We start from the raw sequence: 55,225 nt of genomic DNA on the forward strand, positions 1-55,225 counted from the left end.
CCTCGACCGTGCGGCCCGCCTCAACCTGCTTCAGCGCAGTGATCATCTGCGCCTCCGTGTGCTTGCTTCGGCTCATCCGTCCTTCCCCTTCCTTCGTCCAAATCGTATTCCGAAATGGGCGGATTCAGGGGGTCAGGTCAACTCCGCGACATATGGCGACAAAAACCGGCATCAGCACCAGAAATTCCTCGATGTTGTGGAAGGAAGGCCACTGCATGAAGAGTTGGTGACTTGGTTCTTGACTCTGCCGCTGTTTCTCGATCTGCCAGGACTTCGCGTGGTCCACGCCTGCTGGCAGCCATCAGCTCTTTCGTATTTGAGACCATTCCTGACTGCGCACAACGGCCTGACGCCTGAGACGATGGTTCAGGCCAGCCAAGAACCCGACGATGAGGCGGAAAAGGACACGCCGGAGCTTACGGTCTTCAAGGCTGTCGAATCCGTTCTCAAGGGGATCGAAGTTCCGCTTCCTTTGCCTCACAAGTTCTACGACAAGGATGGGCATGAGCGTGACCGTGTTCGTGTCCGCTGGTGGGACAACGAGGCAACCGACTATCGGCGAGCCGCGATGTTGCCAGCAGAGGAGCGGTCTGAATTCCCCCTAGCCGCGGTTCCGCCTCATGTAGTGATCGGACATGACGGCGGCAAGCCGGTCATCGTCGGTCACTACTGGCTGACTGGCGCGCCGGAACTGCTCTCGAATAAGGTGGGTTGCGTTGACTACAGTGTGGCAAAGGGCGGAAAACTGGTTGCCTATCGTTGGGATGGTGAGTCGGAGTTGGACAACAGGAAACTGGAATGGGTGAGGTTATGAGTCGATTGCCAGTATTGAAGGATCGTGCCTCTTCGCCTCTGCACATCGCTGAGCGCCTGCTCGGGGAAGACGAGGATTGTCTTGGGGTCGTAAACCAGAGGGCCGGGCGTGGTCGACAATCGATTCTAACGGATATGGAGGTATTGAACGATGAAACCTGCCGGGCGGACAGCTAGCGAAAAGTCGGACGGACATAATGGTGGAATCAGCCGCCGCGAGCTATGTTGGGACGGAGTGACAAGAGCAGACACTACGGACTCTGAAGGTTTACAGTTGCGGAATCACATAGCTTCTTTGGCGAAGGGCTTCCAGTGGACAGAGTTGCTGGACATTCTTTCGGAAAACGTGAGGCTCGTGAATGCATCTCGTCCGGGCGGTAAGTCGCGTTATGCGCCACTTCACCAAGCCGCCTACGGAGGCGCACCATCTGAAGTTGTAGCGCGCCTCTTGGAACTCGGAGCATTTCGCTCACTCAGAGATGAGAGCGGCCATCGCCCCGTTGATATCGCGCTAAGCAGGTCGCATGTTCACCTTCTTTCACTCCTCCATCCCATTCAAAAGCATGACATTCCTGGACAGGTTCTATGTGACATACAGCGGCATTTCCATAAAGTGATCCGTGGGCGTGTAGACGAATTGGTTCAGAAGCAGGCGTTGCGCCTGCCCGAATTGGAGATTCTCCTGGAATTCGACCGCGGAAACTTCTGGTTCCCCGTTCCGGGCATGATGGGCGGGTTCTCGTTCTGGCTTGATGCGGACGGGCCTAACGCGAAGTTGATCGCTGAAAGCTGGTCTCGGATGGTAGGTGGTTCCGGAGAACGGCATGAGATCACTCGGGATGGATCCACTCTAACCGAAGAAGGATTTGTTTAATGGCAATCGATCGCAAGTTTGAACGTGATATAGACATCCTTTTGGCCGAAGAGTTTTCGGTGTCGCCATGCTTTTCCGACTGGTTCCTGACGCGGACGTCAAAGTTCAAAACAGCAAAAGCTCAGGTGGCTGGAGTGTACGTTTCCAAGAGCGGCAGCCTAGGAGAATCTGATCTGGTCGTGCTTTTCGACGAGGCCGGCGAAAATGGCTCACGCTTCGCGCTGCTAATCGAAGACAAGGTCAATGCGCCTTTCATGCCGGATCAGGCGGCTCGGTATAGGCTTCGTGGTGAACACGAAGTACAAAATGGACAATACACCGACTACGAAATTGTTCTGTGTTCGCCAGCAGCATATTGTGTCGACAACGCCAAGGCGCAGTTGTTCGACTCGCGTGTCTCTTACGAAGACATCGGAAACTTCTTAATGAGCTGCAACCGTGACGACCCTCGCACTGCGTATCGGAGTCAGTTCATTAGCAGCGCTGCAAAGCCTGGCGGAAGCAAGTGGGAGCAACTTCAAGATGATGTGACGGATCGGTTCTGGGAAGCTGCATATCAAATCGCGACCGACGAATTTCCTGAGCTTGAAATGAAAAAACTCAGGCTCACAAAGGGGTCAACTTTGATCAATTTCCGACCCAGAGAAATGCCAATGTACCCGAGGCGGTACTACATCTTCCTCAAGGGCAACATCGGCCTCGTTGATCTGACGTTCTCTGAAGTTCTTCCACGGCTATTCCTGCCGCTTGTAAAGCCAATCCTTAAGGACGGCATGAAGGTGGTCCGAACTGGGCGATCAACCGCGATTCGCCTGGAAGTAAGCCCGTTCATTGTCGCCGAACCGGACGAGGCCGTGATGGACAAGGTTCGCTTGGCGCTTAGCGCGAGCGCGCGGTTGATTCGCTTCTACTATGAAAATCGCTCGATGCTTGATCAAGCTGCTGCACAGTCGTTGGCTGATCCTGCTCAAAACTATGGAGCAAAGACAGATGGCTATTCTTAAACCCTGCGTCCGAAGCACTTACACCAGCGGGAAACCCTCGCGCGCACGTGCTTCTTGCTCCGAAGCCCTAACGGGTAGCAACCAAAATCCAAGGGCTTCCCGCTAACCGGGCTAACACAGAGGGCTTCGTGCAAAAGACGCGCGGCTCCGAATAGGTACCTGCAAACGCCGATTGCACACGGTTTGTCGCGTTCGTGATTTGCATCACACCGGGCGACATTTGAGCATTCAACCGTCATCAGCGAGCGCATTGGACATGGATTGAACTGAGACGGAAGGCTGGTTTGCTTCCGATCTTGGCTAGCTACAACTCGCCAAGACGTGGACTGGATCGCGATGCATGGGTTCCGTGGTTGCCCATTCATGACGATGAGACTGTTATGAATGGTCCACCCGCCGGAAAAGCTCAAAATGATACGACTTGAAATGGGAGACAGCCATGGAGTTCTTTGCAAGGATTGCAACGGTAATCAGGATCCTGCCACCTCGAACCGCCTTGCTATGGTGGGATGGTAAACCGAATCAGGAGCTGCTGACCTTTGATGATGCTGGATACAAGCTTATCTTCAACTCACTCGGCGGATCGGAGGGAATGGTGGAGGACGTTGTCAGGAACAACATCAAATTGTTCCTGAATGATTTGCTTGCTACAACGAAATACGATTTTGATAAAGATGGCCCGATTCTTCTGGACGAACCTAAGGCGAAGAGGATTCTGCAGATTCGCTGAAGGGCACCGATACCGATACGAAAGATTCGCTCGGCTCAGTTGGACCCCGTCGTGCGAAATGAACCTCGCCCTTCGTGAAACAAGGGCTCCTAATGGACTGTCCGAGAGTCATCAACCTTGACAGCATCTCCTGCTCAATAGAATCTCGTTCCGCGCTGAAATGGGCCTTACGGTGATCGTTGGGACAAAGGGCGATCACGTTTGTCACTTTGTCGACGCCTTGATTTGCTAGCGCGATTACATGATGTGTTTCAAGGTAGCGGCTGCCGTCTACCTTAAGGAAGCTTTTCTCTCCACAGTATTCGCATTTTCCTGCGGCTCTTTGCAACACTGCGGATCGGACCTGCGGGTCGCGGAGATAAGAGTAACCGGTGTACAGGACTCTGGCTGGATCGTCCGTCCCTAGATCATTCAAGGCATCGTAAAGAGGATCGGAATAGTCGCCGATGAGACGACGATATTGGAGATCGCCATACGTGCGGTCAACTAGCTTCCATGCTGCTTGATCGCCAAGCGGTTTCAGGTCAGAGAGGGCTCGACCAATTGCATCGAAGTCCGCGTCGCTGAAGCTATGGCTACGGGAGCGGTCTAGTATCGCAAGTCGGGCAGCGCCATACTCCTTTTCCCAGGCCGTAGGATTTATCTCACCGTTAATATCCCGAACGGCCACCATGGCAAGGAGAGGAACACCCGCGAGGCAGGCAGCGGCATCCAGAAGGTTACATATATGCGCCACGGGGCGGGACTGTTTCTCATAGTCGCTCATCCCCATCGTCTCTGCCGCACTTCTGTAGGTTAGCTTTCCGCTATGCGCTCCAACTCGCGCGATGATGGCAAGTAGCTCTTTTGCACGTGTATGTTGAGTCTCTGACATTCTCGCCCCCTATGCAATAGTAAGGCTATAAACACGATAGGTTCTGCGCATAGTGTCAGATGTGCTTCAAGAGGCTGGCTCTGGATCTCGCGGCATATGAGCAACGAGCGACATCAATGTGCAATCAGTAAATCCGTTTCTGATAGGTATTTACAGCTTGGCGCTCGTCTCATCTGGAAGCGGCAATCGGGGCGAGATGGGCTCATAATCCAAACCTCGCGGCGGTGTAGAACCTTCGCCTTCGGTGGTTCTGGCCATGTGGTAAGGTTTATCCGAGATCTCGGCGCAAAGCCAACCGAGCGAAGCTCCACGATATTCTCTCCTGCTCGAGACGAACGTGCTGCCCCCATACATTATGTTTCAGCCCTCTGTATACAGCCTGCTCCGGGTCAGTCAACAGGGGAAGCACATCGGCAGCAGCTGGCTCCCCCTCTTCAACCCATAAATCCCTGTGGTTCAAGAGCGTCTCCTCGTTCATGAGGGTGGATTGCAACTGTGGCAGGTAGGTCCGTGCACGATTCAAGATCGCGAATCCGTGCGTATCCAAGTCACCCCAGTAGAAGCACCTTGCGCTATGCAGCCAAGGCAGCCTCTGGAACAAATCCACGGAATAGCCCAACCCAAGAATTACGACTGTTCCGGGCAAATCGTCGAAAGCCAAGCCGGTCTGCACGTTTTCGACGATGATCACAACATCTGGGAGAAGTTTCCAGCAGCCAATCTGGTCTACGGGGGCGGTGAGATCCGCGAGTCCTCCGACCTCCTGCCTCAATCGTGGATCTAGAATCCTAATGTGAAGATACTGGGGGAGGGGCCGCAAGCCACAGGCAGCGTAGAAATCCGCCAGATCGCCCGTGTTCCCGCGTATCTCATGGAGCAGGCCGGCGATGATCCCGGTTCTCTGTTCGATCCACTTGGTGTGCATGCCCGCAATAGGAAGCTGACGCACATACAGATCCGATTCAGGGTGGCTTTCGATCCATCGAAGCATCGAAATCAAGCGCGCTAAATCTTGGTCCGCAATGTTCGCGAGCACATGGGCCCAGCGTGCGATGCCGCTTTTCAGTTGTGGCCATTGGGCGAGAAGCTCTTGGCTCACTCCCAGCATTCCGCCCCAGTGCGTCTGTTCGCCGGCAAAGTCCGCAAGCTCCGCGGGTGTCCGAATTACCAGGCGCTCCGGAACACTCTGGGTCCCCAGGTTCCGCCATTTGCGCTCTACCCACCTAACTTCTCCGGGACCGGCCCAGGCTCGCCATTCCACCGTCCACGCACGAACATCGTCCAGCCGGCTATTTGCCTCCTGCTCGGTGGGCGCGCCGAGACTGAACTCAGCGGGCCAGTGCGATTCCTGAGGTTCGCAGCATCGCAGGTCGTGGGTAAGCCAGTCACTGTATCGATTCGCAAACCTCCGTTTCGCCTCGCTACGCACCTCTTCAGGTGATTTCACGCTTTGACCTCTTGTCGAGCATGTTCGGGCAGCTTCAGCCGTTGACGGTCTAGCTCATATTCGATGAGCATTACGCCCGAGGTGCGTCTTTCCGAGATGTCCACGAAGCAGGCGCCGCCGATGAAAGGCTCCAAGGTCATTACCGACTTGAGCGGCGTGGCGACAATCATCTGAAATCCGAAACTTGCGAAGATGTTCATGGCAAGCGCGGTGAACTCGTTGTCGGCTTTGTCGAAAGCCTCATCGAGAACGACCGTCGCATATCTGGGAATACCGTGATCCACTCCGCCTAGTTGGTATCTCAACGCTGCTGCCAAGCAGGTGGTGGCGAGCTTTTGTCGCTGTCCTCCAGACTTCCCGGCCCCGCTACGATAGACCTCGACCTCCGCCTGTTCCTCGTCGAATTCGCGTCCGATAAACTCAACATGCTGCCGGACGTCCAATACAAGCTCGCGCCAGTGCTTGTCTTCAATAGCCTGGCTTGAGAGCCGGTCGACGATGCGCCGCAATACCAGGAACCGTCGCTCGGCATCGTCCCTGTCATCCGTCCACGCATGGCTCAGAGCCTGCTGCACCTCCTGTTTGAATTCGCGGACCACCGCCAATTGCTTATCGCTGGCTTCGATCTGCAAATAGGTAGTCTGTTCGGCGGTACGGTTGAATGGCACGTTCCGGAGGCTGGCGTTCACAACATCCATGCGGCCCAGGATCTCTTTCCGCGCATTGTTCAGGTGGGTAGACAGGGATGCAAGATTCTGCAGGCTCTGGTTGCGAAGCAAGTCGAAGAACCGGTGTTCGTGCGCCGGAAGACCGTCCAACTCCAACCTATTGAGCTTGGCAAAGAAGTCTCCCGAGCTGGCCATGTTCGGCTGCAAATCTCCAGACTCCGCCGGCCATCGCGTTACAAACTGCTGAAAACGGGATTCGATTGCTCTTTCAATCGCAGAGATCTCGCGGGATACTTCCGCGCTTTCACGGTGCATACCCTGCAGCACCGTGAAGGAAACGGTATCAAGCTCTGCGAGGCGGATTCGCTGAGCGACGCGCGAGAACCTGCGGTCGAACTCGTCCGCCAAAGCGCGATCCAATGGGACGGGAGGGTGTGCGGCAATCTTTGCGATCTTGCCACGGGTCTCGCCTATTGCCTCCAGGTTCTGCTGTTGGCGCAAAAGGTTCTTCCGCAACTCCTGATCGGCCTGCTCCACCAGCGCCCGGTGGCGCTCCAGCTGCTCACCAATGCGGCGAAGTTCGCCGTTGCCCTCCTTCAGGCTGCGCAAGTTCTGGTCGATTTCCGCGATTCTCTGAACAATGCTTTGAGCGTCGATCTCCTGCCATTGCAGATTCACGAGGGTTTGGCACTGCATTCTCCGCTCGGCGCGCGCCTGCTCGTCCGCTTCCAGCTTCCTGATCTTTTCCATCACCTCGGCGAGTTGTTGGCCCAGCTCGCCCGCGTGCTTCTCGAACTCTTCGCGTTTCTCGCGATTGTCGAAGCCGAGCATCCGTTGCAGAGTGCCGGAGCGGCGGTCATCCTTTTCATGTCGAGTCTTGCTGTGCTTGATCTGCCCTTCGCGGGTAACGGCGCGATCGACACGCCGGAACTCAGCCAGCGTGTTTACACAGGCATAGTCGAAACGGGAGCGCAACTCTGCAACTAGCCACTCCCGCTGACTACATTGCTTTACTTCTAACTTTAGGGCAAGGCAGTTGGCGGGGACAGGTTTCAGACTGGGGTTCTCCGCCATTAGAGTTCGGTAGTAGAAGAGTCGCTGGCCCAAATCTGTGCCATTGATGTACGCCGCTACTGCTGGGTAGTTCCGTTCGTCGACCAGGAGAGAAACAGCGAAGTTGCGTAGAACGCGCTCCGAAGTTTGCAGCCATTCTCGCTGGTCCTGTTTCACTTGTATTAACTCGCCGGCAAAGGGGAGAGCGGCTTCCGGCACGCCCGCGCCTTCCGCAACGCGTCTGCGAAGCTCAAGCATTGCGGCTGGTATGTTGGAGGGCTGCCGACGCAATGCTTCGACCTCTCGGCGTGCTTCGACAAACGCGGATTCGGCCTCTCTCTTCCGAACTTCGAGTTCAACCTGATCCTTCCGCGATTGCGCGGTGGTATCGGCCCACGATTCAATTTCCTCCCGCGCCTTGGCAAGCAGGCCTGCGAACTCCTGGGGTGAGTCGGGAAGGATCCAGCCGAGCGACCGACATGCATTCCGCGCCTGGTCGTTCTTGCGCAGGCGATGCGCTCGCTGAGACTCGAGTTCCTTCTTCTCGGACTCCCAGCGCTCCACCATGTCGCCGCCGGCTTCGCGGTGCTGCTGTTCCAGATCGTGCTGTACGGCTTTTCGCGCATCTAGGCTTGCCTGATTTCTCTCGAGTTCTCCTTCAATCCCTGCCGCTTGCGTGTCCAGCTCGTCGAGTTGCTCGCGGAGCAGCTTGAGCCTGGATATTTCGACATAATCGCGCAGGCGAGCTTGTAGTTCCGCCAGTGCGTCTCGCACCTCGATGCGTCGTTGCATCCGGTCGAAGTCCTCCCGGGCCGGTTTCAGCGTTTGCACTTGCTCTCGTGCGGTGACAACCGCCGTGTGAGCGGCATTCAACTCCCCGAATTCACTCACCAATTGCTCGGCAACGTCGAATGTCTGCGGCCTGTCGAGCATGAAGTCGCGCAAAAACGTATTAAGGTCGCCCAGATTTTTGGCCGACTGAGTCTTATGTAGCAGGCGTAATGCCGCCTCATTCTCGATGCCGAGTAGACGGCAAAACCTCTCCTGATACGGTTGGAAGTCCTCACGCACAAACGCGTCGGCATGTCTCTGCTTCAACTTCCTGACGTCCAGGTTCGCACCAAAGTCCTCAAGCTCGCGCAGATCGACCTCGCGCTCGAAGATGAGGAAATACCTCCGCACATCTTGAACTGAGCTCGACGTTCCGCGAATCCAGAACAGTCGAACCAACGTGACGATCTCGGCCGCCGTGCTCTTGAATGTGAGCGCGAGAGCAGACCAAGTGGTCCCGGTGCGGAGATAACGCGTGGCAATCTGGCCAGAGTCGCCATCCTTCTGTTCGGCCCACGCGCCTCGCATGTAGCTCAGAAGATTTCGATCTCTTCCGCTCCTTTCGGTCTCCCGGGCGGCAGCATTGAAGTCGACCCACCGCGGCGGAACCAGAAGTGCCGAAAAGGCGTCCAGGAGAGTGGATTTCCCGGTACCGGATTTGCCTACAATCAGAAAGCCTCGATCCGACAGAGGGATGTCGTGCAGGCCAGAGAAGGTGCCCCAGTTGAACACCTGGAGCCGCGAGGCACGAAACTGCGGGGGCGCAAATAGCTCCGGGGCATCTACTGCCATGGTGCGTCCTCCGGCAGGAGTTGTATGTCCATATCGGATCCAGTCCTTTTTTTCTCAGTCATTTCCTTGTACAGATTCAGCAAAATTTCGATCCGATCGGCTGAGAAAAGTAGCTTTAACGTCGGAGACACCTCATATCGATCCTCCTCCGCCCGGATTTTCTGGAGGATGCTGCGATCCTTGTACTTTTCGATTGAGGCCCGCACTTTCTTTGCGAATCCTGCATGATCGGTGCCACCAGCCGGTTCGAAAACCGCGAGTTCGTCCACCAACTCCGGGACCGCGACAACGGCGCGTTCGCCATGGGCTTCAGCATGCGCGAGGCGCTCTCGGAGCTTCAGCAGAACGATCGAGTCGATGAATGTCAATTGCGACCTGCGGAGGAGCAACGGAACTTCCAGGTCACCGGTGTCGGCCTGCCGAGTGAATGCCACACCGGCCTCTCTGTCGATCACCAAATCCAGGAAGAGTTCGGATAGCCGGCGCCGGATGATGTCTTCGTCCTGAAGCAGTATCGGCCAGAGACGGCCATGGCGGCGCATCTCCAGCGACGGTCCCGAGAGCAACTGAACAAGCGCGCGCCGTGTTTCGAGCGGCAGCTCGCCCCGATCACCGAGGAACAGAAGTCCCTTGGAATCCGCCTGGTCAGCGCGCTCTTCCTTAGACATGTCGCTAGTGGCGTTTGGGACTGGATCCACCGGATTGCTAGACAAGTTCACGCGCGCGCTCCTTCACGAAGTAAATTGTGGGGATTCTGGCGCGCCGCTGGTGCTCGTCTCGCCCCATCCAATGAACCAGCTCGTGGCCCTCGCCCTTGATACCGTGCCGGCTCCCCAATGCGAGCAGCCCAACGACGCTTCCCAGCCCCTGGTTTGCCGGGTAGCTGTCTAGGATGTCTCGGATGGAAGCCTGTGACCTGAGGCTGAGTATGGCGCGAATGTTCTCCTTCAGACGGCGGAAATCAATCTCAGAGTCTGCCACCAACTCGGCAATCGCCGCCAAGTCAACTTCGGGGCGATCCCCCGATTCCATACCTTCTGACATGAGTTCGAGCGATGGATCGAACAACTGCCATTGCGCGTATGAGCGAAGGCGGCTGCTCGTGAGTTCCAGGATGTAATCCAGCGACTCTGTCGCTTTGACCTGGTCCTTCAGACCAAGGGCCGCCTTTTGCGCATCTCTCAAAAGCTGATTCAAACGCTTCTGTTCAAGGAATTCCCGGCTCTGGACGAACTGTTTGAGACTCCTGGCCAGGGTCTGGAGGACCTCGTGAACGAATCCTCCCCGTTCCAGCAAGGTGCTCGGCAGCCGCCGAAGAAAACTCCTTCGGCGAAGATCGATCTCGTTCAGAAATTCACGCGACAGCACCGTGTCCAATGCGTCTTCCAAAGCCGCGGACCTTTCGGGATCCGTTAGCAGGCGCCAAAATGCGGAGAAGGTTCGTCCAGCATCGCTCTCCGAAATGAGATCGATACCCGCGAATAGGGCATCCAAGACGTCCCCACGCCGGCCATCGCTTTCCACGAGTTGCTCTCTGAGATTGCGATTCAACCGGTCGAACTGGTCGCGCACACGACGGAAATCTCCCAGCAAATTCTCGGCCAGCGAAATGATCTCTCGGGCTCGCTCCAAAGCGGAGCTGTCGGCTAGAACCCGGATATTACCTCTTTGCGCGTGTTCAAGCTGAAGATCGATTCGAGCGCGTTCCGCAAGGAGCCTTTCGATTCTTCGCTTCTGATCGGAGTCAGTTTCCTCGGCCAGTTGCACCAGCGCGGAAATCACCAAGGCGAGGCGGCTCTCCGTTGCCGTGGAGTGGGGCTGCTCGATGTTGGAGATGAAACGAATTGCCTCGACCGCTTGCGCCGAGAGCTCGAACTGCTCCTCCGCGGAGCCGGCTGGAAACCGTCGCTCAACATAGCCATCCGCCAGCCAATTCGATACATAGTCCTTTGCGGTCTGCGGCAGGTCCTGACCGGCAGCCCTCAACTCCTCCAGGTCGCGCACGATCCGGTCGTAGAAGACGGACGCCGGGAGGCTCTTCTGGTCCTCATACAATTCGGCTTGCAAGAGCGCGATGAATGCCGGCGCCTTAGGGGACGCCAGTAGCCTCCAGAGTGGCTGATCTCTGAGGCGTTCATACGCTAATAGCGCTCTCTCAGTTTTCATCGGTGTAAAAGCTCGCGTTCTGGCGATTGGTCACCGGCCTAAAAACACGGTGATCGCGCCACTTCGCAGACCGGTGCGATTGCCACCCACGCGGAGCCGGCCAAGCTGCTTGGAAGACTACAAAGAAGGCGGTATTCGGTTACGCGCTGCTTATGTCGGTGCAATTTTACCGCACATAGCTGAGCTCTGGCACGTCCTTCTGGACCACATTCGAGGATGGGCGCTAAACTGCCGCCCACCGCAAGCTGCGCGATCCGACGCCGAGACCCAAACACTTTACTTTGAACCCGCAATGCAGAACGAGAAATCGGTTTCGATGAGTGTCTCGGCCTGCGCGATCCGAACAACTCCCGCAATCATCTGGGGCCCGGACCCGCTGGCAAGCGTTCGTCCCTTAATCTAAGTAGCCTTTTCCACAGATATTTTCAGGGAACTGTAAATTTCTCGCCTGTGATTTTGAATACAGAGTAGGGCAATCAACGCATCTACAATGATCGGCGCAGCGTAAAGAGGCTGAACGGCGTGCGGTGCTCATCTACCAAAGCGAGAAAGGGTTCGCCCAAATTGGGCGCCAATGAAAGTCACCATCCTTAAGGGCAGCCACGAAATTGGCGGAAACTGTATTCAGCTCTCATCCGGAAAAACCAGCCTCCTTCTCGATGCCGGACTTCCCCTCAGCGCCGACAGTCAGCCCGTAGACCTCTCGCGCCTTTTCGTGGACGCCCTCCTGGTCAGCCATCCTCACCAAGACCACTTCGGCTTGATGAATTCATTGCCGGCCGGCACTCCGGTCTACATCGGCAAACTGGCCCGCAGCCTGATCGATGCCACTCAGGTGTTCCTCGGCAGAGAGAGATCCGCGCTCGACTTCCACGACTTCAAAGCCTGGCAGCCGTTTACCATTGGTGCGTTCACCATCACTCCGTATCTCGTCGACCACTCCGCCGTCGATGCCTACGCATTCCTCATCGAAGCCGAAGGCAAGCGCCTCTTCTACAGCGGCGATCTTCGCTCGCATGGCCGGAAGGGAATACTCTTTGAGAACCTGGTGAAGCGCCCGATCCGCGACATTGATCTCCTCCTTCTCGAAGGCACTATGCTGCATCGCAACAACGACCAATTCCCTGACGAGACGGCAGTCGAAAACGCGATCTTCGAGATAATCCACCGGCAAAGGAACATCTCGTTCCTGCTGTCCTCCTCGCAAAATATCGACCGCATCGTCTCCGCCTATCGGGCCTGCAAACGTGCCGGCAAGCTCTTCGTCATCGACATCTACACCGCATGGGTGCTCGAACAGCTCCGGCAAATCACTCAAAATACGCCCGCCATGGATTGGCCCGAGTTAAGAGTTTTCGCCGCTCACAGCCAGGACGAAAGGCTCAAGGCCAACCCAGACTACTTTGGAGACTTCAGAAAGCGACTCTATCGCCACAGGGTCAAGCGTGAGGAACTACACGCCACTCCCGAATCGTTTCTCTACTTAGGCAAGATGTCCAGCTTTCGTCTCATCGATGAATTTGAAAACGCCGCAGCCCCCGTCAATGTCATCTACTCGCAGTGGCTCGGATATCTCGACGGAACCCACGACGGCTACTTCGGCAGTGACAAAATCTCCCGCTACCGCAGCGACCCGGCAGTCAACTTCGTCTACGCCCATACGAGCGGACATGCGACTGTTGCCGACTTGCAGCGGCTGGCTGCCGCGCTGAAGCCGCGCAAGCTCGTTCCCATTCACACCGACCACGGGGAGCGGTTTCAGGATCTATTCGATAACGTAACGACCATTCGGGATGGAGATCCCTTCGTTCTGAGCTAGAGAGGAAAGAAATGATTGAGTTCGATAATCGGCGATGGGAAGCGGAACTGCGACAGGTATCTTGCCTGAAGCAGTGCCGATTTCCTGCGAACAGCGAGATCGAGATTGGCGGTACGCTGGAACAAGCTAAGATCACGATGAAAGAAAAGGGGCTGAACGGAAACATGCAGTCCGATGCCGCCGCCTTTGAGTCGTGGGCATTGGCACTGTTGCTCCACTGTGGTGTGCAAACTGTCCAGATCGGTATGGATCCAAGAGCAGATCGCAAAGGGCCGCACTATGAGCGATTCTTGTATCGCCTCAAGTGCTTCTCTGAACTGTATCCCGATTGGGTGATCGCAGAGGAGCCTGATCCTCCATCGAAGGCGCTGAATTCTCCGAATGAACGACTGTTGAACCAACCAAACAAGCGGGCCAAGCCGCCAGAGGTCGATTCTAACGAGCGGATGAAAGCAGCATCAGGGCCGACCCCCTCAGAAGCCGACCTTGAGTTGGCTCTGGAGATCTCAAGTTCCTTCCGGAGTCATTTTCAGCTCGAGAAGGTGATGCGCCAATGGCCGGTAGGATTGTTTGATGGTTGGGTCGCAGATGGGCGCCAAATATTTACCGGAGGAAAGAGTGGGATTGATCTGATCGGCATCCGAAACGGCACTCTGGTGCTGTTCGAATTGAAGAAATCCGACAATCGAAAAGCGGGGGCTATCTCGGAGTTGCTCTTCTATGCAAGCGTCATGCGTGATGCCATCGGCCCTTCTGCCATCTTTGAGTTTGAATCCAAGGAGGCGCGAAAGAACTGTGCAATTGGGCCTGAGGACATTATTCGCTGTTCTAACATCCACGCCGTGTTGCTGGCGCCCAACTTTCACCCGCTGATTTCAGAGCCGCGCATATTTCAAGAGCTGAATAAGGCGGCGATGAAAAGGTTCGGCTCAGATAGACAGATTTGTTTCCAAACAGCGACGATCAGCAGTTATCCGCAGGATGGATACGGCGACTTTAAATTCAGCACTCGGCAAATCAAATCGGCGTGAAGCATCGCAATTCAACAGGTCACGGCGCGTGCACAAAGCCGACTTCATCCGAATAGGTAAACGGGGATTCTATGAGCAGCGACGAAGATTTAACACCCAAGACCGAAACGCAGTTGATCGCCGCCATATACGAAAGAGCACAGGCACGGAAACGGGAGAGGGTCGCCGGTGCGCCAGAGGTTGGCATATTCTGGGTAGTCGACGGAAAAGCCGTGATCCTTGGAGAACCGCTCGGCGAAGCCGAATCGTGGGGAGAATTCAAGAACTACTCACAAGGTCACGACCGCGAGTGGTCCCGCTTTCTTCAACGCAACGGCATTGTTCCACGGGACTCGGAATACGACGACTACCCGCGCGGCCGCGTTGTCTACAACACAATAACCGGTTCGTTTAACCTTATTGCAGACAAATGCATCTTGAAAGACAAGTCAATGGCCCAGAAGGTGCTGGCCGAACTTCATTTGCCATCTCAAACCACGACGGAAAGCGATCCGCACTATAAGTGCCAAAAGTGTGGAGGCTGACGATAGAGCGATAAGCCCATCCAAAAGCCCCGGACAGCCTTGTCCAGATGCCGTCCAGGCTATTCCGCGGGGGAGCTGATTGAATTATCCTTAAACAAACCAAGGAGTACATCTTCATTCAGCGCTGCTTCTAGCAAGTTTGCATCTCTGCGTGCGGGTCGGGAGAAAGATGAGCGGTTATAGCGGTAATAATCAGGTGGATTTGAAGGGGGGCGGCGATGAAGTCCTCGGTCTATTTGAATGCGGCTACAGATTGTCGGCTTCTGATGAGCCCCAACCCGCGTTAGATTACTTTGCTCAAGCGGTTGCACTTATTCCTGACAGTTCGGATATGTGGGAGCGCCTAGGTACCTGTTTTCGCGATACTGGCAACTTCGAACGTGCGGACCTCTGTTACCAGCGCGCCACCCAACTGGATGAGTCGAATTTCTTCGTGGCCTTTCATTGGGGGCTTTCGTGGATGGACAGAAGAAATGTGCAGGAAGCGCTACCTCTGTTTCGAAAGGCAGCGGACCTGAAACCAGAGAATGTGTTCGCGCACAAGCATCTTGCCGAGTGCTACAGGGTACTGAAAATGAGCCGCGAGTGGCAGGCAGAGATGAAGAAGGTCCTCGCGCTAGAGCCGTCGTTGTGGCACAAGTTGCCGGAGAGCTTCAAGCGCGCTCTTCAGGGAGCGATCTGAATGGCGGACCAGAATCTACGATTCGACATCGGCGAGTTCAGGCTTGATCTTCATGGAACCAGTATCGTAACGGCCGAGCAAGTTATCCTTCGGCGCATCGAAGAATGTTATAGATATGGTCTTCGGACCCTGAAAATCGTCTACGGCACGCCGGACGACTATGAGCACAGCATCGCCAGGGCCGCCCATGCTGTAGTCCGAAGCCACGATCTGGTAGCCCAGGAGATGCTTCCTCCGTACGTATTTCGAGATAAACCTCCGAAGAAGCTCGAAGGTGCGCTGATCGTCTACCTGCGGGAGAATCCCAACGCGCTGCGCGTTAACGGCGACACTACATTCGAGCCGTTCACGCCGAAGTACGAAGATGATGTGGCACGCCTGCTCCGCTGCCGCACTCCCTATACACCGTTGCGCCGCTCCTATCCCTTTGCTTGGGCGGCGACGGCTATCGGCCATCAGTGTACGCCGACGCACCTTAGCGAAATCGTTAAGCAGAAGCGAGTGGCGCCTGAGCTGATTCCTCCTGATTCGCTGAGTTGGGATGGCGTCTGCCTTGCTGCCCGCGCATACGCAGAGCTACGGAAGGCGCAGAAATCGAAGCATAGACATCTTGCGAGGGTTTCCGCGTTAACCGAATCCGGCCCGCCGGAGCCATCGGAGCCAGTGCAGCCCGCGCCCGCAGACCCGGCAGCCGAGCTTGCACGAGCGCGCCTCCTTATTCACGAAAGCCGTTACGAAGAGGCTGTGGAACTGCTCCAGCAACTCGAGGTTTCCGATCCGGGGCCCGAGATCCTGGCGGACATTCTCTACGAAGTAGGCAGGGCCTACATGGCTCTCCAACAGGACAAAGCTGAAACTGCGCTTCTGCGCGCCCTCGATCTCGCGGAGAGATTGGCAGTGAGGGGGCCGCGTCTGATCGCGATCCTGCAACGGCTCTGCGAATTCTACATCGCCTCAGGCGACATGGACGCACTTCACAATCTGTTGAAAAGGTACGAGTCGCTTGACACCGGTGAAAGCGGGGAAGAGACGCGCATGCATGGGGTTATCGCCATGGCGATGCTTGACTATAAGTCTGGCCAATACGCCTCTTCCCTTACGAACCTACGTCGATTCAGCTATGTCAAAGGGAAGGGCCCAATCAGCGCCTCGTTGAATGGCGTTCGATTCAACCTGATTGGACGCAATTACACTGCACTGGGCGATTTTTTAGCAGCTACAATAGCGTTCGAATGTGCGCTGAGACATGTCCGGTCCAACATGCGCGATTGCCGGATGCAGCTTCCGCCCGTTCTGCTTCAGCTAGGAATCTTGCAACGACAGATGGGCTTGCATGATCAGGCTCTCATCTCTTATCAAGAAGCGCGCAAAATCCTCGCTGAACAACAGGCATGCGACTCCCTGCTGTACGCTGACCTCGCCTCCAGTATTGGTGTAATTTTCCGCCATCAGGGGAAGCTGTCCTATGCAGAGTCCTCACTGGAGGAGGCGAGGCAAATCTACATCGATCAAGGCGCCGGTTCCACGCCTGATTACGCGAAGATTCTGGTGAACCTCGCCCGGCTGCGCGCAGACCAGTCACGTTACGATGTGGCGCTAGAGCTCCTCGACCAGGCGCGACAGATCATGTTGCTGAAGAATAGCGCCAATTTCGACGGTCTGGTTAGGCTGCTGCTCAGCGAGGCGGGCATCCATCTGGCGGCCGGGGAGAGTGATTTAGCTCAGATAGCCCTTGAGGAGGCACGCAATCTGGCCGCCCGCTCAGTCGGCATCGAATCATTGAGTTACGCCAAGGCGACGGATGATCTGGCGAAATTTTACGTCCTTCATGGCGAGCCATCGAAGGCTCAGCCGTTGTTGGAAGAGAGCGCGCAAATTTTTAAGGTGGTCAGGCAATTGGATTTGAGCGAGCTGATCAAGAAACAGTTCGCAGTTGAAGATTCACAGACCTGACGATCTGGCATAATCGTGCGATATGTCAGCTTGATTTCCGCCTGAGGAATCACAGCAAGCCTCGCTTGCGCGCCAACTTCCACCAGCTTGGCCGGTTTGCGCGTCGGATACTTGACCAGATCATCGCCCAACTCGGACGGCACACGCAATTCGCTGAAAATAAATCTGATACAAATCCCAGAGTGAGTTTTCCGCTATTGAAAGGCGCCAAGATTTAGAAGGAAACTCCGTGTGATCCTCGAGGTGTTTGTCACGCTGAATGGCGCCTTGGGTGATTCGCCGGAAATGTCCAGTCTTTGTAGGCCGAATCTTTGGCGCGGTAGAGACGGATGAGCTTCTCAATGTTGTTTGCATAACCGTAAGCAACGATGAATCTGTGCATGACGATTTCGCTCTCAATCTTTGAGACCCAATATCCAACATCCTCGATATCTGCGACCTGAAAAAGCCTCCTGTCGAGAGCACTGGCCACCAGAGAAAGCCATGATAGAAAGCCGTCGATAGACACTCGGTATATCTGGATACGCGGGTCCTCATCCATTTGGTCAATCTGCAACGAGGGGCTGAGGGCCTTCTCGAAGATCTGCCGATCATGAACGATTGTGGCTGCGTTGTCTGTGTTGTAGGGCCGCAGACTCTCTGGGACGATCAGTCTTCCACCATTCCAATCCAGACATCTCGTAGCAAAGAGCAATTCTGGGCTATTGTTGAAATCCTTCATGTAGCTGTTCGCAAGTTCAGCTCGCTTCCAGGAGACCGCCTTCTTCGAATTAAAGAGACCCACGCCTCCTCCCACGAGTCCAACAAAGGCACCGACGTAGGCTATCGCAGTTGCGGCATCGGTTGGCATGATGATGAACTATACAGCATCAGTCCTGCATTGGTTTCCACTTTTCTCTAGTCCGAATGTGTCAAGGAACTCGCGAAGCTTCATGCCTTCCTCGCGGATGCGGACATCCCTCGTGATAAGCGGATTGAAATACCGATTAGTCGGGTGTCTAAGTTTCGTATGAGCTATTTCCAAACGACGAACGTAAAGATACGCATCGTCGCCGAGAGCAACAATAGTGGAAGGGTCAACGATCTCGACCTGGCGCGCGAGGAATGCCCTGCATTCATCCTTGTAACCAGCAACGGATGGCATTGGTCCCAGCGCGCTCCCAGGCTTCAATCCCATCAAAGCATTGGTAAAAAAGCACCGCTCCGAGCAAAGTCCTGCCGCCTTCAACATGCCGCGTAGTCGTGACCAGAAGTGTCCGCTGACTTCTCCGCCATTGCTGAGCGAACGCTCGTAAGCGAGCTGGCTGTCGAAATTGTGCCCCACGAACATTATGGGGGATTCGGGAAACCCTTCAGGCATTTCGCCGAAGTTCTGCGAACCTCTCCAGAGACCTGCTCCTCCAGGAAAGAAGGCCGTGCCTTGAATGAGGCCTTCGACGGTCGAGTTTGTTCGTACGACCGTAGGATGGTAGCTGAGAACCGTGTCGTCCATCGCCTTAAGCAACTGGACGATTACCGCTTCCGCTTTTCTCTTGGGTTCCATCTGGTATCCGTTCCGGTTGGTTGCAAGCGAATCAATCGCAGCGTTCCGTAGGCGCTCTTTCGACACATTCCCACCCTACGTCTGGCTTCTATGAACCTGGTGGTCTGAATGGCTGTACAGCACGCTTTCGATGTGGTGGACTTCGACCGATGATAAATCGATTTGGAGCGTCGGCATCACCCCGTTGCCCTGATTACTTTTATGAGGAACTTCGGGCGCATGCGAATCGACTACCTCTGTCGCCTCTTCTTCAGGAGCCGTTCGCTCGAACACCCAGTATTCGGGCTCAAATCCATCTGATGTGTGGATTACCGTTTCGACAAAGATCTCAGTATCCTCCAACATTTTAAGTCTTTCAACCAGCGACGATTCATGAAACAACACGACATTGCTTTTCCCGTTCTTAGCTTGCGCTGACGGATACAAAATGCCATCCAATTCGGGATTCACTTGAGAGGCGAGATATTCGGCGATCACTTGCGTCGGCAGATATTCGAAGATCTCTGCGTCTGGCATCACAGGAGCGGTCATCTTCTGGCTCAAGCTTTGAAGAAAGTTAGCCTTTGCCATGTCGTATCGATGGTTTTCATCGAACAGGCTTCCGCTCGCGCTGACCTCGCTTAATGCCTCTAAGTCTAGGAGCGATATTGACCGAAGCAATTCGAACCTTGCAGTGACAACCCGGCTCCCAACGAAGGGCCTTACCTCGGCGAGGGCGACTTCTCGATCTGTGGCACCGCAGAAAGTCGATATCCCGCGCGCGTTCATTCGTCCTGCAGCCGCGAGAGCGGGAGGGGGTGGCCCAATTTCAAGGTCGGGGCGCTCCAGAGCACGGACGAGCTTTTTGTCGTCTTGAAAAACACGGGCTCTGAAGAGCGATGAAATGCTTGTCCCGGGGCCGGCACGCACGATGACGGGACGATTTCCGGCAGTAGTGGAGCGATGGATACCATTGAATAGTGTTAAAAGTGTCAAGGATGCGCGTTTACTGAAGTACCTAGATTTGGTCTTGAGGCTTTCCTCGAAAGAACGCCATTCTGAATGAAACTGCTCAGACTCCACCTTCTTGTGCGTGTAGCGGGATTCTGGAGAGAAATCTGACTCCTCGCCCATTTTCTCTTCTTCAAAATCGAAGTGCTTGTCCTCCAGCAGTTGTCTGACACCTTCGGCGACCTCCGGCTCGATCTGCCCAACTTCCTGCAAGAGCTCAACAATATCCTCTCCGGATCGCTCCCATTCATAGTCGCTTTCGCGGCTCATCGTGTATTCCATGTCTGTCGGTTGGTCATCTGTACGGACGAAATTCCGTTCGAACACCACGTCGAAGATGTCCGCAGCCTGATCAAGCGAAATCGTCTTTAGGTATTTGCGGCAAAATGAGCAGTTTGCCATGCTTTCCGCTTCTCTTTATCTTGGCTTTGAAAGTGTTCTCGCCTACACACCGATGACAGAGCCGCGAATCGCCGTTGGTGGCTTCATTCATTTCTCACCTTCGTTCCTTCGTGAGGGGGCTCAACAACCGTCGGCCCGTCAACAGATCAAATAGAGCATAGGCGTGTGCTGATCCTCCGGGTTGACGGCTTTGATAGAGCGCAGACGACGACGCATGTATAACCGCTCACACTCCACAACTTCTTCACATTATGGCAAAGGGGGGCGGATGAATTTGGAGAGAGAAGTTTCGGGTGGCCGAACGCCAAATCGATACCCCGACTTGGTTTGCGCAGAGGACGTACGATGGGCGACCGCAAATGCCCTATGGGCTAAGAACTTGGTTGGCCTGGTGGGTGGAAGTGCAATTGCACCTTCCCCGCTTAGACCGCTTTGACCTTGCACTTACCGCTTTTGGCGGCCAAGAATTCCGCTCGAATCTGAAAACCTGGCCAATTTATGCTATCAATCCATTTTTTTGGATATTTTGCAGGTGCTTAAATATAGGGCATTTAGCGTTGGCCACTTTTTGCTGAAGACGGCCAGGATTTGATCGTTTCGACAGTCTTGCGATTGGACGTTTGGCTTTGCAGCAAAGATGCAGAAGGTCCCGACCATGTTCCAAGCCGGGAAAAAGAGAAGTTGAATCAGAGATTCGCCGACGCCACCAGGCTGGCGAACGAAATCAGCTTCATGTTCGGCGCCATTCTCACGCCCAACAGGGCCTCCCGTTCGGTTTCGCGCGAAGTCAGCAGCCGCGTATGAGCGGCCGCCAGCTCGGCGTCATTGTAGCCGGGGTGAGTCACTAATTCGTAAATTCCATCGGGCGGCAGCGCGGAGAGCAGGGAAGCAACGGCCCGCTGGTCGAGTGTCCCCGTCGCCACCACTCCCACCGCCCCGTCCGTTGTGGTGAACCCCTCTTCGGCGACGATCCGGCAGAAGCGCGATTCCAGCGTTCGCAGCAGGCGCACCTGCAGGCGCCGCGCTACCGGAGCGCCGGGCGTCGCAGCGACGCTCCAAGCCCGCTCGAAGGGGTTGCGTACGGCACGAATGCCGCAAGACTTGGCCGCGCGCAGGACCGGCCGAAGCACGCGCGGAAACATGTGTGTGTGCTTGTGTGTGTCGACGTGTGTCAGCTCGAGTCCGGATTTCTGAAGCGACTGAATCTGCGCGCGCGCCTCCGCCTCAATCTCGGCATCGACAATCTTGCCGGACAGCAGCCGCCTCAGGAACGCCCCGAGCTTCGGATGGAATCGGCCGCTGCGTGAATCAGCCAGAGTAAGAAGCTGGGCCGCCGCTTGCATCGGCTCGCCGTCCACCAGCACCACATGACATCCCACGCCGAGCGTCGGCGTCGCCCTGGCAATCTCAATCGCCTCATCCGTCGCCGCGGCTCGCGCCATGAGCGTGGCGCTGGTCAGCACACCGGCTTTGTGCAGTTCGAGTACGGCGCGGTTCACGCCGGAGGTGAGGCCGAAGTCGTCTGCATTTACGATGAGGCGGATCACCCCCGAGTGTATCAAGGCAGCAAGCACGCAAACGCGTGTGCGTGGACCCGTGGACGCTCCTCCAGCGCCTTGCGCCGATGAATTTGACTATTCGTTTCGATCATGTTTGTGGCAGCATTGCAGAATTGGAATAACAACCATGGCCAACGAACCCTTCGACACGGGGAAGTTCCTCAAGACCTACTGGTGGGTGATTCTGCTGCTGGTGTTGCTCGCCGGGCTTACGGTGGTGTTTCGCACGCCGCTCGGTATTCAGCTGGATCAGAAGACGATTCTCGTGCTTTCTGGCGCAGCAGTGGCCATCGCACGAGAATATGCACTGCTATTATGGATTGAGGCCTGATCAGGCCCTTCCCACAATGTGGGCGGATAGCTCAGTTGGTTAGAGCGCCTGCCTTACAAGCAGGATGTCGGGGGTTCGAGTCCCTCTCTGCCCACCAGCACCTGCACTGCAGCTAGCTGCGGATTCGGCGCGGTTCATCAGCCCTTCCCGCCGCGTTTGCTGCCACTTGCATCTTATTCTTTTATGGCAAGTGAAAGATGCGGGGGCGTGTTCTACCGCATAATCTGTGTTTTCGTCCTGTTGGCTGCTTCGACTACCGGATTTGCGTACTCTCTGCTCACCCACGAACAGCTCATCGACCTCACCTGGGACGACTCCATCGTTCCGCTATTGCTCAGCCGCTTTCCCGATCTCACACCGGCCCAGCTCGATGAGGCACGTTCCTATGCTTATGGCGGATGCGTCATTCAGGACATCGGTTATTACCCGCTCGGCGAGGCTTCTCTCTCCAATCTCACCCACTACGTTCGATCCGGCGACTTCGTGATGGCCTTGTTCCGCAACGCCCACACTGCCGACGAACTGGCGTTTGCCATAGGTGCCCTCTCGCACTACGTTGGCGACTCGATCGGCCACCCGCTCGCGACCAACCTCGGCGTTCCTATTGCTTTTCCCAAACTGCGCACAGAATACGGGAAGAGCGTGAATTACTCTCAGGGCAAGGTTCAGCATGTCGAGGTCGAATTCGCCTTTGACGTGGACGAGAACACGCACAATCGTACAGCTCCGCTCAAATATCTCCAGCACATCGGGATGAACGTCTCCATGCACCAACTGGGGTTGGCCTACTACCAGACCTATGGCGTGTCAGAAGACTTCGACGGCACCCGCAAGCGTCGCGTCAATGAGGACGCCTACCGCTTCGCGGTGCGGTCCTTCGTGCCGCACATCGCCACTGCCGTAGGCATCCTGCACAGGAAGCACATGACCCCCGACGTCGACACGCCTGAGGCTCATGCCCTGCGCAGCGAAATCACAGCCATGGGCGTCGCCAATAACTGGGCGACATACCGCCGGCCGCCGAATTTCGGAGAGCACCTGCTCGCCGGAATCATCTTCATCATGCCGCGCTTCGGTCCCTTCCGGCTTTGCGCGATCAAGGGCCCAAGCCCCCGGGCCGAAGCCGATTACGTGCACAGCGTTGCTTTGTCTGTTGCCGCCATGCGCCGCATGCTCGCCCGGTTTACACCACCGGACAAGCGCAAGGCCCTGCCTCCGCTTCCGCCCGATGCCCGCGACGCGCAAAGGCCCTCCGCGGAACTGGGAACGAGCGCCCGTGCCCGCGCAGTAAGCCAGACACGCTCCGATCCCCGCCATCCGTTGCCCAACCGTGACCTCGACACCGGCGACGTAGTCAAGCCCGGCGGCTACCCACTCACCGACAATACTTACGCGTACCTGCTGCATACCCTCACCAGCCAGCCCACGGTGCCCATCCCCCAGGGGATCAAAGAGGATATCCTCGCTTACTATTCCGACCTCGACGCTCCCATCGCGACCAAGAAGCATCCCGACCAGTGGAAGCGCGTGCTCGCCGATCTCGGAACTCTCAAGGGCATGCCGACGAGCCCATTCCCTGAGCCATATCAAACCTACGAAGAAGGTGTCACGGGTCAGGAGTAAGTTGCCTGAATGCTTCTGCCCTGCGGCGCGGAGGGCGTCTGTCACCCCCGCGCCATTCGAAACCGCGCCCTCCCTCGAACCTATATACTGAAAGTCGCGCATGACGGAACGCATTCTCGCCTTATTAGTCCAGTTTGTCACCCATGTCATTGAAGCCGGCGGTTACGCCGGTATTGTTGCGCTCATGGGCATTGAGTCGGCCTGCATTCCGCTGCCGTCTGAAATCATCATGCCCTTCGCAGGCTATCTGGTTTGGAAGGGCACCTTCACACTCCTGGCAGTTGCCACGGCCGGCGCCATCGGCTGCAATCTGGGCTCGCTGGTGGCTTATTGGATCGGCGCCCTCGGTGGGCGGCCCCTCGTGGAGCGCTACGGTCGCTGGGTCCTCATGAGTCAACACGATCTCGATCGGATGACTCATTATTTCGATAAATACGGCTCGATTACCGTGCTCGTCGGACGGCTGCTGCCGGTGGTTCGCACCTTCGTCGCGTTTCCCGCCGGGATCGCCCGCATGGGACAGCTTCGTTTTCACATCTACACCTTCATGGGTTCGTGGCCTTGGTGTCTCGGCCTGGCCTATGCGGGCATGAAGCTCGGGGAAAAATGGAATGATCCGAATTCCAGCTTCCATGAGCAGTTTCATCGTTTTCACACCGTGATCGAGATCCTGGTGGCGCTCGGCATTGTGTGGTTCGTGTGGTCGCACCTGCGTCGCCGCAGCCAGGCGGACACAATCTAGCCGCTGAATCAAGCCTGTTGCGCGGCGTACACTTGAATTTCGCGTTCAGTTTGCCGGGGCTGTTCTGCCTGTCCCGCAGGAAGCAAAGGAAGGATTGGGAGAATCATGTCGACAGAAGCACAAGGCGGCTCTAAGACCGCCTCGAAGGTAGCGCCTGCCAAAGGCAAGCTGGGAGTGATGGTCGTCGGCCTCGGCGCCGTCGCCACCACCATGATCGCCGGTGTTGAAGCCGTCCGCCGCGGACTCGCCAAGCCCATCGGTTCGCTCACGCAGATGGGCACCATCCGTCTGGGCAAGCGGACAGACAACAAATCCCCGCTCATCAAGGATTTTGTTCCCCTCGCCGACATCAATGATGTCGTCTTTACCGGCTGGGATATTTTCGAGGACAACGTCTACGAGAGCGCCGCGCACGCCAAGGTGCTCGACAAGGAGACGATCGAGCAGCTCAAGCCTTATCTCGAGGCCATCAAGCCTCTGCCTGCGGTCTTCGATCAGTACTATGTAAAGCGCCTGCACGGCACGCACGTCAAGAAGGGCAAGAACAAGATGGATCTGGCCAACCAGGTCCGTGAAGACATTCGCAACTTCCGCAAGACCGTCGACCGCGTCGTCATGATTTGGTGCGGATCGACCGAGATCTTCCTCGAGCCTACCGCCGTTCACGCCACCGTCGAGGCCTTCGAGACGGGCCTGGAGAACGACGACATCGGCATCGCGCCCTCGCAGATCTACGCTTATGCCGCGCTGACGGAGGGTGTGCCCTTTGCCAACGGCGCGCCCAATCTCACCGTCGACGTGCCGGCAATGATCGAGCTCTCCAAGGCGAACAAGGCCCCCATCTGTGGAAAGGACTTCAAGACCGGGCAGACTTTCATGAAGACCGTCCTCGCGCCGGCCTTCAAGGCTCGCCTGCTCGGCGTCTCCGGCTGGTACTCCACCAATATCCTCGGTAACCGCGACGGCGAAGTTCTCGACGATCCCGAGTCGTTCAAGACCAAGGAAGAGTCGAAGCTCGGCTCCCTCGAATACATCTTCCAGCCCGAGCTCTACCCGGACCTCTACAAAAACATCTTCCACAAGGTCCGCATCAACTACTACCCGCCCCGCGGCGATAACAAGGAAGGCTGGGACAACATTGACATCTTCGGATGGCTCGGTTATCCCATGCAGATCAAGGTGGACTTCCTCTGCCGCGACTCCATCCTTGCGGCGCCTATCGCGCTTGACCTGGTCATGTTCCTCGATCTCGCCCAGCGCACGCCGGAGCTGCGCAACATCGGTATCCAGGAGTGGCTGAGCTTCTACCTCAAGAGCCCCCAGACGCGCGAGGGCCTGTACCCCGAGCACGATCTCTTCATTCAGCTCATGAAGCTCAAGAACACCCTGCGCCACATCCAGGGCGCCGAGCTCATCACTCACCTGGGCTTGGAATACTACGACTGATTCTCATGGGTGCCCCCGGTCTCGATTCTGAGACTTGGGAACTCACTTACAGTTCCCACGAGTCAAGCCCCATCCTCAGGATGGGGCTTCGCTCTTCTTGCCTGCTTCCAGGTCAGGGGCTCACATACCCGTGACCGAACGGTCGCTCAACAGCTTCAGGGCCCTCCCCCCCACGATCAGCTTGTCCTCAACCTCCAGAACATCCACGAACGGGTCTTCAATATTCTCTGTGTCGATAATCTGGTGCCATGCATTGCCGCTCGGCGACTCCGGCAGCGTGAACTCCACGCCCTGATCCGCCGCGTTCACCAGCAAAAGGAAGCTGTCATCGATCAACCAGTCGCCGTCTTCGTTCGTCACCTGAAGCGTCCTGCCGTTCAGCATCAATGAAATCGCGCGCGCCCAGCACGAGTTCCAGTCCTCGTCACTGACCTCGTTGCCATCGGGGTTAAACCAGGCCACATCCTTGATGACCCGTACCAGAGCGCCGTTGCCGCGCTTGCGGATCTCGCGGTCCTGGAAAAACTTCCTCCTGTGCAGGTTAGGGTGGTCCAGCCGCAGCCGGATCAGCTTGCGGGTGAATTCGCGCAGCCGCTTGCGGGGCTCATCCAGATCCCAGTCGAACCAGCTCAGCTCGGTGTCCTGGCAGAAGCCGTTGTTGTTGCCCATCTGCGAGCGCGCAACCTCGTCGCCGCCGGTCAGCATGGGAACTCCCTGGCTCAACATCAAAGTGGTCAGAAAGTTCCGCATCTGCCGCTCTCGCAGCCGGTTGATCTGCTCATCCTCAGTCGGACCTTCCGCTCCCATATTCCATGAGTCGTTACTGTCCGAGCCGTCCCGGTTGTTCTCGCCGTTGGCCTCGTTGTGTTTGTTGTTGTAACTCACCAGATCGGCCAGCGTGAACCCGTCATGCGCCGTGATGAAGTTGATGCTCGCGTACGGCTTGCGCCCGTCAAACTGGTACAGGTCGCTCGATCCTGTCAGACGGTAAGCAAAGTCGCTCAGCATGCTGCCGTCGCCTTTCCAGAAGCGCCGCACCGTGTCGCGATACTTGCCGTTCCACTCTGCCCACAGCACCGGGAAATTGCCCACCTGGTAGCCGCCGTCGCCCACGTCCCACGGCTCGGCAATCAGCTTCACCTGCTCCAGCACCGGATCCTGATGAATGGTGTCGAAGAACGAGCTCAGGCGGCTCACCGCATGCAGCTCACGCGCCAGCGTGGAGGCGAGATCGAATCGGAACCCGTCCACGTGCATCTCCGTGCGCCAGTACCGCAGCGAATCCATAATCATCTTCAGCACCTGAGGATTGCGCACGTTCAGCGTGTTGCCGGTGCCGGTGTAATCCATGTAGAACTGCGGGTCGTTTTCAACCAGCCGGTAGTAGGTGGTGTTGCACACGCCCTTCCAGCTCAGCATTGGCCCCTGGTGATTGCCCTCGCAGGTGTGGTTGTACACCACGTCCAGAATCACTTCGATTCCTGCCGCGTGCAGCGCTTTCACCATCTCTTTGAACTCGCGTACCTGTCCGCCCTGATCCCCTGACGAGCTGTATCGCGACATCGGCGCGAAGAATCCCAGCGTGTTGTAGCCCCAGTAATTGCGCATCCCCTTGTCAACCAGAAATCCGTCATCGACAAAGTGATGAATGGGTAGCAGCTCTACCGCCGTCACTCCCAGCCGCTGCAGATAGTCGACGCTGGACTCGTGCGCCAGTCCCGCGTATGTCCCCCGCAGTTCCTCGGGAACGCTCGGGTTTCTCATGGAAAACCCGCGCACGTGCATCTCGTAAATCACTGAATCCGCCAGCGGAATGTCCAGCGGCTGGTCGCCATCCCAGTCGAAAGTCCCATCCACCACCACCGACTTGGGCACAGAGTCGGCGTCGTTCTCCTCGCTCATGCGGTTCGTGTCGCCCGACTTCACGTCGTAACCGAACACCGGCCCCTTCCAGTTCACGTCGCCGCAGATGGCCTTGGCGTATGGATCCACCATCAGCTTATGGAAGTTGAAGCGCAGCCCCTGGTGCGGGTCCCACGGCCCGTCCACCCGAAAGCCATAGATCTGCCCCGGCTTGATGCCGTTCACAAATCCGTGAAATACGTGCGCGGTCTTTTCTCGAAGTGTGATGCAGTCGGTCTGGGTCCCGTCGGGATCAAAGAAGCAGACGTCCACCCGCGTCGCGGCGTCGGAATAGAGTGCAAAGTTGGTCCCTCTTCTGGATGGGGTCGCACCGAGAGGGTATGGCTTACCAGGCAGCAACGTTCGGCTCATACTGAACTACGATGCAAGGTTTGAAGAAGCTCGTTGTTTTGCTTGCTTTTCAATAAATTGCACTCATGTACGTGCAATTTCACTTCAGCTCAAAAGCCGTCTGCTGAATCCGCCAGCACCACGGAGGTTTCCACCTGCCGCTCCGGAATCTTCCAGTACTTCCGCAGCAGGCGCTCCTTCTCTTCGTGGCTCACGATGTGGAACCCATGACGCTCATAAAACCGGATTGCCCAGGTCGCGTCCGCCCACGTTCCGATAAGAAGTGGGCCCCTCGCCAGCGCGCGCAGTTCCCGCAGCATCCTGCTTCCAATGCCTTCCCGCTGCCGCTCGCTCCGCACGTAAGCATGCCGGACCAGGGTCACGTCCTGCACATCCTGCAATCCCATTACCGCCGCGACGCCGCGCGCATCTTCGTATGCCCAGAACCGCACTCCATCGGAGATCTCAGACTGCAGTTCCTCGCGCGTCATATAAGGGTCGTGAAGTCGATCAGGTGGGATTGAGCCGCGATACGCTACCGCACCATCGTTGACCACGCTCCAGATGGACTCAAACTCGCCCTCGGTGCATGGACGAATCGCGTTGCTATCAACCACACCCATGGCCGTCTGACCCTCTTTCCCCGCCTCTCACGCCGCCACGGCCGCCGCCAGTCTCCGCACCGTCAGAACCGTAATATCGTCCTCCTGCCCAAAAGCCTTTGCCGCATCGGCGATATAAAACGCCGACTGGTTGCTCAGATTGTGCACGCGATCGAAGCCAAACAACTCGCCGCCCGACCTGCGCGCTTCCACCACGCCATCGGACATCAGCAGCAGCCGGTCTCCGGGATGCAGATACAGCCGCACCTCGTCGTAGTTCACCGTCTCCAATACGCCCAGCGGCAATCCACCCGGAAGGTTTACTTCCTGCGTGTTCAGGTAAGGCGGCAGGTGACCCGCATTGGCGATCACCACTTCACCATTGGGAGCAAACCATATCGCCTGGCAGGTCGTGATGCCGTCGCTGCCCACCAGCACCCGGTTCAGCGAATCCAGAATCCGTGCCGGGCTGCGTTCCTGGCTGCGCCGCAGCGCGCCCATCACCATTGACACATTCATCGCGGCCCTGAGCCCCTTGCCCGCCACATCGCCAATCACCACCACCAGGCCGCCATCCATGGTCGGTTCGACATGGTAGAAATCGCCGCCAACCTCGGCCGCGGGGTTGTAAATCGAGTCCACCTGGAATCCCGGCGTCTTCAGCATCTGCGGGATCAGCAGCTCCTGCACGCTACGCGCCGCGGCCAGTTCGCTCGACGCCCTTTCCCGGTCGCGCTGAATGCGAAGGAAACGGAAGAAGATGATCACCACAATCGCCAGCAGCCCGATGAAATCCGCTACTGTCGCGAAGTGAATCGGCACTGGCCCCAGTTGCATGGTCAGCGGCGACTGATAGCTGTGCCCCGTCCAGTCCGCCATGCTGGTCGAGAACACCGGCTCCAGGATGCCCACAAACTCCAGCACCAGAGGAAACAGCAGCAGTCCTGCTTCAAAATTCCGCCGCGCCGTTGCCGCAATCAGCGTGATCACGCTGAACAACAGCCACGCGCCAATCCAGAACACACTCCCAATGCCGCTGGCTATAAAGATGACCACGAACGCCGTGCTTCGCTCCACCAGCAGCAGCGAGGGCCCCACCACCACCAGGATCGGGGCGGTGTAGCGCATCAGCCGGATAATCCAGCGCTTCCGCTTGTTCTCCCACCTGTGTTTCAGGTCCAGGAACGAAATCAAAAACTCAAAATAGAGATACGCCGAGAGCAGCACCGCCTGCAGCGTAATCGCCCCGTAGCGGATCAGGTCGATATGCGCGGAACTGCCGCCCAATTCGAAAAAGGCAATCGGCGCCTGGGTCAGCTCATGCATTCCGAGCCAGAGATACTCGGTGTGCCCCTTCTGCGTGAAATAAAGCGCCAGCAGAAACAGGCCCAGCACCACCAGCAGAATGGAAGTGACCAGCCGCGGAAGCCTCTCGAACAAGCTGTGGTTCGTCCACAGCTCAAGCTGCTCCGTTAAATCATTGGGAGCCCCCAGGTGGAAGGTACGGTTGGCGAAGAACGCCGTGTACGTCCCATACCCCACCGGAACATAGAGAGTCCGTACCACCAGCACCAGGGACGTCTGAGAGGGCGGCACATCCAGGTTGTAGACGCGTGAGATGGACTGATAGCGCTCCGGATGGTCGTTGTGCGGACCGTCGGGCTTGATCAGCTTGCCATTCGCATAGATGTCCGGCGTCAGGCTCTCCGCCCCGATGCTCACATTGGTGGTGTGCGAGACCGGCAGCTCGACCAGTAACGCCAGCGGGCCGTGATTGGGCTGAAGCTTGATGTGTATCCGGAACCAGACCCACGGCCGCTGGTGGTCGGGGCCGCGCCCCTTTTGATTGAAATCCGGGTCCGCCGTATCGTCGCGCGGTTTGCCATCGCCCGGCCTGCCGTCTCCGGGTTTGCTTTCCTCCGTCTTGGTGCTGCCCGGCGGGGGCGGCGGAGGGATTGGCGGCCGGTCCTCATCGGGAACATCCGCGATCGCATCCTTGGCGTCACGCACCACCCAGGTCGAGTCATCAAAGTCCGGATTGGCAGCATTTGGGCTGGAAGTGATCCCGACCCGCCAGGCCTTGTCCAACACGACTGGCGAACCCACCGAGGTCGCGTCGATGAGCACTTCCGGCGTAGCCGCCATTTTCGCGGGAGCCGGCTCGGAGTGACCGTGCGGCCTTAGAAGTCCTGCCAGGGGATGAGGCGGACGCGGTCCGGGCGGCTGTGCCGGGCCCATCAGGCCTCCGCACACGGCTACCACGGCCAATATTGCTAATCCTCGGCGCACGCATCCCCCCGTCTTTGCCCGTGGTCTCCACTTTAATGCACAAGCATGCCAGCTCCAAGCCGCCATCTATAGGAAAACTCTTGCAGTTGCGACACACCACTCCCTGCTCCCTATTCCCTGCACCCTCGTCTCTGTTCCGAATAATTCTTCCTTGTGGCTGCCAAACAGGCACATACTAGCGTCTAACGTTTCGAGCGAAGCGGGATAATAGATCCGTATACGGAGGTGAGGTTATGTCGACTGGTCATGGTACGCTGAGGTCCGCAACTTGGGCGGGTACGGTTGCAGGCCTCGCGCTTGCGTTGACCACTGCCACGTGGTCCCAGTCCACCACCCCGTCCTCGACCCCGGCTCCCTCGGATCCGCAGGCGACCACCCAGCAACAGCCCGCCAGCACGCAACAGCCTGCAAATACTCAGCAGCAGCCAGCTGACACCCAGCCTGCGAGCACGCAGCAGCCTGCGAGCACGCAGCAGCAGCCCACCGCCGACAAGCCCGCTCCCGGCACCCAACCCGTTGCCGGCGACGTCGCCGCACCGCCGCCCGATACCAAGGCCGACAAGAAGGATAAGCACGGCAAAAAGGGCAAGCACGACAAAGACGATGCCGCCAACGACAAGACCTCCGACGAAAACGTCAAGGTAGATCCTGAAAAGGTAGTCGAAGTCGGCAGCCAGAAGCAGAACGTCAAGACCGGCAGCAAAGAAGACGTGAACGCCGTGGGAAACCGCGACATCGGCGGCCGCGGCATGGGCAACTGGTACTCCACTGACTCTGAAATCAAGATGGGCAAGGGCTACGCCTCGGAGATCGAAAAGAGCACCAAGTTCATCACCGACCCCGAGATCACCGAATACGTCAACCGCGTGGGCCAGAACATCGTCAAAAACTCCGACTGCAAGGTCCCGTTCACCATCAAGATCATCGACTCCGACGAGATCAACGCCATGGCGTTGCCCGGCGGCTTCTTCTACGTCAATTCCGGCCTCATCCTGAACGCCGATGAGGAAGCGGAGATGGCGGGCGTGATGGCCCACGAGGTGGCTCACGTCTGCGCCCATCATGCGGCGCGCGAGATGACCCGCATGAACTACACCCAGCTCGGCATGATCCCGCTCATCATGATGACCGGCTACAGCTGGACCGGCTACGGCATCTATGAGGCCGCCCAGCTCGCCATCCCGATCACCTTCCTCAAGTTCAGCCGCGACTTCGAGTCCGAAGCCGACTACCTCGGCGTGCAGTACATGTACCGCGCCGGCTACGATCCCCAGGCCTTCATCAGCTTCTTTGAAAAAGTGCAGGCTCTCGAGAAACGTAAGCCTGGCCTGGTCGCCAAGGCATTCTCTGACCATCCGCAGACGCCCGACCGCATCCTTCACTCCCAGGAGGAGATCGCCCGAATCCTGCCTGCCAAGGATGAGTACACCGTCACGACCTCCGAGTTCGAGGACGTCAAGGCTCGCCTGGCCCGCATCGAGAACAAGCGTCGCCTGACCGATACCAAGGACAAGAACAAGCCATCCCTCCGCCGCGCCAGCACCGGGAACGATCCCAACGCGCAGGGCGGCGACAATGGCGACGACCGTCCCACCCTGCACCGCCGCGACGACCAGCAGCAACAGTAGCTATCGGTCCTCCCACAACAGGCGGGCGAGCCCATCCGGGCTCGCCCGTTTTGCATGCCCGCATGTCTCATCCACCCAGAACCTCCCGTGGCCATCTCCGCGACTCTTTTCTGCCGCCAAGGTGCGAACCACGAGCCCCCACCCGCCGGACCGTCCCCACGGCCAAACTTTCGCCTTGTGCCCGATTTTCCCACAGGGTACTCTGTTTCCAGAGACCTCCTGAAAACTCCGTGTGGCCGCCTCACCAGGCCGTCACCGTCCTTCCTCCCGAGCAGCTTTCGGCAGGGGTCGAGGACTGGGAATAGCTATGAAAAAAATTGCGATGTTTGCAGCTGTCTTCGTTTTCATCCTGCTGCTTACCAAAATTGCCAACCAGGTTCCGCCGGAACCTCCACCCGGCACTGCCTTCTCTCTGAAAGCGCAGAAAGTGATCCAGTGCAATGCCACGGAAATTACCCTGGTAGACGGCCGCGAGAAGGCCACCCACCTGGTCAAAGACGATAGCTGGCCCGACTGTGCCGCCTTCCAGAAAGACATGGTCCTCGACTTCTATCTGTCCCGCGGCGACAGGACCCGGTTCCTCTCCAGTGAGCAGACCGTCTGGTGGCGTAAAGCCCTGTAGAAATACTCCCATCGCTGCGGCGATGATCGACATAGATGAGGCTGACCGCCCCGCCCTACGCGTTACTCTGATCGAACCGGGACGCAGTTCTATCGGCCAGCCGGCTGTCGCTCCGCGGCATGCATGCGATCATCGATTTAGAAGGCGGGCGCGTAATCGGAAGGAGCACTGGATGGCGGCACTCACAGGAAAATCGGCATTGGTGACTGGCGGATCCCGGGGAATCGGCGCGGCTATTGCAAAACGGCTTGCGCAAGATGGTGCGGACGTCGCAATTACCTACAGTGCCTCACCGGAACGGGCGCAGCAACTGGTGGATGAAATTGCAAAGGCGGGTGGCAAGGCTCTCGCAATCAAGGCCGATGCCGCGGACCAGGCCGCGGTCCGCGCTGCCGTGCAGCAGGCCGCCACGGAGTTCGGCAAGCTCGACATCCTGGTGAACAACGCGGGAGTGCTCGCCTTGGGCTCGATCACCGACTTCCTGCCAGACGATTTTGAGAAAGCGCTCTCGGTCAATGTGCGAAGTGTCTTCACCGCAATTCATGAGGTCGTGAAGCACATGCCGGACGGCGGACGCATCATCACCATCGGCTCCGTGAACAGCGAAAGAATGCCGTTCCAGGGCGGATCTGTCTACGCGCTCACCAAGGGAGCTGTGGCCAGCTTTACCAAAGGCTTGGCACGCGACTTGGGCACCCGAAACATTACCGTCAACAACATTCAGCCCGGACCGGTAGATACCGAGGCCAATCCGGCCAGCGGACCGTTCGCAGACACCATGCTCGGCCTCATGGCTCTGAAGCGTTATGGGCACGCCGACGAAATTGCCGCCATGGCCGCATACCTCGCCGGCCCTGAGGCTGGATACATCACGGGCGCTTCTCTCCTGATCGACGGCGGATTCGCAGCCTGATTCTGCCATGACCGGTCTGCCACGGATACCGGTCCTTCCCCGCAGCATGTTCAGTCCCACCGATAAGCTGCTTGAACTATGAAGGCTTTCGCACCGCGGCCCTCAAGCCCCGGCCCTGCACGGGCGCCCAGCGCCTGCAGGCGCCGGGTGCCCGTGCCGTGTCAGTAATTGAACCGCACTGCCGGAAGGCTCGGGGTGCCCCTCCCACCGAACTCCATCCAGCTTCCACGGGTCCAGTCCCAGCGCCTCCAGGTCGTGGGCGCCACCTGCAGCGTTCCCACTTCGCTATACACCGCCTTCGCCTTGAATGCGGGATTCGACAGCAGCAGCATGACGTCGCGCGCAAAGGCGGCAACCCCGGCCAGTTGGGGGGCCGCATTCTGCCCGCACCATAAGCGGTAACCACCCTAAGTCTTGCGTCTGCAGCACATCACCAACCCAACCAGTTGCGCCCGGCCAAGGTACCGTCACCATCGTCACCCCGCCCGTTTGCCGAAATACCGGAAAACCCTTGAACTCCCGGTAAAACCGCGATATATACAAGAACACCGGCAAATCCGCCGGAACATCCTGCTCACTTCGGAGGCTCTCATGCGCTCAGTCCGGTCAAACCTTCTCGTCCCCGAGGTGAGGGAAGTCATGGATATCCGCCAGGCTTCGGATTACCTGGGCATCTCGCCCGACACCCTCTACAAATACGCCTCGGAGGGTTTCGTGCCCGCCTTCAAGCTGGGTAACCGCTGGCGCTTCAAGCGCAGCCGTCTCGACGAGTGGATGGACCGCCAGTCTGAAATCCAGTCCGGCAACGTCGAAGTCCACCCCGAAGACAAAAAGCCCCCCAAAGCGGCGATGTAGGGCCTCGCCCCGCGCATCGAGGTAACGGACCCCAACCGGGGCCTTGTCGGGGGCCTGCGGAAGGCCTCGAAAATTGAAGAGCTCTCGGTCAGAGTACGGCTTCTATTGCCGCTCGGATTGGCGTCAAAGACGAGCTTTGCAACAAGGGCACGACTTCAGTCGGGCCGCTAACTCGCTCATTTTTTGCGGTGTATGGGCTTTAGCCCCTGCCGCATTCCGCATGTCCGAAAAGCATCGTCCGCAGTTCCCCGGTCTATTGGCCGTGCCGATAAGCTGCTCAAATATTAAGGGCTTCCGCCCCCGAGGGCACCTTTCCAGGCACTTTTCACTTCTCCCATGGCCTTGTCCGACGCCCGATTGACGCTCTTTTCTCCGCGCGATAACCTGCCCAGCCCGTCAATCGGCTAGGCTCTATAGAGAATGCGGCAAGCATGCACGCGCTGCAATTCACCGGTCCATACACCAATGACACTCGCCTCCATGCAAGATTTCGAATCCGGCCTGTTCACGCAAATCGGCGATGACATCATCGCTGACCTCGCCCGCGCCGGCTATTTCGCGCGCCTTGATGACCAACTCTGTCCAGCCGACACCGCCCCGCCGCTCGCCCCCTGCGAACATTCCTTTGCCGCCTCCATCCAGGTGCTCCGCGAACTCCCTGTCGATCTCTACGACATTGAGCGAATTCTTAATTTCTTCCGCACCCACGGCGCCGCTTGTGACTGCGAGGTGCTCACCCTCTTCGCCCCGGCGAGCCGCTTCCGCACCACCCGCCGTTCCACCTGGCCGCAAACCGCCGGCGACTGACAAAAACCGCTCTTCCGGGCACCCCGCATCCAAGTGCTTGAAGGAGGGCCATCCATTGCCAATTCAAACCGACGGATCGGCAGCCGATCACATGGTCGTTCGCGCCACCGGCAAACTCACCAAAGAGGACATCATCCAGTTCAGCAAAGACTTCGACCTCTTCGTGACGGATCGCGGCAGGCTCCGCGTCCTCTTCGATGTCACCGAACTCGAGGGCTGGGGTTCCGGTGCCGCACTCTGGCAGGAAGTCAAATTCGACTTCAAGCACCTCTCCAACATCGATCGCCTCGCCACCGTGGGAGCGAAGAAATGGCAGCTGGCCTTGGAGACCGCCATAAAGCCCTTCGCACACCCCACCATGCGCGACTTTGGGGCAAGCGATATGCAGGCCGCACACGACTGGCTCGTCAGTAAGTGAGTTCGCCCCGCGCCGCAATCACAGCGTTCCGTTCATCCAGCTGCGGTCCGGACTCGAACTGATCTCTTCGAACTCCTCTTTGCAGTCCAGACACAATAGCCGGCGCCGCACATGCCCGATTCCCGTCACATCCAGAACGCGGTGCCCGTTATGCGGTTCCGGCCCGATGTCTTCGACATGCATCTCGACATTCGTCATTCAGCACCTCCCAATCGCTGCTCCTTCCATCTAAACCGCCGCGACGTAAAAACGGCATGAGCCCCGTCCCACTTCGCGAATGCCCCCTGATCACCTCACCCCCTGCCCACCTCACCCCCTGCCCACTTGTCCACCCGCCCACAGGTGGACTCCCTCGCCCCCCATCCCTGCCTTCTGATAAAACTATCCAAGTGGACCACTTACGTCGCATCGGCGCCCTACGCCGCAAGCTGACTCGGGCCGGACTCTCGGGCCTGCTGGTTACGCATCTCCCTGACCTTCGCTATCTCTGCGGATTCACGGGCTCCAGCGCCGCACTGGCCGTCACCCGCCGCGCCGCGCGCATGTTCACTGACGGTCGCTACATCGCCCAAGCCAGTGAGGAAGTCCAGGGAGCCGGCGTCGAAATCGTTTCCCGCTCGCCCGCCGTCGCCGCCGTGGAATGGCTCGGCTCGCAACTCGGCCCACCCACCGAAGATCAGTTCGCCGGCTTCGATCCCGTGCACACCACCCTCGCCGATCTACAGCGTTGGAAAGGCGCGCTGCCCGCCAAACTGCGCCGCAATCTCCTCACCCCCATCGCCGCGCCGCTCGTCGAACCGCTCCGCCTCGTCAAAGATGAAGACGAGCTCAACATCCTGCGCGAGGCCGCTCTGCGCGGCTGCCGCCTTTTCGATCACATCCTCGGCTACCTGCGCCCCGGCCTGCGCGAAATCGAAGTCGCGGCCGAACTCGAACACCAGGCCCGTCTCATGGGCGCCCAAGGCATGTCGTTTGACACCATCGTCGCCTCCGGCAAGCGCTCCGCCCTGCCCCACGGCCATGCCACTGAGTCGCGCCTGCCCAAACGCGGATTCCTGACCCTCGACTTCGGTATAATCCACGATGGCTACTGCTCGGATATGACGCGTACCGTGTACTTTGGCAGCCCACGCCCCGAGGAGCGCAGCGCCTATCAGGCAGTGTTGGAGGCACAGGAGGCGGCCGTTGCGGCCGTTACCGCCGGCGCGGCCTGCGGCGATGTAGATGAAGCCGCGCGCAGCGTCCTCCGCAACGCGGAACTCGCCGACGCTTTTACCCACTCCACCGGCCATGGCGTGGGACTTGAGATTCACGAGGCGCCGAGGGTCGGCGCCAATCAGACCACCCGCCTGCAAGCCGGTATGGTGGTCACCATCGAACCGGGCATTTATCTGGAGGGCCGGTTCGGCGTACGCATTGAGGATATGGTGGCCGTAACGCGCAACGGAGGCGAAGTCCTCACCCCCGCGCCCAAAGCCCTCATCGAACTTTGATTGCGTCTTCTCCTTCCGCCCTGGGCGGGAAAGCTAAGGAACGAATGAAACCTGAAGATATCGATGACCTCAAGCAACTGGTCGAGTTTCTCAAAGAGAACCAGGTAGCCGAATTCGAACTGGACCAGGGCGACCAGAAGATTCGCCTCAAGTTCAAGCAGCCCGAGGCCCCCGCCGTCGCCCACGTCCTCGCTGCCGGCGCTCCCGCCATGATGGCCGCCGCACCGCCTGTTCAGGTTGCGGCCCCGGCACCGCCTCCCCCGCCCCCTGCCGATCCTGACGCTGGCCTGCACATGATCAAATCGCCCATCGTCGGCACCTACTACGGCTCACCCTCGCCCGGCGCTTCTGCCTTCGTCGCGCCCGGCGATCGCGTCGAAAAGGGTCAGGTCGTCTGCATCGTCGAAGCCATGAAGCTCATGAATGAGATCGAGTCTGACGCTTCCGGCGAAATCGTCAAAGTCTTCGTGTCCAACGGCCAACCCATCGAATTCGGCCAACCGCTCTTCGCGGTGAGAACGACATAACAGCGAAACGGCAAGTTAGCGAGTTCGCCGGTTGGCAGATGCCAGGATGATTTGATCCGCGTAGCGAAGCTGGATTGCGAACCCGCTAACTCGCTAGCCCGCTAATTGCTGACTCGCTAACTTGCTGACCCGCCGCCGGCTAAAGGAATCGAATGTTTCGAAAGGTACTCATCGCCAATCGCGGCGAAATCGCACTTCGCGTCATCAACGCCTGCAAGGAAATCGGCGTTCGCACCGTTGCCATCTACTCTGAAGCCGATCGCAACTCGCTGCACGTCCGCTTTGCCGACGAAGCCATCTGCATCGGACCGCCGCGCCCCGCCGATAGCTACCTCAACGTGCCGGCTGTCATCTCCGCCGCCGAAATCGCCGACGTCGACGCCATCCATCCCGGCTACGGCCTGCTCAGCGAGAACGCCAACTTCGCCGAGGTCTGCCGCGCGTCCAACATCAAGTTCATCGGCCCCCCGCCTGAGGTCACCCGCCTCATGGGAGAAAAAGAAAAGGCGCGTCAGGCCATGAAGAAGGCGCGCGTGCCCATCCTGCCCGGCTCTGACGGCATCGTCGCCGATGAGGACGACGCGCTGCACTGGGCAAGAAAAGTCGGCTTCCCCGTCATTCTCAAAGCCAAGGCCGGCGGCGGCGGACGCGGCATGCGCATCGTGCGCACGCCCGAAGAGCTGCCCAACCTCTATCACTCCGCATCGACGGAAGCCGCCAACGCTTTCGGCAACGGCGAGCTCTATATGGAAAAATTCATCGAGCGCCCCCGCCACATCGAGTTCCAGGTGCTCGCCGACGAACACGGCAACGTCGCCACTCTCTTTGAGCGCGAGTGCTCCATCCAGCGCCGCCACCAAAAGCTCATTGAAGAAGCGCCCTCCCTCAAAGTCACACCCAAAATTCGCGAAGAGATCGACAAGACCCTGCGCCGCTGCCTCACCGAGATCGGGTATCAAAACGCAGGCACAGTCGAGTTCCTCATGGACGAAGACGGCCAGATCTACTTCATTGAGATGAACACCCGCATCCAGGTCGAGCACCCCGTCACTGAAGCCATCACCGGCATCGATCTGGTCAAGGCGCAGTTGCTCATCGCCAGCGGCGAAAAGCTCTCCAACATCCTGCCTACGAAACTCGAAATGCGCGGCCACGCCATCGAGTGCCGCATCAACGCCGAGAACCCGGTCAAGTTCACCCCATCGGCCGGCAAGATCACCGCGTTCAATGTGCCCGGCTTCAACGGCGTCCGCGTTGACACCGCGCAATACAGCGAAGGCGTCGTGCCGCCCTACTATGACTCGCTCATCGCCAAGCTCATAGTGCACGCCAATACGCGCGCTGAAGCCATCGCCAAAATGGAGCGCGCCCTAAGCCAGTTCGTGGTGCAGGGTATCGAAACCAGCATCCCGCTCCACCAGGAGATCTTCCAGAACGAAGACTTCCGCAACGGCGACTTCGACACCAAATTCATGGAGCGCTTTTTAGCCGCTCGCAACAGCTAACGCAACCGCGAACCACCCAGGAACTGTTTGCTCAACCCACAACCGTGTCATCCTGACCCTGAGGAACACCAAAGGGGAAAGACCCGCTGTTCCTTTCACAGCCGAGCCATGGCTCACCGCGTCTCATGTTCGCGAATGCGTCCACACCCCTACATCTTTCGTGTACTTCAAACAGCCCGCGCGACGTGTCATTCTCTAGCTCAACTTACAAATGCATCTTAGGGGAAGGTTGGAACGATTATGCCCTTTGAACCAGAGCAACTCGAACTTCTTAAACGTCGCGCAGAAGAAGATTACCGCCTCGACATCGCCGCTATCGAGCGCCTGCAGCGCCGCTTCCGCGCGCTGACGGCCAGCCCCGCCACGACAAGCCATGCCTCCACCTCATCGGTCTCCGCCACCGAAACCACGGACACGCAGTCCACGCATGCATCCGCCTCGCGGGAAGACGAAACCACGGGCTTCCGGCGGCCGATGTTCAGCTCGCAAGTCAGGTAATCAGAGTCTCGCCGGCCCATCCTGAACGCCGTCGCCGCGTTTCAGGGTGGCCCGCCCATCATCCCTCCAGCGCGTCCTCCGCTACCGCCTCCAGCGCGCCCAGATACGCCTCCGCCACAGCATTCTTATCGAGCCCGTAGCGCAGGCTGATCGCTTCGCACTCAGCGATGTCATTGGTCTCCAGCGCCTCCAGCCACGACAGCAGGCAGCGCTCCCGCACCGCTCCTCCAGCCAGCGCCTCGCGAACCGCCTTGCGCAGCGGCAGCCCCGGAAGAATCGTGTCCATCGGCACCTGCAGCATGGCCGGCAACAAACTCAGCATCCCCAGCAGGTACATCTCTTCCGCATCCAGGCCCGCCAGCCCTGCGGTGTCCGAGCAGAACCGCGCGCGTATCTGCGCCATCCGCAGCAGCTCCGGCGACTGGTCCTGCATCAGCGTGCACTGGATCGCCAGCATGGCAACGCGCCGGAAAATCCTATCCCCCAGAATCCTCATCGCCCTTTCCAGCGACGTGACCGGGTTGCGCACCGCGCAGATGGGCGAATTCACAAACCGCAACACCCGGAACACCAGTGAGGGATCCCTGCTCACCAGCGGAAGCAGCGTCTTCATTTCCAGCGGATCCTTGAACAGCTCGCGCAGAAGGTCCATGTGATGCGCCCTGTCCGCCGGCACCGTGCCGTTCGGAAACAGCTCCGGATGGCAGAAGTAGAACCCCTGAAAATACTGCACTCCCGCCGCCCGCGCCTTACGGTACGCCTCGTGGGTGTGAATGTTTTCCGCCACAACCGTAGCTGGGGTGCGATAAAGCTCATTGCAGAGCTGCTGCCAGTCGGGCGAATCCAGACTGGCGACATCCACCTTCACATGATGCGCCACGCTCAGCAGCGCATGCCGCGGATCGTCCAGCCCATAGTCGTTCAGCGCCAGCCGGAACCCCATTTCCCGCAGCCGAAAACACTCCCGCACCAGCGCCGGCTGCACCTCCTCGCACCACGGAACCTCCAACACCGTCATCGGCGGCGGCAGCCCCTCGAACAGTTGTTCCGCCAGCATGTCAGCCCCGCACTGCACAAACCCCCACGCGCCCGCCGTAAACCTCTCCACTCCGAAAAACGCCAGCACGTCGAGCAGGCCGCTCGAGTCCCGCGACAGGCCGACCTCCGCGGGCCTTTGCCCAACCAGCCCGTGAAACAGCAGCTCGTAGCCAAACACCGTGCCCCGCCGGTCAAGGATAGGCTGCCGCGCCAGGTAGCCCACACGCCGCAGCGCCTCCGCCGGCCTCACCGCCGCTGAAGCACTCCCCACCAAATTTGCCATGTCCCCTTCATCGACGAATCCAGACGAGAGTTCACCGGCCGGCTCGCTTTTGTAATGCACACCACTGACCCGACCGTCGCCTGCTGCCTGATCCCAAATCCCTGACTGACCCCTCCCCCCGACCCCTGATCTCCCCGCACCACCTTCCCACCCCTCCCCCGCGTCTGTAACAATCGCCTCCTGAGAATCTGTCCCCCGGGAGATCGTCGTACAGAATGCCTGTTCACCGCGTCCGCGTACTTGTCCTGTTGCTTCTTGTTGCCTCCAGCCTTTCCTCTCACCGCACGTGCGCCCAGAAAAGCCCAAAAAACGCGGACTGGTCCGCCTACAACGGCGGCCTCAACGGACAGCATTACGCCCGCCTCACCCAAATTACCCGCACCAATGTGAAGCAGCTCCGCCAGGCCTGGGTCTACGACATCGGCGAACCCGGCGGCATTCAGACCAACCCCCTCATCATCGCCGGCACCCTCTACGGCTACACTCCCTCCCAGAAGGTCATCGCCCTCGACGCCGCCACGGGCAAACTCAAGTGGAAATTCGATTCCGGCATCAACGGCACCCAGCCCATCCGCGGCCTCAGCTACTGGACTGACGGCCATCACTCCCGCCTCTTTGCCGGAGTCATGAACTTCCTCTACTGCCTCGATCCCGCCACCGGCCAACCCGTCTCCAGCTTCGGAGAGAGCGGCCGCGTCGACCTGCGCAAGGGCCTCCGTGAGCCGTATCAGGACCAGTCCATCGCCCTCACCTCGCCCGGCGTCCTCTTCAAGGACCTCATCGTCGTCGGTGGCCGCGATCCCGAAACCCACCCCGCGCCCCCCGGTGACATACGCGCCTTCGATGTCCACACCGGAGCGGTCCGCTGGGTCTTCCACACCATCCCGCGCCCCGGCGAGCCCGGCTACGACACCTGGCCCAAAGATGCCTACCAATCCGCCGGCGCCGCTAACAACTGGTCCGGCATGACGCTCGATGAGAAGACGGGCATCCTGTACGTCCCCACCGGCTCCGCCGTCATGGATTTCTACGGAGGCGATCGTCTCGGCAACGACCTCTACGCCAACTGCCTCCTCGCCCTCGACGCCGCCACCGGCAAGCTTCTCTGGCACTACCAGGGCGTGCACCACGACATGTGGGACCGTGACTTCCCCACGCCGCCCGCGCTCTTCACCATGAAGAAGGACGGCCGTACCATTGAAGCCATTGCTCAGCCCACCAAGCAGGGCTGGCTCTACGTCCTCGATCGCGCTACCGGCAAGCCGCTCTTCCCGGTCAGCGAAAAGCCTTACCCGCCCAGCATCGTCCCCGGCGAAGTCGCCTCCAAAACCCAGCCCCTCCCCGAGTGGCCCCTCCCCTACGCCCGCCAGAACCTCACCGAAGACATGATGACCGCGCGCACGCCGGAAGCGCACGCCTGGGCCGTCCAGCAGTTTCATGGCATGCAGGCCGGCGGCCAGTTCCTGCCGTTCCTCCTCGGCGGCAAACAAACCGGCGTCCTCCCCGGCTTTGACGGCGGTGCCGAGTGGGGCGGGCCCGCGATCGACCCCGTCCACAACATCATCTACATCAACTCCAATGAAATGGTCTGGCTCGGCGGCCTCCTTGCGCCTGAAAAGACCACCAACGCCGGCGAAAAGATCTATCGCGAACAATGCGCCGTCTGTCACGGCATCGACCGCGCCGGCTCGCCGCCATCGTTCCCGTCACTCAACGACATCAGCAAGCGCCTGCCTGAGGACAAAATCACCGGCGTCATCCACGGCGGAACCGGCCGCATGCCCTCGTTCCCCAACCTCAGCGGCAATCGCCTCTCTGACCTCCTCGGCTACCTGCGCACCTCTCCCCAGCCCGGCGCAACCAAAGAACTGCGGTCGGACGCCGCCCAGCCCACGCCTAAAGCGCATGAAGAAGATCCCGTCGGTGCCAAGGTTTACGCGCGCCGCTGCGCCATGTGCCACGGCAGCCAGCGCGAGGGCAACGCTCCCGGCTTCCCCTCGTTGGTGGGAGTAGGAACCCGCCTCACCACCCGGCAGATCACCGATCTGGTCCACAACGGCAAAGGCCGCATGCCCGGTCAGCCCGCGGTGCAGGGAACTGATCTCGGCGCGCTGCTTCGCTACCTGGGCGTCAGCCAGAGGACCTCCGCCGACGAGTCCGCCCCCAACAATGCCGCCAGTCTCGGCGATTCCCACGCATCTGAGACTCCAGCTTCACCGGAGTTTGTCTTCAGCGGCTACCGCAAGTTCCTCGACCCCGAAGGCTACCCCGCCATCACCCCGCCCTGGGGCACTCTCAATGCCATCGATCTCAACACCGGCAACTATCTCTGGAAGATCAATCTCGGCGAATTCCCTGAACTCGCCGCCAAAGGCATCGCCAACACCGGCACCGAGAACTACGGCGGCCCCGTCCTCACATCCACTGGTGTGCTGTTCATCGGCGCCACCACCCACGACCGCAAGTTCCGCGCCTTCGACTCCTCCAACGGCCACCTCCTCTGGGAGACCACGCTGCCGTACCTTGGCAACGCCACCCCAGCCACCTACATGATCAACGGCAAGCAATACGTCGTCATCGGCGCCAGCGGCGTACGCGATCCCAAAACGCCGCAAGGCAGCGCCTACATTGCATTCAGCCTGCCTTAGATAGCCGTGAAGACAGGCGCGAGAACCCGCGCAGGAATAGCCAGACCCTCTCCGCACCTGCGCGGGCCGGTCGCGCCGCAATGAAAAAGCCCCCGAGCCTTCCGGTCCAGGGGCGTTCTCAAAGGATCTAATTCGCCGGCGCAACCGCCTTGCTCACCAGCAAACCGGCCGCACTGGATTGGCTGCATCCCGCTCAGGCATGCACTGCCAGAGCGGGCTCCTCTGTCACGGCGGCCTCGGCTGCAGGCGCGGAGCTGGGCGGCAGTTCGTTGAGAATGCCTACAAGGCCGCTCGCAACCGCTTGGCCCACTTTCTGAACCTGATCCGCTGTCGGGTTATTCACCCCCAGCGACTTCAACAACGCAGAGATGTTCGGGGCAAGAGCCGCAGTCACTGCTGCTGCTTTTTGCGTCCCGGTGCCTTCCTGCTTGCCGGCCTGCGCCGCGATGGACTCGATCGAGACCACTTCGCGCAGACCCTGGTTGATGAGAGCGGAAACGTTCTGCAACTCGCTGCCCGCGGCCGGGTTCACCACGGTCGCAACTCCGGCGGCCGCGCCTTCAACTGTTGCGATCGTGGTCTGCCCCTGCGGGCTGCCGAGGAAGGTGAAGACTTTGCCGGCATCATGCACAACGCCGGAGAGAAACGATTTGAATCCCATGGGGACGCTCCTTTACGCGTAATGGTTTCGGGTGGAAAGTTCGGCGCTGCACGCGCCGCGAACAAACCAAGGGCGTCAGTCAACAGGTCCTCTGCGAGCCGCTCCAGATGACCTCCAACCGCCTTGTCATAATGCCGGAGGATGTTACTACTCCGCCAAGGCAAGAACGACGGCGAGCCCGACAGCAAACAGAAACGCTCACGATACATCGTGGGAGTCCCTCATCATACACCTCAGGCGATTGCGTGATCCCGGGATCGTTATCTCGAGATTCTGTGCTCTAGTGGTCCGCACCCCGGCAATTGTGACCACGAGCATCCGCTGCATTCGGCTCTGGGGGCGGGCTCATCGCCCGCCCCCTTTTCCCTTTGTCTTTTTCTCCGTCTTACTGCGGGCACGGCAACGCCGAGTGTGGCAGGGCCGTTTCATCCGGGAAACTGAACGCTCCATCAATGGCGTTGGACGTGGCGCCCATTTCGAACCACTGGTAAAGCGCCTCGGTCTGCGGGTGATAGATGAAGTCAAACTTCTTGCCCTCCTTCACCTCGATCGGAACCGTGGCGTTGGCAAGAACCTCCACCGGATCGCCCTCCTCCAGGTTGCCCTGGCACACCTTCGCCGTCGGTGCCACTCCCGGGAACTGCCAGACCGGCGTGGGGTTATTTACAAACGGATCGGCGACCGCCTCCGTGGTCTCGTGCGACACCGCCGTTACGTCTTGAAATCCCGCGCCAAACAGCCCCGGCGAGATCCAGCTCGCATACTCCGTCACCCACCGTGACTCGGGAAACGCTCCGTCAAGAAAATACGTGTGGAAACCAAGTACGCAGCAGCCGCCGGGCACGTTCGGGTTCGCTGTGTTCAGGTTGTAAAGGAACGTGTTTGGAAATAGCGTCGCGTTCAGGCCGTTGGTGGTGAAATTACCCAGGTTGATCTCGTTGATCACTTCGTTCGAGAACAATACATTGAACAGCGGGCTCAGCATCAGAACATACGTGTTGCCGTCCGCCGCCGTACCGCTAAAGTAGGCTCGCGCCGCCACCACCGAGCCGTCGCTCAGTCGGACATTCACCTGGTATGGCACCTGGACCGTCACCTTGTTCACCACCGAAGGAATCAGCAGCGTGTGCCAGTTCGCCTTCATCCCGTTGTAGAACTCTGCGCGATGAACCGCATCCGCATACTCGATGTTGTGCCCCGATCGATAATCCAGCGGCTCGAAGTTTGGCGACTCCAGCGTCAGCTTCTCGAATGGGTCGAAGGCCACCGTCTTGAACACACTCCCGTCCGCATTCAGCAACTGCAGCGATACCTCGGCGAGATTTGCCGGATACTCCGTTGTGCTTCCCAGCAGCGGATCGTTGCCAATCATCGTGAATCTGAAATCCTGTCGGGCGCTTGGTCCCCCCTGCGCCGTGAAGGCGCGGCTGAACGTGGCCAGCGTGTTCAGTCCATCAATGGTGGACTGATTGGCTCGCCTGTCGTCCACCTTGAACTGATCGTCATTGCCCAGCAAACCGGCAGTGTGGACGTTCGCCGTGATCGACGCGTTGCCAAACCCGCCACTGATGAGCTCACCCGTGGCCGCATCAAAGGTGAGAGCGTTGGGCGCGTACCCTCCAGCCACGGAGCTAACAGCAATCGGAGCTCTATCGGCGTACCCCGGTGCTGCTGCTGGAATCTGTGCTGAAACCAGACCGGTAGCCTGACCAAAGCAGGTACCGGCCCACAAAAACGACATTGCGCACAGCATGGCGATACGAGTCGCTGCATGCATAAAGCAACCTCCTCAAGGTTTTTGATTGAAATCTGGAACCGCTCCTGGGGGAAAAGGGAAGTTGGCGTCCTGTCGTGTCAGCACGCGTGCGTGCCATCAGGACGAACGTCATGGAAACGACTGCGGCACAGCTTTGTCAAGTGAATTTGCGAGCCCGGCAAGCAGGCACTCGGAACTGGGCTAAATGAGATGCACGCTGACCGGCGAGCACTGCGACAATCCCGGCGGCGACGCCGGACAAGCGTTCTGTATGGACCGTTCCGCCGTCACGCCTGTACTCTTGTCCTCCACCATGCCCGACGTGCTTTCAGCAGCCGGTCACACCACCCGAGCCGTCGAGCGGGCCCTTCGCCGCCTCGTCCCGTTCCTCATGCTCATGTTCGTGGTCTCGTTCCTTGACCGCGCCAATGTGTCCTTTGCCCGCCAGGCCCTCGCTGCAACCCGCGGCATCTCCGACCAGGTCTACGCCCTCGGCGCCGGGCTGTTTTTCCTCACCTACTCCACCTGCGGATTCCCCTCCAACCTCATCCTTCATCGCATCGGCGCGCGCCGCTGGATCGGCGCCCTGCTCATCGCGTGGGGAATCGTCTCAACCTGCACGATGTTTGTCACCGGGCCGGTCTCTTTCTATTCCCTCCGTCTTCTGCTCGGCGTCACAGAAGCCGGTTTCTTCCCCGGCATCATCCTCTATCTCACTTACTGGTTTCCGAACGCGGTGCGCTGCCGCATCATGGGGCTCTTCTATCTCGGCGTGCCTCTTGCGCTCGTCCTCGGCGGCCCGCTCTCCGGCTACCTGCTCGACCTCCACGGAAGCGCGGGCCTCGCCGGCTGGCAATGGATGTTTCTCGTCGAAGGCCTCATGGCCGTTGCGGTTGGCTTCGCCGCATTGACGCTGCTCGACAACAGCCCCGCCACAGCCCGCTGGCTTTCGCCCGATGAAAAGCAGTCACTCCTGGCCTGCCTCACCCGCGAAGAGCACGCCCGCCGCAGCGGCGGACCTGCCGGGCTCCTCCCCATGCTGCGCGATCCGCGCGTTCTGCGCTGCCTGCTGATCTACACGCTCATCCAGGTCAGCACCTACGGAGTCGTTTTCTACCTGCCATCCGAGCTCGCCGCACTCCTCCACCGCCCCGCCGGACTGGTCGTCGGCCTCGTCTCCGCAATCCCGTGGATCTGCGCCCTCGTCGCCGTCTACACGCTCCCCCGCGCCGCCGACGCCCACGGCAGCCACCGCTTGCTGGCCTCATTGACTCTGTTGATCGCTGGCGTCGCCAGCCTCGTATTTCCCACCGCCGGCCCGGTCCTCGGGCTCATCGCCCTCTCCATCGCGGCCGCGGGATTCGTCGCCGTCCAGCCCGTCTTCTGGACCTTCCCCACCAGTTACCTGGCAGGCCGCGCCGCCGCTGGAGGCATTGCCCTCATCGGGGCGGGGAACCTGGGAGGCTTCTTTGCGCCCAACCTCAAAGTCTGGGCCGACCACGCCTTCCACTCCACCACCGCCGGCCTCTATCTCCTCGCGGTACTCACCCTCGTCAACGCCGCCCTGATCGCCACCATTAGAACTCCCCGCCCGGCCGACTCCACTCCCTAGCGGCAGCAAGCACACAGGCCTGTCACGAGCAGCGCGGTCCCGTCGACCGGTTCACGTCGCACCAGAACCCAAAAATCTGGTCCACGCACGTCTCCAGTTCGTGATACGTGTCCGGCTTCACCACGTACGCATTGGCGCCCAGCTCATACGCCTGCCGAACGTCCCTGTCCCTTGCGGAAGTGGACATCATCACCACCGGAAGCTGGCGCAGATCTCCGCCACTGGCCCGCACCCAGTGCAGCACGTCGAATCCCGACTGCCGGGGAAGTTTTATGTCCAGCAGAACAATGGATGGAAGCGGGTGCACCGCCCGGTTCCCATACACCCCAACTCCGGCCAGGTACGCAATGGCCTCGTCGCCATCGCGTGCGGAAGACAGCCGGACGTGGCGTCCGACAGCTTCCATTGCCCGACGGAACAGCCACTCATCATGATGACTGTCCTCCACCAGCAGTGCGCAACACGTTGTCTGTGCTGCGCTCCGCTCCTGCGTATTCAGTTCCTCTGGCTTCGAATCAATCACCCTGCGCAGATCCTCCTCCGCGACTCATTCCCGCGGCATGTGCGAAATGTTGTGGGACTCCAGGCCGGCATCCTGTCACTACCGCCACTTGATCCCGCTCTCTTGCGGTTTGCTCTGTCTATTGCGGTCTCACCGTCTGGTATCGCGCCACACTGTAGCCCATCGCCGCGCCCAGAAATACATCCGACGGGAAATGCGCCATCGTGGCAATACGCGACAAACCGATGGCCGTGGCCAGCGCGTACGCCGCAATGGGAACCCACTTGTGATTGCGATACCGGTACGCGACCACCGTGGCCACTGAGAACGCCGCCGTAGCATGTCCTGACGGGAAACTCGAGCCCTTCAGCGGCGACTTGCCGCCGTTGAAGAACGTCCCCGTGAATGGCTCTGGCGCCGGGATATCCGACGGCCGCTCGCGCCGCGTAATCGCCTTGATCACCAGGTTGGGAACCACGCTGTCGCCATAGGCCAGCGCGCCCATGAGCCCCGTGCTGATCTGGTAGTTGTCATGCCGCGCGTAACCCGCCGCCAGCAGCCCCGCCGGAACCGCAATCACTTCGGCCGTCGTAATCATCGGGTCGAAACCGTCATTGATCTTGTCGATGTTCCCCTGATGCGCCCGGAAGTAAGGCATGATGTGCGGATCGGCATAGATCAGACCCGCCGTCACCCCCGCCACCGCCAGCACCGGAACCCAGTGATGCCCGGTCCCCAGCTTGCCCGGAAACGTAAACCAGATGTCCTTCTGGTCGTGCAGAAAATCCTTCGGCAAGGTCTTCCACGTCACCATCCGCTCGTTGGCGCGCTCCGGATGATACCGCCCTCCGCCGCCTGCCGCCGCCGGTGCCGCATCGGGCGCATCCGGCAGCCCGGACGCATCCGGCAGCCCGGACGCATCCGGCAGCCCCGCCGCATCCGAGTGCGCCGGCGTACTCGGAATCCCATCCACGTTCAGATCAATCGCCAGCAGATCGGCAGACGAACTATACCCTCCGCTGCTTACCTTCTGTACCGGCCCGCTGAAAGCTGAGGGCTGAGAGCTGGTAGCTGAACCCCGGCCTTCCAGCCTCGAAGGCGGTTTTTCCAGCCGAAACATGCCGTCATCCAACAGCGCAGGCGGCACTGCGAAGTGCGGCGCCACACCACTCGTCTGAGCCGAGCCCGGCGCCGAAACACCCCAGAATGGGGCACAACAAACGAAAGCAAGCAAAGGGAAGAAGCCACCACGTTTCATCAACGGGGTTGGATGCGGGTACCGCAATTCATGGCCGTTTCAAAGACGAAAGCTGCAGCGCAACCGGCGCTCGGCAATTCACCTCATGCGCCTGCTTGCTATCGCTTTTTCTTCGCCTTTTAATGCGCTTTTGTACTATCCTTATCCGGCAGCACGGAGGTTGTACGAATGGACATTCAGAAAGACCTGATCGCTGAATTCGATCGCGAGTGCGACAGCACCCGCAAGCTCCTCAACGCCATCCCTGAAGGCGCGGACTTCTCCTGGAAGCCGCACGACAAATCCATGGAACTCGGCCGCCTCGCCAACCACGTAGCGGATACCTGCGGCAACTGGGCCATCCACACCCTCACCACCGATCGCCTCGACTGGACCCCGGACATGAATCCCACCGATGACGACAGCAGCACCAAAGCCGGTATGCTGGCGGTCTTCGACCAGAAAGTAGCGACAGCCAAAACCGCTCTCGCTGCCATGACTCCTGAGAAGTGGGACTCCAACTGGAAGATGGTCGCCGGCGATCAGACCTGGATCGACGACACCAAGTACAACGTCTTCCGCACCTGGGTGCTGAATCACATGATCCACCACCGCGCGCAGCTCGGCGTGTACCTCCGCCTCCTCGGCGCGCCCATCCCCGGCATGTACGGCCCCTCCGCCGACCAGATGCCGCCCGCGGAACAAACCGCCACCGCCGAAACCGTGGCCGCAAGTTAGACCCACCTCTATCGGCTCAGAGGCCGCTACCCGTGCGACGCGGAGCGGCCTCTCTGTTGTGGAGATCGTCCGCACTTCGACCAGTTTTGACGAAGCACGGCTTTGCACTCGCTAAGAAATGCCTGATGCGCGGGCTTTGCACAAAGCATGACGACAGTCTGCTGAAAGATTCTCAATAGCGGGCTTTGTAACAAGGGCACGGCTTTAGCCGGGCCGATAAGCTGCTCACTCAAATACCTTGGGCTTTAGCCCCTGCCAATTTGAATCGTCCGCAAAGATTCCATTCGACTTTTCTCGGCAAGCTGTTCTAGTCCTGCCGGATCGTTGCTCATCTCGAGGGTCGTGGGCCTGATCCCCTGCAAGAGTGCGTCGACCGACACGGCGCCGCAAGCTGATCACATCCTCGCCGCTTGTTCTACCCTTGACCCATGGCCTATCGGTTCCCGCGGATCTACCCCATACTCGACTCATCTTTCCTCCCCGCCAGCGGTCGTCAACCGTTCCTCCTCGACCTTGGCGCCGCACTCGCTGACGCCGGCGTCACCCTCCTCGAGTACCGCAACAAGACCGGTTCTGACGATCAGATCCGCGCCGACGCCGAATCCCTCCGCGGCGCCATGCCCGACGAGACCATCAAGCTCATCCTCGATGACCGTGCCGACCTCGTCTGCGCAGTCGGCTTCGACGGTGTCCACGTCGATGCCGGCGACGTCTCCGTCCGCGAAGCCCGCCGCCTCGTTGGCCCCGCCCGCCTCATCGGCACCTTCGGCGGCAGCGACGCCCTCCTCCCCGGCATCCTCGACGAGCCCGCCAACTACTTCGCCATCGGCCCCGTCTTCACCACCACCACGAAAGAGACGGACAAGAAGCCCATCGGCCTCGACGGCGTCCGCCGCCTGCGCCAGCAGGCCGGTCCCGACGTCATCCTCACTGCCGCCGCCGGCATCACCCTTGACACCGCATCCCAGGTCCTCAACGCCGGAGCCACCACCGTCGCCGCCGCCGCCGCCCTCTTCAGCGCCCCCGATCCCGCCGCCGAATTCCTCCGCTGGCGCGAACGCCTCGCCGACTGCTAGCCCTCCTTGGCTGGGGTGCCGGATTCTTGTCTTCCATGAGGCGCCTCTCCCGACCCCACACCCGCCCCCCACATCCTCACTCCGCCCCTATGGACGGATCTCTCCTCTTGCGCTTACCTTTATTCACAATGTCCGCTTTCCTGAAACATAAAGACAACCCGGATAGAAAAGCGTAAGAATGACCCAAGTGACCACCCCCCATACCATTCCCAGTTCCCAGGCCGCACCCAGCAAAAACGGTTCCACACCCAACGGCTCCACCAAAATGGTCCAGAGCCTTGGTCTGTTCTCGTCCACGGCGCTCGTCATCGGGTCCATGATCGGCTCCGGCATCTTCCTGGTCGATTCCGACATCGCCCGCGTCACCAACTCGCCCGCCCTCTATCTCGGCGCCTGGGTCGTCACCGGACTCCTCACTCTCATCGCCGCCCTCAGTTACGGCGAACTCGCCGCCATGATGCCCCGCGCCGGCGGCCAGTACGTCTACCTCCGCGAATCCCTCGGACCGCTCTGGGGCTTCCTCTACGGCTGGACCCTCTTCGTCGTCATCCAGACCGGCACCATCGCCGCCGTCTGCGTCGCCTTCGGCAAATTCCTCGGCGTGTTCTTCCCCTCCGTCTCCACCACCCACTGGCTCTGGCACATCGCCCACGTCCCCCCCATCCCCATCGGCCCCATGGTCCTCGGCAACATGGACATCGGCGTCAACACCGCCAATCTCACCGGCATCGTCATCGTCTTCCTGCTGGCCTTCGTCAACGTCTTCGGCGTCAAGCTCGGCGCCCTCATTCAGAACGTCTTCACCTCCGCCAAAGCCCTCTCGCTGGCCGCGCTCGTGATCCTCGGCCTCACCATCGGCCGCAGCGCCATCGCCGTCGAATCCAACTTCGGCGCCAACTTCAGCCAGTTTTGGGCGAACGCCGGTTGGCATACCCTGCACGCCGTTCAGGTCGGCGTCGGCGGTCCCATCGTCATGGTCAACCTGTTCGTCGTCCTCGCCGTCGTGCAGGTCGGCTCGCTCTTCTCCTCTGACGCATGGAACAACATCACCTTCACCGCCGGCGAAGTGAAGAATCCCAAACGCAATATCCCGCTCTCCCTTGTCCTCGGTACCGGCTTCGTCATTACCGTCTACATCCTGGCATCCCTGGTCTACATCGTGGTGCTGCCCATGCATGGCGACCCCCACGGAACCACCGTCCTCGCGCGCGGCGTGCAGTACGCCACGGAAGACCGCGTAGCCACCGCCGCCCTCGACCAGATCTTCAGCTTCGGCGGAGCCAAGCTCATGGCCGCCGCCATCCTCATCTCCACCTTCGGCTGCGCCAACGGCCTCACACTCGCCGGCTCGCGCGTCTATTACGCCATGAGCCGTGACGGCCTCTTCTTTAAATCGGTAGGCAAGCTCCATCCCAAATACCACACACCCGTCGCCGGTCTCGTCGTTCAGGCCATCTGGACCGCCGTCCTCTGCGTCTCCGGCTCCTACGGCCAGCTCCTCGACTACATCATCTTTGCCGTGCTGGTCTTCTACGTTTTGACCATCATCGGGCTCTTCGTCCTGCGCTTCAAATGGCCGGCCGCACCCCGCCCCTACCGGGCCTTCGGTTACCCCGTCCTCCCCGCCCTCTATATCGTCATGGCTAGCTGGATATGTATCGTATTATTGCGGTACAAGCCCCAGTACACCTGGCCGGGTCTGGTCCTCGTGCTTCTTGGCATTCCCGTCTATTTCCTCTGGTCCTCACGCGGCGCCAGAGTGCAAGAATCCTGATTTCGGTTTCGAATACTTTGAGGAGGCTGTTCCTCGTCCATGCCCAGACTGTTTCGTGTTAAACCCATGTCCATGCTTACCGCCGAGGCGGCCGAACAGGGCGAACATACGCTCAAGCGTTCGCTCAGCGCGCTCAACCTCATCACTCTGGGCATCGGGGCCGTCATCGGAGCCGGTATCTTTACCCTCACCGGACAGGCCGCCGCTCTGCACGCCGGTCCCGCCGTGGCGCTCAGCTTCGTCCTCGCCGGACTCACCTGCGCCTTCGCCGGACTCTGCTATGCCGAGTTTGCCTCCATCATTCCCATCGCTGGCTCCGCCTACACCTACGGCTACGCCACCCTCGGCGAACTGGTGGCCTGGATCATCGGTTGGGACCTCACGCTTGAATACGCCTTCGGCGCTTCAACGGTCGCCTCCGGCTGGGCAGGCTATTTCAACAGCCTCCTTCAGCAGTTCGGCATCACCTTCCCGCCCGCGTTGACCACCACCACCGGCAACGTGCTGGTCAAGTACCAGGGCATCTGGATGGACCGCATGTCCCTCCCGCCAGGCATCAGCGATGCCGGCCTGCCGCACGTCACCGGCCTCTTCAACCTGCTCGCCGTGCTCATCGTGCTGGCCGTCACCACCATCCTGGTCATCGGCATTAAGGAGTCGGCCAACTTCAACTCCGCCATCGTGATCATCAAGCTCGGTATCGTCGGTGTCTTCCTCGTGGTGGGAGCCCTCTATCTTTTCGGCCACCCGCAGGTCGCCAGCGCCAACTGGCATCCCTTCATTCCGCCCCCTGACGGCCACGGCAACTTCGGCATCTGGGGAATCCCGGCCGCCGCGGCCTCCATCTTCTTCGCCTACATCGGCTTCGACGCCGTATCCACGGCCGCGCAGGAAGCCAAAAATCCGCAGCGCGACATGCCCATCGGCATCCTTGGCTCGCTGGTCGTCTGCACCATCCTCTACATCGCCGTCTCGCTCGTCCTCACCGGCCTGGTCAGCTACAAAACTCTCAACGTCTCCGCGCCCGTGGCCCTCGCCATCGACGCGACAGGCGTCGGCTGGGGCTCGGTCCTGGTCAAGATCGGCGCCGTCTTCGGCCTGGCCACCGTCATGCTCGTCATGCTCCTCGGACAAACCCGCGTCTTCTACTCCATGTCCAAGGACGGCCTGCTGCCCAAGGTCTTCTCCGAAGTCCATCCCAAATTCCGCACCCCCTGGATCACCACCATCATCTTCGGCTGCTTTGCCGCTCTCATGCCCGCCTTCCTCCCCATCGACAAGCTGGCGGAACTGGTCAACATCGGCACCCTCCTGGCCTTCACCATCGTCTCCGCCGGCGTCTGGATCCTCCGCGTTCGCCACCCCAACATGCATCGCCCTTTCAAGACGCCCTTCGTCCCCCTTGTTCCGGTGCTGGGAATCATCTCGGCCGTCTACCTGATGTTCAACCTGGCCCTCGTCACTTGGGCTGTCATGATCGGCTGGCTCATCGTCGGTCTTGTCATTTACTTCAGCTACTCGCGGAAGCACAGCAAGGTTCAGGCCCTGCCTGAGAGCGTAGCCGCCGGCGACTAGCCTCCATCCAGCACCAAA

48 protein-coding genes and 1 tRNA gene are annotated in these 55,225 nt (G+C 59.3%); 30 read left to right on the forward strand and 19 right to left on the reverse strand.

Annotated features, from left to right (window positions below):
- The 4 genes from VGL22_RS14535 to VGL22_RS14550 all read left to right on the forward strand — a co-directional run.
- Positions 1-814: metallophosphoesterase family protein (locus VGL22_RS14535; RefSeq protein ID WP_465267658.1), on the forward strand; the 814-nt coding region annotated here is incomplete at its 5' end.
- Between the two features lie 150 nt (positions 815-964).
- Positions 965-1,687, forward strand: coding sequence for a hypothetical protein (locus tag VGL22_RS14540; RefSeq protein WP_465267659.1), 723 nt, complete (start codon positions 965-967; stop codon positions 1,685-1,687).
- The gene (locus tag VGL22_RS14545; RefSeq protein ID WP_465267660.1) at positions 1,687-2,691 is read left to right on the forward strand and encodes a hypothetical protein; all 1,005 of its coding nucleotides are present in this window, start codon (positions 1,687-1,689) and stop codon (positions 2,689-2,691) included. Before VGL22_RS14540 ends, VGL22_RS14545 begins: the two co-directional genes overlap by 1 nt.
- Before the next feature lie 439 nt (positions 2,692-3,130).
- On the forward strand, positions 3,131-3,421 hold the full coding sequence (locus VGL22_RS14550) for a hypothetical protein (RefSeq protein ID WP_465267661.1): 291 nt from the start codon (positions 3,131-3,133) through the stop codon (positions 3,419-3,421).
- On the opposite strand, the gene VGL22_RS14555 is transcribed toward VGL22_RS14550, so the two are convergent.
- The 5 genes from VGL22_RS14555 to VGL22_RS14575 all read right to left on the reverse strand — a co-directional run bounded on the left by VGL22_RS14555 (position 3,390) and on the right by VGL22_RS14575 (position 11,252).
- Positions 3,390-4,187, reverse strand: a complete 798-nt coding sequence (locus tag VGL22_RS14555; RefSeq protein WP_465267662.1) for an HNH endonuclease — start codon at positions 4,185-4,187, stop codon at positions 3,390-3,392. The two genes, VGL22_RS14550 and VGL22_RS14555, sit on opposite strands and share 32 nt — an antisense overlap.
- A gap of 376 nt (positions 4,188-4,563) precedes the next feature.
- Positions 4,564-5,742 (reverse strand): DUF3322 domain-containing protein, encoded by a 1,179-nt coding sequence (locus VGL22_RS14560; RefSeq protein ID WP_465267663.1) that lies wholly within the window; start codon positions 5,740-5,742, stop codon positions 4,564-4,566.
- Positions 5,739-9,086, reverse strand: coding sequence for an ATP-binding protein (locus tag VGL22_RS14565; RefSeq protein ID WP_465267664.1), 3,348 nt, complete (start codon positions 9,084-9,086; stop codon positions 5,739-5,741). The genes VGL22_RS14560 and VGL22_RS14565 overlap by 4 nt, the downstream gene beginning before the upstream one ends.
- Positions 9,077-9,805, reverse strand: a complete 729-nt coding sequence (locus VGL22_RS14570) for a DUF4194 domain-containing protein (RefSeq protein WP_465267665.1) — start codon at positions 9,803-9,805, stop codon at positions 9,077-9,079. The genes VGL22_RS14565 and VGL22_RS14570 overlap by 10 nt, the downstream gene beginning before the upstream one ends.
- The gene (locus tag VGL22_RS14575) at positions 9,792-11,252 is read right to left on the reverse strand and encodes a DUF3375 domain-containing protein (protein WP_465267666.1); all 1,461 of its coding nucleotides are present in this window, start codon (positions 11,250-11,252) and stop codon (positions 9,792-9,794) included. The genes VGL22_RS14570 and VGL22_RS14575 overlap by 14 nt, the downstream gene beginning before the upstream one ends.
- A gap of 574 nt (positions 11,253-11,826) precedes the next feature.
- Here VGL22_RS14575 and VGL22_RS14580 point away from each other — a divergent pair.
- The 5 genes from VGL22_RS14580 (at position 11,827) to VGL22_RS14600 (ending at position 17,261) form a co-directional block, all read left to right on the forward strand.
- Positions 11,827-13,071 carry an MBL fold metallo-hydrolase gene (locus tag VGL22_RS14580; protein ID WP_465267667.1) on the forward strand — a complete coding sequence of 415 codons (1,245 nt, stop codon included), beginning with the start codon at positions 11,827-11,829 and terminating at the stop codon, positions 13,069-13,071.
- An 11-nt stretch (positions 13,072-13,082) separates the two neighbouring features.
- Positions 13,083-14,102, forward strand: coding sequence for a hypothetical protein (locus VGL22_RS14585; RefSeq protein ID WP_465267668.1), 1,020 nt, complete (start codon positions 13,083-13,085; stop codon positions 14,100-14,102).
- Positions 14,103-14,173: 71 nt separating this feature from the next.
- Positions 14,174-14,626 carry a hypothetical protein gene (locus VGL22_RS14590; RefSeq protein ID WP_465267669.1) on the forward strand — a complete coding sequence of 151 codons (453 nt, stop codon included), beginning with the start codon at positions 14,174-14,176 and terminating at the stop codon, positions 14,624-14,626.
- A gap of 169 nt (positions 14,627-14,795) precedes the next feature.
- Complete coding sequence (locus VGL22_RS14595) at positions 14,796-15,308, forward strand: tetratricopeptide repeat protein (protein ID WP_465267670.1); 513 nt, start codon at positions 14,796-14,798, stop codon at positions 15,306-15,308.
- On the forward strand, positions 15,309-17,261 hold the full coding sequence (locus VGL22_RS14600; protein WP_465267671.1) for a tetratricopeptide repeat protein: 1,953 nt from the start codon (positions 15,309-15,311) through the stop codon (positions 17,259-17,261).
- A gap of 250 nt (positions 17,262-17,511) precedes the next feature.
- Here VGL22_RS14600 and VGL22_RS14605 read toward each other — a convergent pair whose 3' ends face one another.
- The 4 genes from VGL22_RS14605 to VGL22_RS14620 all read right to left on the reverse strand — a co-directional run bounded on the left by VGL22_RS14605 (position 17,512) and on the right by VGL22_RS14620 (position 21,743).
- On the reverse strand, positions 17,512-18,111 hold the full coding sequence (locus tag VGL22_RS14605) for a hypothetical protein (protein WP_465267672.1): 600 nt from the start codon (positions 18,109-18,111) through the stop codon (positions 17,512-17,514).
- A 9-nt stretch (positions 18,112-18,120) separates the two neighbouring features.
- Positions 18,121-18,804, reverse strand: coding sequence for a uracil-DNA glycosylase family protein (locus VGL22_RS14610; RefSeq protein ID WP_465267673.1), 684 nt, complete (start codon positions 18,802-18,804; stop codon positions 18,121-18,123).
- A 75-nt stretch (positions 18,805-18,879) separates the two neighbouring features.
- The gene (locus VGL22_RS14615) at positions 18,880-20,196 is read right to left on the reverse strand and encodes an RES family NAD+ phosphorylase (RefSeq protein WP_465267674.1); all 1,317 of its coding nucleotides are present in this window, start codon (positions 20,194-20,196) and stop codon (positions 18,880-18,882) included.
- Positions 20,197-20,882: 686 nt separating this feature from the next.
- Positions 20,883-21,743: a ChbG/HpnK family deacetylase gene (locus tag VGL22_RS14620; RefSeq protein ID WP_465267675.1), complete on the reverse strand. Its 861-nt coding sequence runs from the start codon at positions 21,741-21,743 to the stop codon at positions 20,883-20,885.
- Positions 21,744-21,882: 139 nt separating this feature from the next.
- Between VGL22_RS14620 and VGL22_RS14625 the strand changes: the two genes are divergently transcribed.
- The 5 genes from VGL22_RS14625 to VGL22_RS14645 all read left to right on the forward strand — a co-directional run bounded on the left by VGL22_RS14625 (position 21,883) and on the right by VGL22_RS14645 (position 25,897).
- Positions 21,883-22,086: a hypothetical protein gene (locus tag VGL22_RS14625; RefSeq protein ID WP_465267676.1), complete on the forward strand. Its 204-nt coding sequence runs from the start codon at positions 21,883-21,885 to the stop codon at positions 22,084-22,086.
- A 20-nt stretch (positions 22,087-22,106) separates the two neighbouring features.
- Positions 22,107-22,183, forward strand: a tRNA-Val gene (locus VGL22_RS14630).
- Positions 22,184-22,293: 110 nt separating this feature from the next.
- Entirely contained in the window at positions 22,294-23,709 is a 1,416-nt protein-coding gene (locus VGL22_RS14635) for a zinc dependent phospholipase C family protein (protein ID WP_465267677.1), read from the forward strand.
- A gap of 100 nt (positions 23,710-23,809) precedes the next feature.
- Entirely contained in the window at positions 23,810-24,451 is a 642-nt protein-coding gene (locus VGL22_RS14640; protein ID WP_465267678.1) for a DedA family protein, read from the forward strand.
- A 105-nt stretch (positions 24,452-24,556) separates the two neighbouring features.
- The gene (locus VGL22_RS14645; protein ID WP_465267679.1) at positions 24,557-25,897 is read left to right on the forward strand and encodes an inositol-3-phosphate synthase; all 1,341 of its coding nucleotides are present in this window, start codon (positions 24,557-24,559) and stop codon (positions 25,895-25,897) included.
- A gap of 120 nt (positions 25,898-26,017) precedes the next feature.
- Here the strand turns inward: VGL22_RS14645 and glgX are convergent, their stop codons facing one another.
- From glgX to VGL22_RS14660, 3 genes are all read right to left on the reverse strand, one after another.
- Positions 26,018-28,171: a glycogen debranching protein GlgX gene (glgX, locus tag VGL22_RS14650; RefSeq protein WP_465267680.1), complete on the reverse strand. Its 2,154-nt coding sequence runs from the start codon at positions 28,169-28,171 to the stop codon at positions 26,018-26,020.
- A gap of 89 nt (positions 28,172-28,260) precedes the next feature.
- Positions 28,261-28,773 (reverse strand): GNAT family N-acetyltransferase, encoded by a 513-nt coding sequence (locus tag VGL22_RS14655; RefSeq protein ID WP_465267681.1) that lies wholly within the window; start codon positions 28,771-28,773, stop codon positions 28,261-28,263.
- A 27-nt stretch (positions 28,774-28,800) separates the two neighbouring features.
- Positions 28,801-30,897: a PP2C family protein-serine/threonine phosphatase gene (locus VGL22_RS14660; RefSeq protein WP_465267682.1), complete on the reverse strand. Its 2,097-nt coding sequence runs from the start codon at positions 30,895-30,897 to the stop codon at positions 28,801-28,803.
- A gap of 377 nt (positions 30,898-31,274) precedes the next feature.
- Here VGL22_RS14660 and VGL22_RS14665 point away from each other — a divergent pair, with 377 nt between their 5' ends.
- The 3 genes from VGL22_RS14665 to VGL22_RS14675 all read left to right on the forward strand — a co-directional run bounded on the left by VGL22_RS14665 (position 31,275) and on the right by VGL22_RS14675 (position 34,204).
- Complete coding sequence (locus tag VGL22_RS14665) at positions 31,275-32,669, forward strand: M48 family metallopeptidase (RefSeq protein ID WP_465267683.1); 1,395 nt, start codon at positions 31,275-31,277, stop codon at positions 32,667-32,669.
- A gap of 307 nt (positions 32,670-32,976) precedes the next feature.
- Entirely contained in the window at positions 32,977-33,291 is a 315-nt protein-coding gene (locus VGL22_RS14670) for a hypothetical protein (protein ID WP_465267684.1), read from the forward strand.
- A 172-nt stretch (positions 33,292-33,463) separates the two neighbouring features.
- A complete protein-coding gene (locus tag VGL22_RS14675; protein ID WP_465267685.1) occupies positions 33,464-34,204 on the forward strand; it encodes a 3-oxoacyl-ACP reductase family protein in 741 nt (246 codons plus the stop codon).
- 161 nt (positions 34,205-34,365) lie between these two features.
- On the opposite strand, the gene VGL22_RS14680 is transcribed toward VGL22_RS14675, so the two are convergent.
- On the reverse strand, positions 34,366-34,536 hold the full coding sequence (locus VGL22_RS14680) for a hypothetical protein (RefSeq protein WP_465267686.1): 171 nt from the start codon (positions 34,534-34,536) through the stop codon (positions 34,366-34,368).
- A gap of 259 nt (positions 34,537-34,795) precedes the next feature.
- On the opposite strand from VGL22_RS14680, the gene VGL22_RS14685 reads away from it, so the two are divergent.
- From VGL22_RS14685 to VGL22_RS14695, 3 genes are all read left to right on the forward strand, one after another.
- Complete coding sequence (locus VGL22_RS14685) at positions 34,796-35,059, forward strand: helix-turn-helix domain-containing protein (protein ID WP_465267687.1); 264 nt, start codon at positions 34,796-34,798, stop codon at positions 35,057-35,059.
- 480 nt (positions 35,060-35,539) lie between these two features.
- Positions 35,540-35,866, forward strand: coding sequence for a DUF2695 domain-containing protein (locus VGL22_RS14690; protein ID WP_465267688.1), 327 nt, complete (start codon positions 35,540-35,542; stop codon positions 35,864-35,866).
- Between the two features lie 55 nt (positions 35,867-35,921).
- Positions 35,922-36,284 (forward strand): SpoIIAA family protein, encoded by a 363-nt coding sequence (locus tag VGL22_RS14695; RefSeq protein ID WP_465267689.1) that lies wholly within the window; start codon positions 35,922-35,924, stop codon positions 36,282-36,284.
- A gap of 18 nt (positions 36,285-36,302) precedes the next feature.
- On the opposite strand, the gene VGL22_RS14700 is transcribed toward VGL22_RS14695, so the two are convergent.
- The gene (locus VGL22_RS14700) at positions 36,303-36,482 is read right to left on the reverse strand and encodes a hypothetical protein (RefSeq protein ID WP_465267690.1); all 180 of its coding nucleotides are present in this window, start codon (positions 36,480-36,482) and stop codon (positions 36,303-36,305) included.
- A 191-nt stretch (positions 36,483-36,673) separates the two neighbouring features.
- Here VGL22_RS14700 and VGL22_RS14705 point away from each other — a divergent pair, with 191 nt between their 5' ends.
- The 4 genes from VGL22_RS14705 to VGL22_RS14720 all read left to right on the forward strand — a co-directional run bounded on the left by VGL22_RS14705 (position 36,674) and on the right by VGL22_RS14720 (position 40,307).
- Positions 36,674-37,777, forward strand: a complete 1,104-nt coding sequence (locus VGL22_RS14705; protein ID WP_465267691.1) for a M24 family metallopeptidase — start codon at positions 36,674-36,676, stop codon at positions 37,775-37,777.
- A gap of 44 nt (positions 37,778-37,821) precedes the next feature.
- The gene (accB, locus tag VGL22_RS14710) at positions 37,822-38,304 is read left to right on the forward strand and encodes an acetyl-CoA carboxylase biotin carboxyl carrier protein (protein ID WP_465267692.1); all 483 of its coding nucleotides are present in this window, start codon (positions 37,822-37,824) and stop codon (positions 38,302-38,304) included.
- A gap of 152 nt (positions 38,305-38,456) precedes the next feature.
- Entirely contained in the window at positions 38,457-39,809 is a 1,353-nt protein-coding gene (gene accC, locus VGL22_RS14715; RefSeq protein WP_465267693.1) for an acetyl-CoA carboxylase biotin carboxylase subunit, read from the forward strand.
- A 240-nt stretch (positions 39,810-40,049) separates the two neighbouring features.
- The gene (locus VGL22_RS14720; RefSeq protein ID WP_465267694.1) at positions 40,050-40,307 is read left to right on the forward strand and encodes a hypothetical protein; all 258 of its coding nucleotides are present in this window, start codon (positions 40,050-40,052) and stop codon (positions 40,305-40,307) included.
- A 58-nt stretch (positions 40,308-40,365) separates the two neighbouring features.
- Here the strand turns inward: VGL22_RS14720 and VGL22_RS14725 are convergent, their stop codons facing one another.
- Positions 40,366-41,628: an EAL and HDOD domain-containing protein gene (locus tag VGL22_RS14725; protein WP_465267695.1), complete on the reverse strand. Its 1,263-nt coding sequence runs from the start codon at positions 41,626-41,628 to the stop codon at positions 40,366-40,368.
- A 215-nt stretch (positions 41,629-41,843) separates the two neighbouring features.
- Here VGL22_RS14725 and VGL22_RS14730 point away from each other — a divergent pair, with 215 nt between their 5' ends.
- Complete coding sequence (locus tag VGL22_RS14730; RefSeq protein WP_465267696.1) at positions 41,844-44,276, forward strand: c-type cytochrome; 2,433 nt, start codon at positions 41,844-41,846, stop codon at positions 44,274-44,276.
- Positions 44,277-44,469: 193 nt separating this feature from the next.
- Here VGL22_RS14730 and VGL22_RS14735 read toward each other — a convergent pair whose 3' ends face one another.
- Together VGL22_RS14735 and VGL22_RS14740 are read right to left on the reverse strand one after the other, a co-directional pair.
- Positions 44,470-44,937, reverse strand: coding sequence for a hypothetical protein (locus VGL22_RS14735; protein WP_465267697.1), 468 nt, complete (start codon positions 44,935-44,937; stop codon positions 44,470-44,472).
- Positions 44,938-45,322: 385 nt separating this feature from the next.
- Positions 45,323-46,714, reverse strand: coding sequence for a hypothetical protein (locus VGL22_RS14740; protein WP_465267698.1), 1,392 nt, complete (start codon positions 46,712-46,714; stop codon positions 45,323-45,325).
- 184 nt (positions 46,715-46,898) lie between these two features.
- Here VGL22_RS14740 and VGL22_RS14745 point away from each other — a divergent pair, with 184 nt between their 5' ends.
- Positions 46,899-48,305: an MFS transporter gene (locus VGL22_RS14745; protein ID WP_465267699.1), complete on the forward strand. Its 1,407-nt coding sequence runs from the start codon at positions 46,899-46,901 to the stop codon at positions 48,303-48,305.
- Positions 48,306-48,327: 22 nt separating this feature from the next.
- Here VGL22_RS14745 and VGL22_RS14750 read toward each other — a convergent pair whose 3' ends face one another.
- Together VGL22_RS14750 and VGL22_RS14755 are read right to left on the reverse strand one after the other, a co-directional pair.
- Entirely contained in the window at positions 48,328-48,828 is a 501-nt protein-coding gene (locus VGL22_RS14750; protein ID WP_465267700.1) for a response regulator, read from the reverse strand.
- 118 nt (positions 48,829-48,946) lie between these two features.
- Positions 48,947-49,927: a phosphatase PAP2 family protein gene (locus VGL22_RS14755; protein WP_465267701.1), complete on the reverse strand. Its 981-nt coding sequence runs from the start codon at positions 49,925-49,927 to the stop codon at positions 48,947-48,949.
- A gap of 306 nt (positions 49,928-50,233) precedes the next feature.
- Between VGL22_RS14755 and VGL22_RS14760 the strand changes: the two genes are divergently transcribed.
- The 4 genes from VGL22_RS14760 to VGL22_RS14775 all read left to right on the forward strand — a co-directional run bounded on the left by VGL22_RS14760 (position 50,234) and on the right by VGL22_RS14775 (position 55,207).
- Positions 50,234-50,782, forward strand: a complete 549-nt coding sequence (locus tag VGL22_RS14760) for a DinB family protein (RefSeq protein WP_465267702.1) — start codon at positions 50,234-50,236, stop codon at positions 50,780-50,782.
- A 428-nt stretch (positions 50,783-51,210) separates the two neighbouring features.
- On the forward strand, positions 51,211-51,858 hold the full coding sequence (locus VGL22_RS14765) for a thiamine phosphate synthase (RefSeq protein ID WP_465267703.1): 648 nt from the start codon (positions 51,211-51,213) through the stop codon (positions 51,856-51,858).
- Positions 51,859-52,036: 178 nt separating this feature from the next.
- Complete coding sequence (locus VGL22_RS14770) at positions 52,037-53,632, forward strand: APC family permease (RefSeq protein ID WP_465267704.1); 1,596 nt, start codon at positions 52,037-52,039, stop codon at positions 53,630-53,632.
- 39 nt (positions 53,633-53,671) lie between these two features.
- Positions 53,672-55,207 carry an amino acid permease gene (locus tag VGL22_RS14775; protein ID WP_465267705.1) on the forward strand — a complete coding sequence of 512 codons (1,536 nt, stop codon included), beginning with the start codon at positions 53,672-53,674 and terminating at the stop codon, positions 55,205-55,207.
- Positions 55,208-55,225 lie beyond the last annotated feature (18 nt).

Source organism: Occallatibacter sp. (genome assembly GCF_036502485.1).
Lineage (GTDB): Bacteria > Acidobacteriota > Terriglobia > Terriglobales > Acidobacteriaceae > Telmatobacter.

Bases quoted from the DNA above. Each gene is read 5' to 3' on its own strand.
- VGL22_RS14725 (WP_465267695.1), bottom strand. From the start codon at position 41,628: ATGGCAAATTTGGTGGGGAGTGCTTCAGCGGCGGTGAGGCCGGCGGAG.
- VGL22_RS14615 (WP_465267674.1), bottom strand. From the start codon at position 20,196: ATGGCAAACTGCTCATTTTGCCGCAAATACCTAAAGACGATTTCGCTT.
- VGL22_RS14625 (WP_465267676.1), top strand. From the start codon at position 21,883: ATGGCCAACGAACCCTTCGACACGGGGAAGTTCCTCAAGACCTACTGG.
- VGL22_RS14720 (WP_465267694.1), top strand. From the start codon at position 40,050: ATGCCCTTTGAACCAGAGCAACTCGAACTTCTTAAACGTCGCGCAGAA.
- VGL22_RS14605 (WP_465267672.1), bottom strand. From the start codon at position 18,111: ATGCCAACCGATGCCGCAACTGCGATAGCCTACGTCGGTGCCTTTGTT.
- VGL22_RS14675 (WP_465267685.1), top strand. From the start codon at position 33,464: ATGGCGGCACTCACAGGAAAATCGGCATTGGTGACTGGCGGATCCCGG.
- VGL22_RS14690 (WP_465267688.1), top strand. From the start codon at position 35,540: ATGCAAGATTTCGAATCCGGCCTGTTCACGCAAATCGGCGATGACATC.
- VGL22_RS14760 (WP_465267702.1), top strand. From the start codon at position 50,234: ATGGACATTCAGAAAGACCTGATCGCTGAATTCGATCGCGAGTGCGAC.
- VGL22_RS14730 (WP_465267696.1), top strand. From the start codon at position 41,844: ATGCCTGTTCACCGCGTCCGCGTACTTGTCCTGTTGCTTCTTGTTGCC.
- accB (WP_465267692.1), top strand. From the start codon at position 37,822: ATGAAACCTGAAGATATCGATGACCTCAAGCAACTGGTCGAGTTTCTC.
- VGL22_RS14755 (WP_465267701.1), bottom strand. From the start codon at position 49,927: ATGTTTCGGCTGGAAAAACCGCCTTCGAGGCTGGAAGGCCGGGGTTCA.
- VGL22_RS14575 (WP_465267666.1), bottom strand. From the start codon at position 11,252: ATGAAAACTGAGAGAGCGCTATTAGCGTATGAACGCCTCAGAGATCAG.
- VGL22_RS14735 (WP_465267697.1), bottom strand. From the start codon at position 44,937: ATGGGATTCAAATCGTTTCTCTCCGGCGTTGTGCATGATGCCGGCAAA.
- VGL22_RS14740 (WP_465267698.1), bottom strand. From the start codon at position 46,714: ATGCATGCAGCGACTCGTATCGCCATGCTGTGCGCAATGTCGTTTTTG.
- VGL22_RS14590 (WP_465267669.1), top strand. From the start codon at position 14,174: ATGAGCAGCGACGAAGATTTAACACCCAAGACCGAAACGCAGTTGATC.
- VGL22_RS14770 (WP_465267704.1), top strand. From the start codon at position 52,037: ATGACCCAAGTGACCACCCCCCATACCATTCCCAGTTCCCAGGCCGCA.
- VGL22_RS14680 (WP_465267686.1), bottom strand. From the start codon at position 34,536: ATGCTGCTGCTGTCGAATCCCGCATTCAAGGCGAAGGCGGTGTATAGC.
- glgX (WP_465267680.1), bottom strand. From the start codon at position 28,171: ATGAGCCGAACGTTGCTGCCTGGTAAGCCATACCCTCTCGGTGCGACC.
- VGL22_RS14700 (WP_465267690.1), bottom strand. From the start codon at position 36,482: ATGACGAATGTCGAGATGCATGTCGAAGACATCGGGCCGGAACCGCAT.
- VGL22_RS14550 (WP_465267661.1), top strand. From the start codon at position 3,131: ATGGAGTTCTTTGCAAGGATTGCAACGGTAATCAGGATCCTGCCACCT.
- VGL22_RS14660 (WP_465267682.1), bottom strand. From the start codon at position 30,897: ATGGCGGCTACGCCGGAAGTGCTCATCGACGCGACCTCGGTGGGTTCG.
- VGL22_RS14600 (WP_465267671.1), top strand. From the start codon at position 15,309: ATGGCGGACCAGAATCTACGATTCGACATCGGCGAGTTCAGGCTTGAT.
- accC (WP_465267693.1), top strand. From the start codon at position 38,457: ATGTTTCGAAAGGTACTCATCGCCAATCGCGGCGAAATCGCACTTCGC.
- VGL22_RS14565 (WP_465267664.1), bottom strand. From the start codon at position 9,086: ATGGCAGTAGATGCCCCGGAGCTATTTGCGCCCCCGCAGTTTCGTGCC.
- VGL22_RS14585 (WP_465267668.1), top strand. From the start codon at position 13,083: ATGATTGAGTTCGATAATCGGCGATGGGAAGCGGAACTGCGACAGGTA.
- VGL22_RS14645 (WP_465267679.1), top strand. From the start codon at position 24,557: ATGTCGACAGAAGCACAAGGCGGCTCTAAGACCGCCTCGAAGGTAGCG.
- VGL22_RS14640 (WP_465267678.1), top strand. From the start codon at position 23,810: ATGACGGAACGCATTCTCGCCTTATTAGTCCAGTTTGTCACCCATGTC.
- VGL22_RS14685 (WP_465267687.1), top strand. From the start codon at position 34,796: ATGCGCTCAGTCCGGTCAAACCTTCTCGTCCCCGAGGTGAGGGAAGTC.
- VGL22_RS14540 (WP_465267659.1), top strand. From the start codon at position 965: ATGAAACCTGCCGGGCGGACAGCTAGCGAAAAGTCGGACGGACATAAT.
- VGL22_RS14610 (WP_465267673.1), bottom strand. From the start codon at position 18,804: ATGGAACCCAAGAGAAAAGCGGAAGCGGTAATCGTCCAGTTGCTTAAG.
- VGL22_RS14665 (WP_465267683.1), top strand. From the start codon at position 31,275: ATGTCGACTGGTCATGGTACGCTGAGGTCCGCAACTTGGGCGGGTACG.
- VGL22_RS14545 (WP_465267660.1), top strand. From the start codon at position 1,687: ATGGCAATCGATCGCAAGTTTGAACGTGATATAGACATCCTTTTGGCC.
- VGL22_RS14670 (WP_465267684.1), top strand. From the start codon at position 32,977: ATGAAAAAAATTGCGATGTTTGCAGCTGTCTTCGTTTTCATCCTGCTG.
- VGL22_RS14775 (WP_465267705.1), top strand. From the start codon at position 53,672: ATGCCCAGACTGTTTCGTGTTAAACCCATGTCCATGCTTACCGCCGAG.
- VGL22_RS14580 (WP_465267667.1), top strand. From the start codon at position 11,827: ATGAAAGTCACCATCCTTAAGGGCAGCCACGAAATTGGCGGAAACTGT.
- VGL22_RS14765 (WP_465267703.1), top strand. From the start codon at position 51,211: ATGGCCTATCGGTTCCCGCGGATCTACCCCATACTCGACTCATCTTTC.
- VGL22_RS14655 (WP_465267681.1), bottom strand. From the start codon at position 28,773: ATGGGTGTGGTTGATAGCAACGCGATTCGTCCATGCACCGAGGGCGAG.
- VGL22_RS14555 (WP_465267662.1), bottom strand. From the start codon at position 4,187: ATGAGCGACTATGAGAAACAGTCCCGCCCCGTGGCGCATATATGTAAC.
- VGL22_RS14745 (WP_465267699.1), top strand. From the start codon at position 46,899: ATGAGATGCACGCTGACCGGCGAGCACTGCGACAATCCCGGCGGCGAC.
- VGL22_RS14595 (WP_465267670.1), top strand. From the start codon at position 14,796: ATGAGCGGTTATAGCGGTAATAATCAGGTGGATTTGAAGGGGGGCGGC.